A 55,395-nucleotide genomic window follows, 5' to 3' on the forward strand; every position below is an offset into this window, starting at 1 on the left:
CCGCCAGTTCCTGGCAGCGCACATGACCGCCTCGTCGGATCCGGACAACTACGGCAAGATCACCGTTCGCGTCTTGCCGACCGACACGCAGACGCAGGGCCCGAAGCAGGTTCAGGACACGATGACCTCTTCGGATCAGTTTGCCTCTGACAGCACGCTGTGGAAGGGCTCCAATGAGATCATCAGCGGTAACCTGCTGACACTGCCGGTGGGTAAGAACGAGATCCTCTATGTGGAGCCGATTTACTCCAAGCGACTCAATCAGGCCTCGGCGTTCCCGAAGCTGCTGCGTGTGTTGGTCAGCTACCGCGGTCAAGTTGGTTATGCACCGACCATTTCTGAGGCGCTGGCACAGGTGGGCATTGACCCGAAGGCCGCTCAGGACCTGGATGAGGCTGGCGAGGTGACCACCTCCGATCCTGCCGAGGCCACCGGGGACTCGAATCAGCCTGCTAGCGGCTCCGGCACGCAAGGTGAGGCTATTGACAAGATTAATGAGGCACTGGAGAACCTTAACTCCGCTAAGTCCGGTTCGATGGAGGAGTACGGCCGCGCCATCGACGAGTTGGATAAGGCGGTGCAGGAATACCAGAATCTAGCCACCACGTCGGCTGAGGCGGCACCGTCTTCCGAAGCCCCGGCAACGGAGGAGCCACAGAGCTAGTTTTTCAGCAAAGCTCAAAAACAATCCCAGATCCCCAGGCCACAAGGCGAAGCGAATTGCTCGCTGGGCTGGGGATTTGGCTTTTTCGGCCCCCACGGTTATAGTTATAAAACGTCGCAAGGAACACTTGCAACGCGTCGCGGGGTGGAGCAGCTCGGTAGCTCGCTGGGCTCATAACCCAGAGGTCGTAGGTTCGAATCCTGCCCCCGCTACTAATCCGGAACCCTCGGTTCGTGAAAACGAATCGGGGGTTTCTTTTGTTGCATTGACCTTTCGGGGGAGTAGGTCTGCAACTTCAAGGCCGAAGAAGTCCGCAACTGTAAAGAGGTCTTGAACACTCCAGCCAACTTGGCCGAGAACCTTGCGGCTAACTGCCTGGGATGTGATTCCGAGAACCTCCGCGAGGCGCTTGCGCGTGACCTTGTTGCGAAACATTAGATCGTTGATCGTGATTCCGATTGCCTCATCAGCAGAGTAGCTATTCCTGGGTAGCTGTTTCATTGTTGCCATGAGATGAAATTTAGCACTCAAAAGAATCAAAAACAACAAAAGATTGCAAAATTACACCACAGTAGTTAACCTTCTGTTTATGGGTGAAACAAAAAGTTGTGAAGGCGAGGAAAAGTGGTATTCGCCTCCGGTGGTTGCTGGGCTATTGCCGGGTAATCCCACCCCTGAGACGGTGCGCAATTGGATTCGCAGTGGGAAGGTCCCCGGAGCACGAAGGAGCCCCGGCAATCGGTGGCAAATACCTCAATCAGGTCTTGACCATCTAATGGAATCATTCGAACTTCCCAAGGAGCGGGAGGTCAACAGTGACTAGAAACAAAAGGACCGTCCCCGTTGCACCGGGGACGGTCGAAAAGATTCGCGTGTTGACTCGCGCAACAAATCTAAGCCCAGTCTACGGGGGTACCTGCCCTCGCGCAACGGTAGAGGTGGCGCACAGTGAGTACTAAAGCAGTGGCCTGGGTTCTAGACGACCTGCAAGGGCTCAAGCCGGGGCCATCACTTGTCATGATTGCTCTCGCCGATTTTGCCGATGAGCGCAACAGTTGTTTTCCCGGCCAGGACAAGATCGCTAAGAGGGCGCGCTGCTCCAAGCGTTCTGTCGTCGCGTATCTCAAAGAGCTTCAATCGCTGGGGCTGATTTCGGTCGAACGCCGCGTTTATAGCAACGGCCACTCGGGGGTTCGACGCACGTCCAATCGCTACATTTTGCACGTTGGGAAGACCTACAGCCTCGAAGATGCAAAATCTGCACCTTCGAAAGAAAGCGCAGGTCACAATGAAAGTGCAAGATTTGCACCTTCGAATTTCGAAAGTGCAAATTTACCCCTTTCGAAAGTGCATCCTGTTGCACTTAATGAACCACCAGTTATAGAACCACCAGTCCCTTCCCCCCAACCCCCCGTGGAGTCGGGCGAGGCGGAGTGGGCGGCTGCGCCGCTGGGCGGTGCACCTGACGGCGCACCGGGGGAGGGGGAAGACTCTCTCGATCTCGGAGACGTTGTGGCGGGGCTGTCGCCCGCCCAACGCTCGGCCTTGCTCGTGGCTCTCGGAGTGGGCGAGGGTGTGGTGCCCAGCACGCAACCTGAGCCCCAGGCGATGCCCGTAGCTCCCGTGCAAGACCCTGCGCCTGCGGTGGAGGATTCTTCGTGGTCGCAGGACGAGCTCGTCGGCCTGGCGCGCGAGGTGCTTCCAGAGCCGATGCAGGCGATGGCTCCCACGGCGCTGGCCCAGGTTGGCGAGATGATCGCTGAGCGGCTGGATGCTGGCTGGACGCGCCCTCAGCTCGCTGCGGTTTTGCGGTCTCGTGAGCTGCCGAAGCACGTGCGCTCGCTGGTGGCCTTGGTCAAGGCCAGGTTGCGCGACGACACCCCTGTGGATGCTGCTCCACCAGCGGGAACGACGTTTGCGCCCGAGTCAGAGACCCACGAGGTCGCTGAGTGGTCACATGAGCTTGTCAACGGTCGGGTGGTCACCCGCAAGGACCTCGACTGTGGGGCTTTGGCTGCGGATTTCCACCATGCCCGCGCTGAGGGCAGCTGGCACGGCGATAACCGCTGGGAATTCGCGGCGGCTGTCGGCATCGAGCGCTACCTGCTTGCCTGACCCAGCTTCCCTCGCTGGGTGTAGGTGGCGTGTAGCTCGGGTGGGCTGCGCGCCGATTCCAGGGCTCGGTCGGTGCTGATCGAGCCGAAAGTCACAACGAAAGGATGCGTCATGAGTGTCGGTCATGACTCCACCAACCACCACGGGCCAGGCCCCTACAGCCTGCAATCGTTTAACCGTCTACCTGTGCGTTTGCTTGTTGAGGGTTTGTGCACGTTCGAGATTTGGTATCCCGAACTGTGGGATCTTTCCGTGCATGGGGAGACTCCTGGCGAGCGTGACCAGCGACGCGCGGAGGCGATGAGCGTTTGTCAGGCTTGCCCGGTTCGTGCATTGTGCGCGAGTTTTGCCGAGGATTCCGGCGAGATTGGCATTTGGGGTGGCAGGCTTTTCCGCCCAACAAACACGACCGCTCCCCACCCGAAGGTGAGGAGCGACGGGCGCGGTGTCGGCGCGCCACCCAACAGTCTAACCAGTGGGTTAGCTCGACGAAAAGCAAGTGCATAAACCCATTGTTATCCCTGCATAACAGGGCATTGACTGTGTTTTTCGACAAAGCGAAACTGTGCCATGGATGCGTTGACATCTGTCAGATCATCCATGGCCATTAAAACCCCTCCGAAGGAGAGAAAGACATGAACAATCGAGGCGTTAGGGCTGGCGTTTTGCTGGCTACTCTCGCGTCCTCGCTGCTGTCACCTGCGATGGCGTGGGCAGCCGAAGCCCCGGCGCAGCCGGGCACGGTGCGCCCTGACAAGCAGGCGGTGGCACAGCCGGGCACGACCAAGACTGTGACCACGGGTACCACGGCTGAGAAGGACTCTGAGGCGACGAAGGAGCCAACCGAGGACAAGGAGTCCACCAAGGACACGAAGCCTGCTGTTGCGGAGAAGGACTCCGAGCAGGCAGAGGCTCCGGCTACCAAGCCAGCGACGAATGTGACTCCGGCTGTTGCGTCGTCTCCGGCGACGGCTTCGCAGTCGACCACTAAGACTCCGACGCAGGCGGACAAGGCGACGGTTTCTGAGACGACCACCTCGGTACGCGATGAGGTCGCCTCCCCGGCTGTTGAGGTCGAGACTCCGTCTGTGCGCACTGAGCATGCCGACGAGGTTGCTGCTTACGAGTTGGCGACGGTCATCGACCAGGACGGCGACGTGCGCCAGGAAGTCCAGGACAAGCACACCCCGGATGCCGTTCGTGGTGATGATTCCGACTTGACGTTGGCCGATGTCCCTGACGTGGACGGCGATGGCCCTGATCCTGATCCGGGCACTGATCCTGCCGCTGCTCCGGGGATCACCTCGGTGTCCACCGGTGCGTCGATTGATACCGCGCAGGGCACGGGTGCGATCTCGTTCGAGTCCACCCTTGAGCAGACGGTCGTCAACGTTTCCGGCCAGCCGGTCGGGGATGCTCCCGCTGCTGAGCTGAGCGTGACTGTCGCAGGCCAGAACGTCACCGTCAACAACGGTGGCGTGGAGACCAGCTTCGTTGCTCCGGTGATCCCGGTCGAGGTCACCGACGCTGTCAACCAGGCTGTGGAGTCTGTCGTCCCGGCAGATGTGCTTGATTCCGTGAATGCGGCAGTCAACCAGGCCAACGCGGACTTCAACCAGGCGGTGCAGGACACCCTGGCACAGACCCCGGATGGACAGAACGCAACCGATACGCCGCTTGGCCAGGTCACGACCTGGTTTGAAGCTCACTAAGCACCAAAGGGGTTGAACATGGACTCGTGGTTTGACGAAGCAGAACAAAACCAGGCGGAGGAGCCTGCCGCGCCCAAGGCGGAAAAGCCCAAGCGTGAAAAGGCCACCTCCACCAAGGTCAAGACTTCCACTGGCATCTCCGCATCTGCCTTGCAGGTGATGGGATTGCTGGGAGCACTGCTGTTGGTTGTGATTGCAGCCTCGCTGGTGCTCATGCGTGCGACCGGTGGCGATGATGCGGACTCGGCCACGGGTGCCACCTCAACCATGACGGTGGACCCTGCCGGGCAGATCGCTGTGGCCGGGCAGTGCGAACCAGAAGAAGGCGAAGTGCGCCTCTCGGTGGCTGATACGACCTTGCGCGGGACCATCTCGAAGTGGCAAACCGCCTATTACAGCGAAGATGCGGAGACCGTCAAGCAACTGCTTGCCCCTGATTCCTGGATGCAAGACCAGGACTGGGCAACGATTTTGCCCGATGCCGCAGCCGAGGGCTCGTCCTGGTGCGCGGTGATGGCCCCGGTTAAGGACGATTCGGTGGATGTGGATCTCATGGTCACCTTCGCCGATGGCTCCTCACAGACGTACCAACAAACCGTTTCCGGGGCTCAAAACGAGTCCGGGGAATGGCAGATCGTTGATATTACAACTCGATAAGGACGGTCCTCGATGAAGAATCTCATTGGACTGGCAGCTTTGACAGCGATGGCCTCGACCATCGTCGTTGTCCCCTCAGCAGCTGCCGAGGATGCCCCAGAGCGTGCCTGCCCTGGTGTGCAGCTGGTGATTGTCAACGATGCCAGCGACTCCACTTTGGGCAATGTTGATGCGGGTTTCCTCGCCGAGGTCACTGACCCCATTTTGGAGGCTGCCAACGACGACACCACGGCAGCAGTGGACGCAGGCTTTACCGCGCCCACACCGACCGCGACGGCCACTGCCGACGCGGGTTCTGGTTCCTGGAAGCCGGATGTGTGGGGCACGCAGTCTGCCACTACGTCGGCAACCTCAACGGTTGCGACCCCCACCTCGCAGGCTCCAGCAACCGAGACTGACTCAGACGATAGCAGCGTGAATGTGGGGCGCACGGTGATTTCGGTGGCCTCGACCAAAGACACCCGCGCCTATATCCCTGGGGTGACCGGCCCGGATACCACTCCCGCTTATGAGGAGTCGATCCAGCAGGCCGTCGATGATACCGAGTCGGTGTTGGCTGAGATTTCCGAGCAGTGCCCTGATACCAAGGTCAGCCTGTTGGGTGTGGGCCAGGGCGCGCAGGCCGTCTCGATTGTCTCGAAGAAAATTGGCACAGGGGATCTGATTGATTCCTCCAAGGTTATTGGCGTGGCCATGTTCGCTGATCCCTCGCGCGCTGCCGACCAGCCGGTGGTGGCTAACGGTGCGTCTGCTCCTGCTGGTGCCTCCCAGAATTGGGATGTGACCCCAGCAAGCGGTGCTGGTGTGGCAACGGTGACCGGGCAGACGGTTGGCGCTGATTCGGGCACTTACGGAAAGCTGGCTGATCGCGCGGTGTCCTGGTGTGCGACCGGAGATGTGGCGTGCTCGCTGGCAAGCGATACCCCACTGGGCCGACTGGTGTCCAACGGCATGGAGGCAACCGCAGGCAAGGCCCCGGAGGCTCAACTGGCTTATGTCACCGATACCCTTGGCCCAGCCGTCGTACTGGCGAGTGTTGAGACCCTGGCCGAAGATGTGCAGTTCGGCGATGGTGGGTTTAGTTTCAAGGCGGCTAGCAGCCCGAGCCAAACCCTCATTGGACGCATTGCCACCGAGTCGGCGGCCCCGGTGGATCAAACAGAGATGCAGCAGCGTCTCGTCAGCGCTGGTATGCAGATTGGTGGCATGGCCTTGGCTGCCGGTGTCACGGTCGCTAAGGAAGTCGTCAAGCCCGAGAACATCGCCCAGATCGCAGCAGCGAGTGCTATTTCGCCTGCCGCTGGTGCTGGCGCTGCCTTGCTGATTGCGTCGAGTGCTGCCACGGATCTAGTCAACGAGCGCACGCTGACCACGGGTGCTCGTCGCCTGGCCTCGGAGGCGCAAGCAGTCGGCATTGACGACGACGGGCTTGCCCAGGCTGCCGTCCAGGCGGCGGTGGGTTCGCAGGTCTCGAAGTCCGCAGGTGCCTATGACTCCGCAGGCATGACGGCCTCGGGCCAGTCGGCGGCAGAAGCAACCACCTCCTGGCTGGCCGACGTGGTCGGCGCTGAGCTCGGCAAGAACCTGTCGACGGGCACTGTGCAGCAGGCCAGCACGTTTGATTCGAATGCGATTGCAGCCGCAATGAAGGACTTGGCATGAGCACGGTAGACCGCGACACCGAGAAGATCCCGTTGCGTCCTCCGAGGCCAGACGACGAGTCCCATCTTTCCCCGCCATGGGAGATGGACGAGTCGCTCCTATTCCCGCCACGGAAGATCTCAGCCACGGCGAAGGGCTTCCTCCCGGTTGCTCACCAGCAGCTGGCTGACCCAGCAGAGCGCGCGCCGATTGCGTGGGCAGTCGGAGCCCACGGTGGGGCAGGGGCAAGCACACTTGCGAGTGTGATTGCGCCGATGGCTGATGCTGGTGGGCAGTGGCCGGCCTATGACCAACACCGCTATTGCGTGGTCGTGTGCCGCTCGACCTGGACGGGCCTGGATGCCGCACACTCGGCCGTCTTGCAGTCGCAAGCAGGTGATACCGGTGGTTGCGAGGTCTTAGGTGTGGTGATCATCGCGGACGCTCCTGGGCGCACCCCGAAGCCGTTGGTGCAGCGAGAAAAGGTGCTTGAGGATCTCACCCACGTATGGCGAGTGCCCTACCTGCCAGACTTCCGGGTGACTGCCCCCGACAAGCTCGCAGTATGGACTCCCGCAGCAACGACAGATCATGAGCGCAAGCGTGGCCTGAGAAAAGCACCAGCGACCGACGAAGTCGCAGCAGCCATCGCAGAGCTGGGTCACGAAATCTTCCAAGCCGCGTTTGCGGCTCACACCAAGAACGAAAAGGACTCCTGACATGAACCTCAACCCTGTTTACTTCCTGGCACAGATGCCTGGACAAAACATCCAGCCGCAAGCACCAGGCGAGTTTGCCTCGAAGTTCGACAACATCTTGAACCTGGCTATGTATATCGGCATTGCAATTGCGATTATCGGCGTGATCGTCGCCGGTGCGTCCATGGTTATCTCGCGCCAGCAGGGCTCAAGTGAGGAGGCCACCTCGATGGCACTGCGCATCGGCATTGGCTCCATGATCATCGGAGCCGCGGGAACGATTGTGGCAGCCATGCTATGAGCGCGTTCATCACGGCTCAGGGGCCGCCTACCTCGACCTGGGTGCCACCGGACTCGGTGGTCTCCGCCATCGGTGAATGGCTGTCTTTTGCCAGTTACATCGTGTTAGGCCTTTCCATCCTGGCGGTGATTATCGTCGGCGCAATTATGGTCCTCGACCGTGATCGTGGTGAGCCGGTCAGCGCCATAGCCCCTGCCGTGCGAGCGTTCCAGATCGCCCTGGGCGTGATGGTCATTTCGAGTGCTAGCAGTCTGGCTGCCTGGCTGGCGTCCTAATCCAAACCTCAAACAAGGAAATATCCCCTCATGAATCGCCCCCTCTCTCTAATCGCCAGCGTCCTGGCAGCGGGTGCACTGCTGGTCGGCTGCTCGTCCGACAACGGCAGTGACACGTTGTCCTCGCAGGTGCAGGATGCTTACGACCTGACCACTGCCCCTGGGCGCACCACGTGGACGGTGGGGCCTGCTGGCTTGCAATATCCGGTCTCGACGACCTCGGGGCCGTTTAACCACGACTCGGTGCCCAGTGGCTTTGAGGCCTCACCGCAAGGTGCGGTCGTGGCAGCGATTACGACGCAGGTTTTTGTCGCCGGTGCCGACGACGAGACGTGGCCAGAAGTCTCCCAAACTCTGCTTGAGCCAGGCGCTGGCCGTGACCAGTGGGCTCAAGCCCGCGCCCTGGTCAGCGTCAACGGCACACTGGATAACCCACCTGTGTTTCGGGGATTCAAGATCGCCTCCTATGACCCGAATGAAGCGGTGGTGACCTTGGCAGTCGAGTATCCGGGAAACACCTTGGCAGCGATGCCAGTGCAGCTATCGCACAGCAGTGGTGACTGGAAGGTGGTTTTGCCCACCCAGGATGAGGCGGTCGATCTCACAGCAATTACCGATACCCAGTTGGCGACGGATTTCGTGGCCTATGGCCCGAAGGAGGCCTAAGAAGAAATGAGCAAGAATCAAAGCTCGCGCACGTGGCTGATCGCAGCCGTCGCAGCCCTGGTTGTCGTCGCCATTGTTGCAGTTGTCGTACTGACTCGCTCTGGTGATAACAGCGATAATCCCCAGGCGCAGTCGCCCTCGACGAGTGCGCCTGCCACGTCGGGTACATCCGCCGCATCGGAGACGAATTATCCAGGTGCGATGGTCGGTAATACCCAACGCACGTGGCCAGACCCTTCCGGTTTGATTGACGACTCCGCTCACGCGACACCGGGCACGTGGTCAGTTGATTTCGCTTTTCAGCGGCCTGTGTGGACACCCATTAACCATGACGGAGACCTGCCGAGCAAAGGCGACCTCGTCGATGGGGGATTCGAGCAGTGCTCGACGGGAAACGTGGTGCTTGGCGGATCCACTACACAGCAGTACGTGAATGGACGCTACCTCGTCGTGAACTCTGAGGCAGGGCCATCGCGAATGAACAACGGAGTCCCAGCAGGCTTCGCACACTCACCACAAGGTGCCATCGCCCTTGCCCTGAACGCAGCAGCATACGGCGTTGGCGGCCTTGGAGATGGCATTGGCGAGGAGATCGACAAGGCCTGGTGGTCAACCTACGAGACCCTGCAAGAAGATCGTGAATTTCGAGGCCTGAATAAGCCAACCTACGACCACACCAAGAATCGCCCCCGACTGCTTCCAGCACCTGGCTATTACGAGGTAACGCAGTGCAACGAGAATGTCGTCGTTGTCGAGGTCGGACATGATTTCAGAATGACCGGCGATGGCGGCATCAAGGTCGCGATTCCTGTGTACTGGCGCAATGGCGATTGGGTGCCGGACTTGTCCGGCCAAGCTGGAGTCACCTTTGATCGCGGTGGAACTTTTGACCCCGACAACCCAGCACCGCTGAATGAGGTGCATTACCAGTGATCGCCGTATTTCGAACAGCAGCCTCGCGGTGGGTGACGGCAGCTGTCGTTGCACTAGTAACTCTCGTTCTGGTGGCCACGCCCGCGCTCGCGCAGGATTCCACAGACACCGACAAGAACATTCTGGAGCGTGGCTATGACGAGTGCGTCTCCATTGAAGATGAACGTGGCGTTCTAAGCCAGCTTGTCGAGGATGGGCTCATTACCGAAGCCGAAAAGGATGAGGCCGCTGGCCTGTATAGGTACGATGCCGACAAGGTTGCAAAGATCCGAGAAGCCCATCAGGAGCGATGGGATGAGATCCTCGCCCACCACCAGGAAAATCGTGGTCTCGGTGCGTCACTGGGACGTTTCGGACTAAAGACAGCTTGTGTCATTAGTTCGCCACTTAATGGTGCAGCGGTTGCGTTCAATGAGTCCGCGTTTTGGAATGACCCGATTGGTAAGTTCGTGAAGTCCGTCCTGGAGGGCAACACCCAGGCGTTGGAGACGGCCATGACGTTCTGGATGGACTACTCGACCTCCAGCGTGGACGTGGCTGCCAACACCCAAGGTGTCAAGAACATCGTCATGGGTTTGTCGGGTTTCGCGCTGATGGCCTCGTTCATCATCGGTGGCTGGCGGCTGGTCTCGTCCAGGCGTGGCGGGCTCCAAGAGGGCATGAGCGAGATCAACGACAACATGCTTAGATGGCTGATCTTCTCGATTGCAGTTCCCGCCATGTTCCCCGGTGCGATGATCGCCAGCGATGCTTTAGCTGATGCCATCATGAGTGAGTTCGGTGGCGGGGTGGACAGCATCGTCAACCTCGGCGGGCTCGAAGATACCGAGTTCGGCCCCATCGTGATGCTCATCCTGGCAGGTGTGATGCTCATCGGAAGCGTCGTGCAAATCCTCGCCCTGGTGACTCGAGTCTTGATTGCTCCGATTGCGGCCGGCCTAACCCCACTTTTTGCCGCACTGTCGTTCACAGAGGCAGGCAAGCAGGGCCTTAACCACTTGGTCAGCTTCCTGATTGCAGCAATTGCGTTCAAGCCAGTCTCGGCGCTTCTGTATGCGGTCGTGCTGTGGAACGTCGGCCAGGGCGGCGACATTGGCGTTGCCGGAGGCGTGGTCAACGCGCTGATGATTGGCCTGGCGGGCTTTGCAGCCCCTGCCCTGGTGCGCGCAATCGTCCCAGCTGTCGCACAAGCTGGCGCTGGTGGAACTGCGCCCATGCTGGCAGGTGCAGCTGGTGTTGTCGGCGGGCTTGCAGGTGCTGCCGGTGGAGTGCTCAGCACCGCTGGCAGGGCTGTGGCAGGCAGCCCTGCCAAGGGTGCTACCGGAACGGGCGTACAAACCACCACGAGTGCAGCAACGGGAACAAGCACCACCACTGGCGGTGGGGTGGCTGCCCGCGCAACCGGTGGCGGTGGCGCTGCCTCGACGAGCACTGCCTCCCAGCCCTCGGGTGCAAGCGGTTCCCCCTCGATGCGCAGCCGGGTCGCCGCAGGCGTGGGTGCAACCGCGCGTGGTGTCCGTCGCGGAGCAGGCGCAACGCTGACGGGCGCAGGCAAGCTCTCCCAGGGCGCTGCCAAGGTAGCAGCGGCATCTGGACAGGCAAGCCGTCACGCGCAGGGCATTTTCGATGATTCGATTGGCACGCCGGGCGGTTACGCCGGGCAGGTTCACCGATAGGAGCAGATCATGGCAAAAACAGATGAGGTAATCGTTCCCCAGTATTCCCTGGGCCAACCCCCGCGCCGTACTGGTCTTGGTGGGCTGTCCATGGCCACCACGGCAGTCATCGGTGCCGGATTCATGATCTTCCTGCTTGTGCAGTTCTCCGGCCTCGGCTTCGGTGTGGGATTTGTGGTCTTGCTGCTTACCGCACTTGCTGCCGCGCTGATTAGCGTGCAGTGGGGTAATCGCTCGATTGCGACCATGCTGCGGATGCTCGGACAGGATGTTTCCCGCCGCCGGGCAGGCGAAGATGTGTACCTCTCGGGTGTGTTCTCCAAGGTGCCTGGCGGCTTCCACCGACTGCCAGGCACGCTGGCCCGCACCTTCGTGGTCGAGTCTGTGGACACGGATAACCAGCCGTTTGCAGCCATCGTCGATGGTCCAGGGCGCACGGCCACGGTGCTGTTTGACTGCCAGCTAACCGGCCAGACCCCAATGACCCAGGAGGAGCGCAACCAAAAGACCGCGGAGTGGTCACGCTGGCTGGCCTTGCTGTCACTGTCCGGGGACATCAACCACGTGGCCATCGTGGTGGGCCACCGTCCAGGAACCGGCCAGCTGGTCGCCCAGGAAGTCGATTCGATTCTCGAAGATGATGTCCCACCAGTAGCTGCCCAGATCATGAGGGAGGCTGGGCAGTATCTGTCGATTGGGGTTCCGGAGATTATCTCGCATATCGCGGTGACCTTCCACGTCGATGGTGAATCGTTGAAAGACAATTCCTTTCTCGGCCAGCTTGCAACGCGGTTGCCGGGTATGTACCGGCAGTTGGCATGGGCAGGGATTATCGCAACGCCTATGAATGGTGATGACCTGGTTGCCCGTGCGCATTCGTTTGTCAATCCTGCTGCTGAGGCAGACTTGGAAGAACTGTCAGTCTTGGGGATCTCGCACGGGTTGGGATGGCAGGACGCTGGCCCTGGCTACGCGCGCACCACCTCGAGTGCTTATGAGCATGAGGGGTGCTCCTCGGTGAGCTGGGAAATGAAAGATGCACCCCGGTCGACCTTTGAAGACACGCTGCTGACTGGCCTACTTAGTCCTCATGAGCGTATTGAGAGACATAGGGTCGCATTGATCTACCGCCCCTATGAGGCAGGCAAGGGTGTCTCCAAGGTCGAGGGCGAGCACCGCGACGCGATGGTGGCCGCCAATTCCTCGAAGTCGATCCGTTCGGCCAACGCTGAGCTTCGTCTGGAACACACTGAAGCTGCCCGGCGTGCCCAGGCACGCGGTGCTCAACTGGGGCGCTACTCGCTGTTTGTGACCGCTACTGTCTCCGACGCGGAGCAGTTAGAGCGGGTGAGCCAAGACGTACAGCAGCTGGCTGCCGGGGCAAGCATACGGCTTGCGAAAATGACTCGCCAGCAGGACACCGGATTTATTACCACCTGTGGGCTCGGCCAAGTGCCGTGGGACAAAGAATCAACTGATCTGATCTAGGACGCGCTAGGAGTACGGAAATGGCAAAGCGGTTTAGGCTAAGGGCTACCACGGGTCGACGGGAATTGGTCGCTTACCCTCTCGTGCGGAAAATGCGACTAGAAACAGTACGAGACCTGCGTGGATTCCAAGTCGGGGTACTAATCTCACCAACCCACAACGAGGCGAGCGTGGCCTTGCACCTCGAAAACCCAGCAGCGGCGACAGTCGGGGCCTGGCGGCAGTGGGAGCACGACGTTACCGAGGACGAGACAGTAATCGCCACCTGCCTCAGCGTGAGCGCCTCTGAGACTTTGTTGTGGGTGACATTCGAGGCCACCGGCAAACTCGAACGCAAAGATACTGGTGAGTTCCTCACCCGAATCGCGCGGGCATTACCAGCGGCTTATGACGCCGCAGACGCGCTGTCCCTTTCGGCGACCCCCCTCAACTCTGATCAGATCACAAAGATGATTGCTGTTGCCGTGGGGTCTGGAGAACAGGACGTTTTCCCACCTGTGATCCGACAATTGTCAGAACACGCGGGCGCTGTGGCGACCGATATGCAGGTCACGGCAAGCTTCGAGATCGGCGAGATTACCGACGATTCCGAATTTTTCACCTCAGTGATCGACGCGGCCATGGCCGTAGCCGATGATGCCCTCGACCTGGCCACGGTCAGGGTGGGGCTCTGGTCACGCACGGCCGTTGGCAGGAATGAGTCCCCGCGCGTAGTGGCGGTGGTTTCGCTGAGTTGCCTGGATGGGCAAACTGTCGATGATCTTTCGCAGGCTTTGCTTGCTGAACTAACCCCCAAGCAGCGTCTGCGCGTGCGTCGCCTGTGGGGCCGGCAAGCCATGGCCACGCTCGCGTCACTGGGTTGCGGCGTACTCGGGTGGCAGCAGCTGGAGGTAGCAGCATGACCCAGTACATGCGTGATTTCGAGCAACTACACGTCGACATTGAAGAAGGCATCGAGCAGGCGCCCTCGCGGTTTTCTGCTGAGGGGCGTGCTTATCGGCGCTGGCTCAAAGAGCTAAAACGTGCCGAGCGCGACGAGCAGCAATGGGAACAGCAGGCTGCTGGTGCGGTCAAGGTGCGCAGCGAGCGCGCGTTCTCGCGGGCAGGCGCACGAGGTTTCAGAGGCGCGTCTGCTGGCACGCAGCGAGTGATCTCTGGTCCGCAGGAATGGCAGACCACCACGAATTTCGGTGCAGGGTTTAACCCTAATGTCATTGGGGCTCCAGCACCGATGATCGGCACACCCTTGGGCAGGCATGTGACCACGGGTGCAGAAATTGGATGCGACCCCCTGGCGTGGTTTCGTGAAGGAATCATTGCCAACCCCTCAGCGTTCGTGCTGTCCCTGCCGGGTCTGGGAAAGTCCACACTGATCCGCAAGATGCAGATGGGCGCTGTTGCTCAAAAGCAGGTTCCCATTATCGCCGGTGACATTAAGGGCGAATACGTCGGCTTCGTCCACCAGGTCGGCGGGCAGGTGATTACGATTGGCCACGGTCTCGGCCACATTAATCCACTGGATGTGGGCGCGCTCGGGCGCGTGATTCCTGATCTGGAGGCCTCCGGCCAGGACGAGGTCGTCCAGCGTGCCAAGGAACAGGTGCACGGCCGCCAGGTGACCATGGTGCAAACACTGATTAGCCTCGGGCGTGGCTCTCAGCCAGCAGACTTCGAGGTCATGCTGATCTCGGCGGCCCTTCGCGAGCTCTACAACCAACAGGACGTGGACTGGGCACACCCTCCGGTTCTCGCGGATCTGATTGATCTTCTTGAGGAGGGCACACCGGAGCTGCGCAAGAAAGCTCGCGCCCGCACCGACGAAGCCTGGGATCGCCGCGTGGATGATCTCGTCTTGTCGCTCAACGCCCTGTTGGACGGCCAGACCGGCCAGATCTTCGACGGTCAAACCACCACTCCGATTGACGTGGACTCTACAGCAGTCTGCATCGATGTCTCTGCGATTGACCGAGGAGATGCAGCCATGAAAGCAGCAGTCATGATGGCGTGCTGGTCGAATGCCTTTGGTGCTATCGAGGCTTCCCACCTGCTCGCCGACGCGGGCCTGGGACCGCAGCGGTTGTTCTCGGTGGTCCTCGACGAGATGTGGCAGGTTTTGTCTTCCGCACCGGGCATGGTTGGCCAGGTGGACGCGCTGACCCGTCTCAACCGCACGGATGCGACCGCGCTGTCGATGATTACCCACACGTTTCAGGACTTAGAGGCCTTACCCACGGAGGAAGATCGTAAAACAGCCATGGGCTTTATCGAGCGCGCAGGAATGGTGATCTGCGGCGGCCTGCCGAACTCGGAGCTTGACATTCTCTCCTCCAGGTTGTCGTTTACCGATGCCGAAGGCCACATGATTACCAGCTGGTCCACCGGTGCGCCACCGAAGCGCTCGCGCACCCGTGGAGCGCGGGCGACTCCGCCAGGTCGTGGCCGGTTCATGATTAAGCCCTCCAAAGATGGCTCGCCGGGCATTCCGGTCCAAACCGTGCTCTTCCCGACTGAGGTCCAATTCCGCCTGCATGACACCAACGTCCGCTTCGACGACTTCTTCAAGGCTGGTGAACTGCGATGACTAGCCCTTATCGTCGCCACTTCCACCCTGACCATATCCGCAAGGGCGCAATGCGGGAATTCATCGAGACCTGGCATGACTACACCTCGCCGTCGGCAGCAGCAGCTGCTATCGGCGGGCGCTGGGGAGTGGGGAGAACCACTTTGTTTGAGTGGCTGCAAGCAGACGGCCAGTGGCCACACACCCGCGTGGCTGAAAACCTGCGCCTAGCAGCAGAGAATAAGCAACTGCGGGAGAAGATCCTAAGGCTAACCGGAGGCGAGGAACCATGAAGCGCCTTGGCTGCGGTTTGCTGGTGCTCCTGCTGCTCCTGGTGATCCTGGTAGTCGTCATTCTCGGCGGCGACAACGACGACAACGTGTGTTTGGATGGTCGCAGCAGTTCCACCTCAAGCCAGGATGGCCGGGTGCCCGCAGGCTCATTCTCTCTGCCTGAACGCGGGGCGACGGAACACGTGACTAGCGGCTTCGGCCCACGCGGCGGCAGCATGCACGAGGGTATCGACATTGCACAGGGCGAGGGCACACCGATTTACGCCTACGCTGACGGTGTCGTGTCCTTGTCTGCTGATGATCCAGGCGGCTACGGCCACTACATCATCATTGACCACGAGGCTGACGGACAGACATTTTCCACCTTGTACGGACATATGTTTGACGATCACGTGTACGTCAATGTCGGCGACACTGTCTATGCTGGGCAGCACATCGCTGACGAGGGATACAACGGCGGGGTCTCACCACCAGGTCCGGGAGGCTCTCACCTGCATTTTGAGGTGCACGTTCCCGGCTACCGCAACCCGGTGGACCCGCAGGCGTGGCTGGATAAGGCCGTGGAGCCCGGTACCCAATCAGAAGGTTCCGATAAGACCGAAACGAAAACGCAGAAGAACACCCCAGCAAAGGGCTCAACCGAACTCCAACCGGTCAGTTATTTCTCAGAGACGAACATGCAGGTCAATGCCGTGCGAGGAGGTCGTGCAGTGGCAGCGAACTTCCCAGAGGTCACCCTTATTGGAGGCTGGCGCCCATCCGATGCCGTCGCCGATGATCACCCGCAGGGTAGAGCGATCGACGTCATGATCGACAACTACCAAACCTCAGAAGGGATTGAGCTTGGTGACTCCGTCGTCTCGTATTTCCTGGCGAACTACGACGCGCTCGATGTGGACTACATCATCTGGCGCCAAGAGTTGATCTATCCCGGCCAGACAACTGCAATGGAGGACCGAGGAAACTTGACTGCCAATCACTTCGACCACGTGCACGTCTCCTTCAACCCCTCGGAAAAGGCCAGCCCAGGACAAGACATAGGCTCCGCACCCGTGGGCGGATCGGCACCCAAAGCAGACTCAAGCGGGACAACCTCGACCGACTGTGTCGTTGATACCGGTCTGGAAGATACTGCGCTGAATGCCGAAAACATACCCGCAGATTGGGTGCGCCCGATTCAGATTGCAGGTGCTACCTGTGATGCTGTGAATGCGCCCCTGATTGCTGCCTTGCTCGAGCAAGAATCCGGTTTCCAGGCAGGTGCTGCCAGCGGCGTCGGCGCCCAGGGTCCTGCCCAGTTTATGCCAGCGACCTGGGCTGGGATCGGAGCGGAAATGAGCGAGGACGGCAAGGTCATAGGCCCCCCAGGATCAGGAGACATATCCGATCCCAAGGACGCGATCCCCGCGGCAGGGCGGTATTTGTGCCAGATAGCTGCCAATCAAGCACCCCTGATCGCCTCCGGTGCCATCAAGGGTGACCGAGTCCAACTGATGTTGGCTGGCTATAACGCCGGCGAAGGGGCGGTACAGCAGTACGGAGGTGTCCCACCGTATGCGGAGACCCAGAATTACGTGACCTCTATACCAGCAAAAATGACGAAGTATCAGAAGCTCTAAGAAAGGCGTAGGACAATGACGAGAAAAATCAAGTACTCGATCATCGCGGTGATCGTGGTAGCACTTGCCATCATCGCCGCTATCGTAGTCAGGGCTGCAACCGGCGGACACGACGGCCACGACGATACCCACGCAATGGCAGACCCCACCACCAACGACCCAGTGGTGGCCGCCTCCTTTGTCATGGGCGAGCTTATGACGTGGGAACCGGCCACCATGGCCAGCCCCCAAGACGCGGCCGCGCTCATTTCTGATCGACTCACCGGCACCATGTTGCAATACGCCGAATCTGGCCAACCAGATCCCGTGCTACCGAAGGCTTGGTCCTCGTGGGCGGCATCGAATGATCGCGTCCATGGGGTCGCCGTCCTCGACGAATCGCGTGAGGTTGTCATCCACGACACCCAAGCCGAAGTCCCATTGACCGTTACCCAAGAAGTCTGGCACTCCTCGGGCAAGAAAACACCGATGGGCTCCATCGCAGTGACTGTCGAAGTGGAGAAACACAACGGTCAGTGGCTTGTCAGCTCGTGGCAGCAAACCGGGACGTCACAGTGACGAAATAAAGATGTTTAACCACAAATCACTCAAACGCGGAGAGAGAAAATGAAAACCCACGGACGAGACAATCCCAGGGCGGCAGGCTCTATCGGATGGGACGTTCAAACCATTCTTGGGCTGACAGTCCTCGGAGTGGCCATCGCCACCGTCGCCAGCATTCAGATCGGCCAGCTCGCGGCCGCGCAATTCGGCACGGGCATCGAGGTTTCGAGAAATCCGTTTACAACCCTTGGCCAACTCATCGGCGGCAAAAGGTCCTGGTCGACGACGGCCACGATTGCCGTGGTCGCTTTTTGGATCGTCGTGGCCATCCTCGCGGCGATGGCCACGGTGTTAATCAAACAGATCCGCACACCTGCTACTCGCACGGATACGGCCTCGAAATACCTGGCAAGCAAAAAAGAAATCGCTAGCTTTAGCAGGGAAGAAGCCCAGCAGGCGGCCGCGAAGTGGCTGCCAACCCCAGCCATGGCCGAGAAATACCCAGGGCTTATGTTTGGGCGCGTACCGGGCAAGCCCACGGGCCTGTGGTCGACATGGGAGGATCTCTACCTCGTGATCTTCGGTCCTCGAATGGGTAAGACCACCTCCCAGGTCATTCCGGCGATTGTCGACGCCCCAGGCCACGTTGTGACCACCTCCAACAAGCGCGACATTGTCGATGAGACAGTTCGGGTCACCAGCAGCCGTGGCCAGGTCTGGGTGTTTGATCCGCAGCGCATCGCAGCAGGTTTTGAGCAGGAACCATGGTTTTTCGACCCACTGGATATGGTGCGGCGCCAGCCTGAAACGATGGACTCCGCCGCCTTACGCCTGGCCGACATCTTCAAGACCGCCGCCCGCGGCGCAGATGATGGGGGAGATGCCTTCTTCTCGGAAGGTGGTAAGGAACTGCTCTCGCGTTTCTTCCTAGCCGCAGCTCTTGACCATCGCCCGATCGGCGACGTGTACCTGTGGGTCAACGACGATTCTGACCGCACGCCGGTGCGTATCCTCAACAGCTACCCGGAGTGGAAACAGCAAGCAGCAGCATTAGAATCCACCTACCAAATCACCGAGAAAACCCGCAGCGGCCTTTTCTCCCAGGCCGCCCAGATGGCCACGGCCTTGGGCCGGCGCGAGGCTTTAAAGTGGGTAACCCCAAGAGCTGGTGCGCGGCGCTTTGACGCTGAGGCATTCGTGCGAGGGCCTGGACAAGACACCATGTACCTGCTGTCTAAAGAAGGCGCGGATAACGCCGCCGCGCTCACGACCGCCCTGACCGCTGCGATTATGACGGCCGCTGAGGCCTACGGCGAGCAATGCGGTGGCCGCCTGCCAGTCCCGCTGATTGCAGCTTTAGATGAAGCAGCCAACGTGGTGCGGTGGCCAGAACTGCCCAGCCTGTACAGCCACTACGGATCGCGCGGCATCATCTTGATGACGATCTTGCAATCCTATGCTCAAGGGGCTGAGGTGTGGGGTGAAAACGGCATGGAACTGATGTGGTCGGCGGCCGCGCTCGTACTTTACGGTGGTGGCGTCAGGGACGAGAAGATGCTGCAAAAACTCGAAGCACTCGTCGGCGACGTCGAAGTCTTTGAGACCTCCACCTCCCGAACAGGGGAGTCTGCTCGCACGGTCTCGCGCAATCGAAAAGAACGCAAGATCCTCACTGTCGCGGAGCTTGCGGCCATGGAACAAGGCCGCGCCCTCGTGCTCGCTTCGAAGCGCCGCCCAATGATCGCCGAGTTGGAGCCCTGGTGGAAACGCCCATGGCCTACAGATACGAAAGCACTGCTAGGAGCAAAGAAATGAGTGAGACTCAATTCCCAACTGTCTATGAATTCGTCGATCGGCTCATTTTGCCCATGTATGGGGCGACAGGCTCGCGTATTCGCTCGGTGAACTGGTCGGCGCGCTGGTGGGCGCACCCCGAAGCTGTCGCCCGCCTCGATAGCCTGTGGCGACGCTACGAATACCTGCGAGTCAACGAGCCTGTGACCTTCCTAGAAACGTTCCTCCGTGGCCACGCGGACTATCACATGCGCCACCTCATGTCCGAGACGGGAGTCTTTGCCGACTGCCGACGAGAAGATGAGCCGACAATTCCGTTGCCATCTGCCCCAATCAAGAAGAAGGAAACACCATGAGCACTCGACACACTGCCACCATGCGGGAGATCGACCTGACCCTTGCCCGTACTCTCAAGAAGGTCCGCGAGCTCGAAGCTCGCGTGGCCACCCAGCGCATTACCGTGCGCGCCTACCCGCGCACCCGGGTGCCAGGGCCACTGACCTACGCAAGGATGAGCACTGGCCAGCTGGCCATGGCTGCATTGGCAGGCGTGGCCATCTACCAGTGGTCACAACAAGAGCAGGAGTTTTTCGAGGGCGAGCTGGCAACCCGCGGATTCGACCAGGCATTATCGGCCTGGAAAGGCAACGACCCCGTCTCCGAGATCGAGGGGGAAAAAGCACTGGATACACCCCGTTTTGACCAACTCGCTAGCCAGTTGACCCTGCTGACAAGCAACGGGCTTGATAACCTCGCCGGTGCCGTTGATGAGGTTATCCTCGGCGGTGACGGGCGGGTGCCCACTGCTCTTTCCCCGGCGGAGGTTATCGAAGACTTGCACCTTGCTGGCATGGATGATGAAGCCATCGCCGCTTTTGAGGAAGGCGTGGGAACATCGACGGTCTCCCCGTCGGAAGAAATCGACTCTCAAACAGATGGCAACACCCAACAGGAAGAAACCTCGCTTACTTACGAGCAGACCAACGAGCAGGGCCTAACTCTATAGCTTGTCGCCAGACTGTAGGACTTACCGGTTATCCGGTGGGTCCTACAGCTCATTTCCAAAGGTGTTTTGCTCAAACTGACTAAACCAGTCGTTCTCTGGCAACTCCTCCCGCGGGCGCGGCTCGTTGGCGGCCGCCGCAAGGTCTTCTCGAATATCACGAGAGACACCAGCAATATCCAACAGACTGGTATCTAGCCCCTCGATGGTCTGTTCCAGGGCAGGCACGGCCTCCTCGTTCTCCACGACTGGCTGAGACCAGGTCATCAGGCGCTCTCGGGTGTCTTTCAGCCACTGGGCAAGTTCAAGATCGCTGCCACGGGTCACTGGGGGTAATCCAGCAGGAATCGTGGCCTCGGAATCATTACCGTTACCGGGAATCACGATCTTGTTCTTGTTCACGCCCGCCTGGTCGAGCTGGTCGCGGATGCGCCACGCAATCACAGCCCCTGCCTCATCAACCTCGCCGAGATTGAAGCAGGCAGACGCCATCAGATCACGCGGATCGAGCCCGTGGTCGATGCACTCCATCCACGCAGTGCGAACCTTATTCATGCCGTCCGTGGTCAGCGTTGCGGCCGCGTCGGCATCGAGACGATCCCACCAACTGTCTAAGTTTCGGTCGATAAACGCACCAATAGCCTGATCCCTACCGAAGCGGAACAACGCAGCCACGCGCTCGAAACTGTCGGCGTATTCCTCGGCTTCAGCGCGAATATCGGTAGCAGAGCGCTGCCGGGTATCCCGCTTTACCGCATGCTCGAACACGTCACGGGCAGTCAAGCCGGCCTTGTTTCCAGACGAGTGTTCGTGGCTCAGCTCGGCCATCTCGTCCAGGTGGCCATCTGTGACGGCGTAAACGCGGTTTTCTTTCTTACCTCGAGTAAGTGCGACATACAGACTTGCTCGGTCAGTCGAGGAATCAATTACCGCGTGGGTGGTGTCTACCGTGGCTCCCTGGGCACGATAGACAGTGGCCGCATATCCCAGATGTGTTTCCTTAGCGACGTAGTCGGCAGGTAGGGTCAGCATCTCACCACTGGCGGCATCCGCGACTAGAAGACTGCCGTCCTCGTTGATCTGTGCCACGTGGAACAACTGGCCGTTGATTACCCGATGGCCAGGCATAGACGGGTCAAACTCATTGGGAAAACGCTGGTTCTTGCGGGCAATTATCAGATCACCCACACCGCATACATCCCCGCGCGAGAGTCCGGCTTGTGCGGTTGAGTCAACCTCACCCTGCTCGATTCGGTATTCACGGATCATCTCATTCATCGCGTCCACGTCGGCATTCGTCGACGCGACAACCAGAGACCGGCGGCCGCGTGCCGTGTCCGCAAGGTAGGCGTTGACGGCTTCGACGAGCATCTGCTCGCGTGTGCCCCCGTGCAGCCAGCCGCGGGCCTCGTAGAAGTCCACAGCGGACGCCTCACCCGACCGCAACCCGATAGAGGCCTCGGCCTGCTCGGGGTCCTTGCCGTGCGAAAAGCGCATCACATCCGTGAGCTCAACCGCGTCGTTATAGCGACACATCGTGTCAAAAAGTCCACCAGTGCCCACAGCATCCAACTGCTGAGGGTCACCAATCACGCGCACGATAGCGCCGGTTGCCTCCGCAATTTCGACCAACGCAGCGAGGTTGTCAGTCGTAGCCATGCCCGCCTCATCAACCAACAGCATGTCGCCTGGGTTGATCTCCAACGGCAGCGCAGACACATCACCAGCAGTCACTGCGTCACCACGGCCCCGCCACGAATACGTCAACGTATCAATGGTATGAGCCGGAATAGACAGCTCCTCGGACAACACCGAAGCAGCCGCAGCAGACGGCGCAAGACCAATCACGTTATGCCCCTGCTGCGTCCAAACATCAGCCACAATCTGCATCGAAGTCGTCTTGCCCGTACCAGCCGGACCAACACCACAGGCGACCAAAGTTCCCGATTGCAGAAGGTGGCGAGCAAGCGCAACCTGGCCCTCGTTGAGCTCAAAACCGTGTGCATCCTCGAACCTTGAAACAGCATCAAAGACCGCCGGAGAATCAGCGAAAACGGCCACTGGTTCCTCAACAGCGTGAAGAACGTAGTCTTCCTGGGCGAGGATCTTCTCAGTGGTGTACTTGGAAAAACCGATATGACGGTCAACCGCCACACCGTCTTCCTGATGCAGAGCCTGAGGCAGTTGCTGCGGCTCAAACTCGGTTAGATCAACCAGATGTTTGTCGATAATGCGCTCGGTCAACAACTCAAACGCGCGCGCCGCCTCGGCAGAATCGGCGAACACAAAACCCTTCAACAACGTGCCAACCGCTGCCGTGACATGGTGCCTAGCGAAGTACGAGCGCTTTTGCACCATGCGATCAATGACCGCCAAACAACGCTCATCCAGTGCCTTCTCGTCGATGCTTCCATCGGTGAAGAAACGTGGTCGTTGATCTGGTTCCTTGCCCCGAGAAACACGATAAACGGCGGCCAAAAGATCATTCCCGTCGTCCAAACGAAGAACATCCTTAACCCAGTTCTCGCGCAACGTCTCCAAAGATTCGGCCGGTTTTTTCGCGTCACGAGTATCCAAAATGGCTGCCTGCCACAGTGCATCCTGCGCTCGCTTATCAGGCTGGTGGCCGTGCTTTTCAACGTAATCAGAACGCAGCTTGTCAAAGACCGGGCGTGCCATTGCTCGTCGCTTAGAAAACTCATCAATCAACTTTTGAGGAACTCCTGCAACCTCCCACACCGGCTCCTTGCCCGCTTCCCGCGCAATCGGGACGAAAGACAGACCCATCTTCCGAGTCAGAGTCTCTTGCAATACTGCGTCATACCGAGCCGATAATGTCTGATTGTTCTTGAACAACGCGCGCGAGTCCAAGGTTCGCCACTTTCCGTCTGGCCCCTGTACCTTATTCGCCACAAGCACGTGCGAATGCAGGTCAGGATCACCAGCTCGGGTGTCAAAGTGCGTGAACTCCGCCGCAATCAAACCGCGAGTCTTTACCTGGGCAAGACCCCCAGCACCCAGACGAGTCCGAACAACATTTTCCTCCGCCCACGCCAAAACTTCGGCCACAGCCTCATGATGACAGGCAGCAATCTTGCTCGCGGTTTTCTCATCACTTAGCGCCCACAACACCGACACACTTTTAGTGGGGGAGAAGGTGAAATCGAAGCCAGCGACCGCCTGAGTAACCTCGGCGCGCTGCTTGTTCACCCAATCAATCACGTCGCGATCTGGGGCATTAATGTACCCGGTGGCCTCGACATAGTATTCACGACCGATGGAAATGGCAAGCTCCATGCGTTCGTCCTCGGTCAACAAACGACCGGTCGATTTGACCACACCGCGCTCGGCATCGCGCAAAGCATCCAACACAGGGATCTGATTGGTATAGACCGGAAACTTCCCGCCAAGCTTGCATTCTTCGAGTGTTTTTCCCGATTCCAGGAGCGCGTGGGTATCGGGATGGTAACCCAAACCGTAGAGCGCTTCCATCTGCTCGGCCTCGATATGAGCGCCAACTTCGATCACACTTGAGTTGAGGCCTTCGAGGCCGGCACCGATCCAACGACCTGGGGGAGTCCCCTTCGCCTGATAATAATTGGCCAGCTTCCCGGCCTCGGTCGACTCGTCGTAGGCATCGTTCGTCGCCACAGAGCGCAGCAGGTACTGGTACCCGCTGCCTGCGTGAACGGCGCGAAACGACATCATAAATCCCGATTCTAGCGCAGCAAAACCCCAATCTCACTAAGAGTGCCTACTGTGTGTGGCAGTTTGAGCGGCGCAGGCGCGATGAGGGCCTAGTGAAGCTAGGCCCTCGGCATTTAGGTTTGGGGTATGGCAAAAAGAACAACGAAACGCCAACAAGCACGAGAGCTAGCAATGATGGCGCTTGCAGAACGTCTGGCAAATCAAGAAAAGGTCAAAGCCGCCACCCAGCGCGCGTTCCTCGCACAAACGGAGCTCGAAGCCGTCCGCGCCCGATTCGCAGCCGCCGTCCAAGAACTCGACCAGCTCGGCGAAGCACACACCTGGCTGCGGGAGTCCTTCGGACTCACAGCTTCCGAACTTCGCCAGCTGCTCGCTCTCGACACTGACGGCATCCACGACGAGGACGACGACAAAGAACAGCTCGACGGCGAACAAGACACCACCACCTCCGATACCACCAATAATGAAGAAGGAGAGGACAACCGAGACGACCAGGAGCGCGACGGCCAAAACTCCCACGCCCCCGACAACTCCTAGCGACGCGACAAGTACGACAAAAACTAGGCAGACAGAACTTTCCCTCTCAACCACCGCCTACCCGCGGCCGCCTCGCACATCTACGAAGCGGCCACCACTTATTCAACAAACAAGAGCGAGAAGATCCGACACCCACTTCTCGATATGGTTCACAAATAGATGGGGTTTTGGCGAAAGAAGAGTAGACCCACTAATACAATCCAGATAAAAATCAAATGCAAGGAAGATTAGTGGGAAACGAAAAAGCGACTGACCAATTCGTCCGTGACATGTTGCGTGAGATCGGATTCACGCGACCTTGGGAACAAGACGGAGGTCCTCAGTGGAAACGCGACGCACTAAAGGGCGCATCGAAGACAGCGTCAGGTAAAGGCGAAGGAAAACCTGAATTCGTCATTGTTTCCGATGACTTCATTGTCGTTATTGAAGACAAGAAGTCCGTGCAAGAAACTCGGTTCCTCGTAGACGGTGTTCCAACGGAGGACTTTCCGTACAGAGCCGACTACGCGCTGAATGGTGCAATTCACTACGCAAAGGCAATGCTCAAAAATGGCGTGCCAAACGTCAAAGGCATCTTTGCCGTGGGAATCGGGGGAGGCGAGGTACACCATGAGATCGCAGTGAGTTATGTTGCACCTGGGGTGACCAAGCACCTCGACGACCTCGACAATCTGGATGTGTTCTCCGAGGACGAGATCGGGGAATACTATTCCGTCCAGGTATTAGGACAACGTCCCCGAGCGGAGGTTCAACTCGATGATGTTCGAGCAGCAGCAGAACGCCTTCACGAGGGGATGCGAAATTACGGCTCTGTCGAAAATGACCGCAAGGCACCGCTGGTCTCGGCGATCCTTCTCGCACTCCAGAATCCGTACTTCCATCTCGACCAGCTCAAGAGCATTACACCTGGCAACAATTATCAAGTGTGGGACGGGCGCATCATCTACGATGCCGCCGAGCAGTACATGAAGGGCGAAGCCCTCATGCCTCAAGCAAAGGTCGGCACGCTTCTTGACCAGTTTGCCTTCATCAAGAACGCACCGCAGCTCAATCGCTCTCACCATGATCTCGGAGAGTCACCTCTAAAATGGATGACCCGCATTCTGGAGAACGAGGTGCTACACATTGTCACAGATCCCTCAATGACTGCCCTCGATGTGCTCGGTAACTTCTATCACGAGTTCATCTCCTACGGTGGTGGTGACGGATCCGGCCTCGGTATTGTCCTCACCCCTGAGCACATCACCACACTGATGGCTGAGCTGATTGATGTTAACGCGACCGATTACGTTCTGGACCCCACTGCGGGCACCGCATCGTTCCTTATTGCAGCCATGCATCGGATGTTCACCGACGCGGGTAACAACGATGCCATGCGCGAGGACATCCGCAAGAACCGCCTTTTTGGTATCGAACTTCAGGACAAACTGTTTGCTATCGGCACAACGAACATGATCCTTCGAGGCGATGGCAAGGCAAACTTCCGTCGTGATTCGATCTTCGAAGCGCCTCTCAGCGAAATGCGCGGCGACCGCAAGCTCCCCGACGGCTCATGGAAAATGGGACATGGATTCACCAAAGTTCTCCTTAACCCGCCATACTCGCAGTCCAAGGACAAAAACACACGTAACCTTTCTGAACTTGCGTTCATCGAGCAAGCTCTGAGGTTCCTCAATCCCGGAGGCAAGCTTGCCGCGATTGTGCCCCAGTCCGCAATGGTCGGCAAGACAAAGGAGGACAAAGCGCGCAAACGCTACATTCTGGAGCACAACACGCTTGAAACCGTTATCACGATGAACCCGATGACGTTCACCAACTCTGGCCACACGCCACACACAGTGATTGTCATCTTCACGGCAGGACGCAAGCACCCTGTAGATCACAAGGTCCGTTTCATCAACTTCGAGAAGGATGGCTGGGTGGTTGCTCCGCATCGTGGTCTCGTGGACGATGGCACCGTCGCCTCACGCCGTAAGCACCTCGTCGAGGTACTGCGCGGAGACGCACAGGACGACACGAGCTTCATCGTGCGCTCCGAGGTCACCGCCGAGGACGAATGGCAGCACAGCTACTTCTACTTCAACGACGTGCCACCCACCTACGAGGACTTCCTCGCCACCGTCGCGGACTACGTGACCTGGCAGGTGGACATGCACACGCACGGCCTCGGTGACCTCATCACCCCGGCAGCCCCCACTGCACCTGTGGCAGACGAGGAGGCAGACGCATGAGCGTGCTCGACACCCTCGACTTCCAACCGATGCTCATCACCGACGTGTTCGAGTCGATGGCACCTGCTGGCAAGTGGTTCGATCTGACAAAGGCAAAGCGTAATGGCGCTCTTGTCTCGCCGTACGTCGCACGTTCAGGAGGTGGAAACGGGATCGGGGCATTCTTGCCAGATCAAGGCTTCAAAGCCCCAAATGCAGGAAACGCCATCACTATCGGTGTCTCGACATCGACCGTCTTCTACCAACCCGTGAGCTTCTACACGAGCAAAGAGATTCAGGTTCTCCGGCACCCGCGCCTCACATCAGTAAATGCGCCCGTACTCGTTGCGTTGCTCCGAGAGCAGATGATGAAGTTCCAATGGGGAAACGGAGCGTCAATCGCGCGTCTTCAAGCCACGCCCATTATGGTTCCGGTCATCACCCACACAGACGGCACTGTCGAGGTCGACTGGGACGGCATGGACCTACTAGGGGCAGAATTGCTCGACGAAGTTGTCTCTCTCACACACAACGCCCGCCTGACTGACTCACCTGATGACGACACCTTCCCGGAGCTGAACTTCGAGCCCATGCCTATTACGGACGTGTTCACTTCTTATCGCCAAGCTCCGGCGTGGCTCAACACGAATCAAGTCCAAAACGGAGAACCTCGGTATCCACATGTCACGAACACGGCCCGGCGAAACAGCGTCGCTGCATTCATTTCTAGGCAAGGACAACGACCTAACCCTGGGAATGCGATCACCGTCGGCATTGACACGCAAGTAGTTTCATACCAACCTGTTCCGTTTTACGGCGCAACCAAAGTCTTCGAGCTCAGAGCACCAGAGCTCAATGAGAACAATGCGTTCGTTCTAGTGACAAGCCTAAAACAGGCCATTTCGAAGTTTTCCTGGGGACACAAGGCAAGTTCTGCACGCCTGCAAGCGACGCGAATCATGGTTGCCACAACTACCGATACATTTGGGAAAACGGTTGTTGACTGGGAAGGGATGACCCGATACGGTCGCGTGTTACGCACGAATGTCGGAAATATGTTTGAGCAAGTGCTTGAGCATGACTCATGAGAATGCGCGGGGACTAGGTTAGTAGGGGATGCGTCGCGCTCGCCAGTTTTTTGAATCAAAGCTTATTGGTTGAAAGCAATGGACTCCTGGGAGGAGGGCGATCGAAAGCGCTTTGGTTGTCAGGGGTCGGAATCGCCTATTTACCCCACTGGTTCAGGAGTATTCGCGATGGAATACATGTGATCAAGCACATCACTAGGTGAGTCCACGAGTTGCGGCGTAGCCGGTGGGGCCTGCATGTCCTTTTCGAATTGGTTGGCTGTGCCTGCGAGCACGCCACCGAGCGCAGCCACAACCGTCAGCGAGATCGCAAGACCAGCAATCGGCAGAATGCTTAAGAGCGGGCCTGCGATAATACCGCTCTCGCGCACCTTGGCAAACAGGATGCCCGCTGCACCCAGCCAGAAGATGTATCCCAAGATGTTCAGGAAGGTCATGTGGTCGCCTCTTTCTGTAGTTCGCGGTAAATGGTGCTGCGGCTTACACCGAATGCTTTGGCTAATTCGGTTGGTCGAGCGCCGGCCTTTACTTGCTCTCGGATCTCGTTGGCCTGTTCCCGGGTAAGCACCCGTTGCCGGCCTTTGTATCTCCCAGCTTTCTTTGCCAGGGCGATGCCCTCGGCCTGGCGCTCGTGGATGATGGCTCGCTCGAACTCTGCAAAGGATCCCAGCACTCCCAACAGCAGAGTAGACCGTGGGTCCGACACGCCTGGGGCAAAAGTCAGTCCCTCGCTTAAGAATTCGACGGATGCTCCTTTGCCGGTGATCTCGTCGATCAACCCACGAAGATCCACCAGCGAGCGCGCGAGTCGGTCAATCGATGCCACTTTGAGCCTGTCCCCGTCTCGCAGGTACGCGATGCAGGCTTCAAGGCTAGGGCGCGTGGCTCGGCTGCGCGCTGAGAGCTCGTCGACGAACTCTCGGTCGACTGGACCGATGGTCTCGCGCTGGCGGGCGAGATTCTGCTCGGCAGACGAGACCCGAATGTAAGAAACGGTTTGTCCGGCCACTCTACCTCCAATATGTGTCACTAAGTCATTGGATTTAATGGGAAGTGTATCAAAAGTCGATGCCGAGACTCTGTGGAACAGTTGGTTCGATGTAATACCCGTTGTTTCAATAGGGTATACTCTATTTGGAATTTAGGTCAGTACTTCGAAATTCTTCTTGCGAGACTTGATTGGACGACTGTAAGACGGTATCGTAATTCGTAGGACGTTAATACAAACGAAGGGTGTTTTCATTGAAGTCAATAACTGTCCGAGTATCTGATGATCTTCGAGACCTCATAGCTAAGGACGCTGAAGTGAGGGGTCGTACCCTAAGCGACCACGTACGGCAGCTCCTCGAGGCCCATGCGGGCCAGATTGATCCCATTGGCGACAGGGCGAAGGGTAGTGTGGAAATCGATCTCACTCTGGCCGAGCGTAAAATTATCATCTTGGCACATCAAGCCGTATTGGCTGCTAAAGGTGACCTTCCTGAAGAAATGTACGATAAGGAATCGCTCCAACGATCCGTAAAAGCGTTACAAAATGGATACGAAGGTGAGTTTTCAAGAATCTTTGGCGATGTCGTCCACGGCCTGAGTTTGAACGAGTGTGAACTCGTCTGGGACATCCTTGATATGTTTAGAGTGATCAACGGCAGTGTACAGAAAATGGGCGACGACGGCTGGCAGAGTATCAATGTCGAAGATGCCGACTTTTGGGGAACTTTTAGGGGCTTCGACTTTCAGCACAAACTTGAGGGACGGCTCGCTGGATATGTTGAGTACTTAGTGAATTCAGGGCGCTGGTTAGAGCAACAGTCGGTAGTAGATCACGATGGAGGCAACTCGCACACTGAAATGCTGCCCACCTATCAGGCCATGCTGGCACGGTTCAAGCCCGTGTGGCGGGAGGCCATCAGTCGAGGCCGTCGACCTCACCTTAGCGCGGAAGAGATCGGGAATGTGCTGTTGGCTGCTCCCGGAGCACGCCTAAAGAAGAAGTAAACACGGACAAGGATGTCTGAGCGAGATACGCGGGTCATCCCGCCATACCCTGTGTTAAAATGCAACGACCCCGGACATAGGGCCCGGGGTCGTGAGGTAAGGTGCATCGATCTTCATCGATGCTGACCACGATAAGGATAGCATCAACATCAATGAGAGTCAAAGATGAACTAGACGCCATGCTCGGAGCGGCTCGCTTCGAGAAGTACTATACGACCGCAGGCGAAGACGTAGAGAAAGCGGTACAGTTGTACCGTTGGAATACCCGCTTGGCAGGCGCTTTGCACTCTCAGATCTCCTACTTTGAGTGAATCGGCCTGAGTTTTTCGGAGACTACGGGTAAAAGCCTTACTGGGCTCTTCTGATGATGTTGAATTCCTCGTAGTCCTGCTCGTATTCGATCGGGGGAACGTCACCGATCGACGAATGCAGACGCTGGTGATTATACCAGTAGACCCACGAGGCCGTTTCCGTTTCGACCTCCTGGGCATCCCTCCATGTCCGTGCAGGGTCGAAGTCGATGAGCTCAGTCTTGTAGAGCCCGATCGTCGACTCCATCATCGCGTTATCCAAGGCGTCACCGGCCGAGCCGATCGAGCCCTGCAACCCGGCCTCTGTCAGCGCGTCCGTGAACGCCAGCGAGGTGTACTGGGCTCCCGCGTCCGAGTGGTGGACGATGCCGGTGGAGGTGAAGTCCATGCGGGTGCGCCGGCGGGAAAACAGGGCGTGTTCCAGGGCCATGAGCACCATCCGGGTGTCCATGACCGTGGTGACCACCCAGCCGAGGATCATCCGCGAATAGGCGTCGACGATGAAGGCGACGTAACAAAAGCCCTGGCGGGTCCACACGTAGGTGAAGTCCGCGATCCACCACTGATCCGGGTGCGACGGGTACGTCCATCTGCGGTTGATCCGGTCCGGGTGCCGGCGGTGAGCGGGGTTGGCCACCGTCGTTTTCTTACGGTGCATCCCGCGTGAGACACCGCGGATGCCGGTGATCTTCATCAGCCGTTCGACCTGGTCACGACCGATGCTCATGCCGTCGCGGACAGCGGCCTTCCAGAGTTTACGGCGGCCGTAGACCTTGCGGTTGGCCTCCCATAGCCGGTAGATGCGGTGAGCGGCATAGGCCTGATCCAACTCGGCGTCCGAAGGGCCGAACCCGCGGGCCTGGTGGGCGTAAAAGGTGCTTGGGGCAATCGCGATGCCATGGGCGGTGAGTGTTTCGCAGATTGGCTCGACTCCGAAGCGGTGGCGGTAGGTGCGGATGAAGTCCACGATTACCGAAGTTTGCGGTCGAGCTCCGCCTGGGCGAAAAAAGCCGACGCCGTCTTCAAGATCTCATTGGCCCGACGCAGCTTGGCCACTTCCTTGGCCTGCTCGTCGTAAGCGGCCTGGAGTTGCTCGTAGGACAGGGAACCGGGCTCCGGGGCCTGCGACTGCTGCTCGTGCCTGCGGATCCAGTTGCGCAGCGTCGATTCCTTCACGCCGAGCAACTCGCCGATCTCCCGGCGGGCGCCGGCCTTGGAGATGTCGCCTTCCTCGAGGCGCTCGAAGTACATGCGCACCGCGCGGTCCTGCGTAGCTGCGTCGTACTGACTGGGTCGTGCCATGATGCTGATCGTCCTCCTAGGGTAAAACCTAGTCTCCGATCACTTCAGGCCGCCTCAGAGATCCTCACACGCAATGCCATGAATATTGCCCTTCAAGACTGGAACTATGAGAAATGCGGACACAGGGACTGGTCCCTGGAACACCAATCAGCGGATCTCTTATATGACATGCTTAATCGCCCCATGAAGCAAGCCAGGAAGTGGGCGCGGAAAGAGTCTCGACGGCGGAGCCGAGGGCACGCCCGCAGGAACGCTCCACCAAATCACAATGACGTTGTAGCTCAGCTCACTCTAGGTAACTGGTCCAATCTTTTGGGAGAGGCATTACCGGACCACCGTCCAAATGCACGAATACTGTGGAGGGAGTGCCTACACAGAGCATTCCCCAACGTCGACTCTGGGGACCAATCGCGAGAAGACATCGGGAAGAAGTTCGCGCGATTGACCCATCTGCGCAATCGAGTATCACACCAAGAAAACCTCTTGGAGGCCAACGTGCGCAGTCGGCTTAACGACATGCTTACCGTGCTCAGAGCCATTGACGATAGTTATCCTGGCTGGGCTATGGTCGGCAGCCAGGTACGACAGATGGCCCGGGAAGATCCTCGCAAAAGCTGGGTCTAGGAGACTCTGGTTGCGTAGGGTCAACTTCAATCCACCCATTTAGTCAGACGGAGCAACACCGGGGGCAATTCACTACTAGAGGACAAGGGAGTGAGGTACGAACTCCCGCGTCAGCCCAACGAGCGAAGCGAGGCGGAAGAATTGCACCATGGTTCAGTTCCTTTCGCGCTATTATGCTTTCTTTCCTGCGTCTACGCGTCCAGGATAATTAATGCCGTCTTGGTGCCTTGCCGTCATGACGGCAAGGCGGCTTTGCGGTTGGACCGTTTAGAGTTCAGGGGGTTCGTAGCTGTGTTGTGGGGTGGTTTGCTGGGCTGGCGCGGTGGGTGATGTGACGTTCCGTGACAGTTGTTGGTGGATTCGTTGTTCGACGGTCTGGTCCTCGACAGAGCCCGGCGTGCTCTCGTTTGTAGCGGCGTCGCGGTTGATTTCGGCGATTATGGCGGCGTGTTGGTTGGTGTATGTGCGGATGGTGTCACTGATGAGGGTAGAAGGGCGAATGTGTGCGACAGGCTGTTCAGGGGGCAGGGTGGCGTCGAGTTGGGCAGTGAAGCGGGCGTTGTAGAATGCGGCACCGGTTGATAGCGGGATGCCCCATTCATCAGTGTTGATCGGCGGGTGCTGGGGGTGCGTGTTGGCAGTGTGTAGTGGAAGGAGTCGTCATAGACCCGGCGGAGAGCGCAGTAGGCAAGTCCTGCAGTGACGAGTGGTGGCGGTGAGTCGTCGGCCGGGTGTTCGAGGCTGTCTGAGAACGCCGACCCGCAGCGAGCATCAGAGGATGAAGACTGGGTCGTCACGGCTCTCCGCCTGGAGTTTGCAACAGCACCGTAAGACCTCTGAACTAGGTTGTCGAGAAAATGATGACACCTAGCATTTCAGGAAAAAGTAACCTCCCGCCCCTCACAATGTCTTACATTCGACGATAGCTATCCCCCTCCACCATCTTTCCGTAGAAGAAATGATCGATTTCGACACTAGAACCTGGTCCTAAAGTCGTGGGCGGTCAAGGTGTCTACCCCTGAAAGGGTGGGTTTACTAAATATCCATCGAGACGAGGAGAAAAAAGATGCGGCTTCAAATACCTTTAAACCATGGCCTCATTACTAGTTCACCTTTTCACTGATCGGGATGCTGCCGAGCGCCTCGGTAATGAAATCGCAGTGGTGATAGGTCATGACCTGGGTTTCGCCATCGGCACTTCTGAAGATTACGAGGTGGAGGCCCTTGAAATTCAGTGGCGTATCGAACGGCCTGGAATGACGCCTCATGGCTTAGCAGGACACCAGCTGACTTACGTGTTCAAATCGCTACCTGAGGCACGAGAGGCTCAGCTTCAGGTTCAAGCGTTCCTCACCAACTTAGGAACTGAACCACATATCCCGGAAATCCCCTGGGCAACCTCTATGGTTCCCGACGAAGAAGGAGACAATGATGAATAATCGTCGAGTTAAACGATTCGTGACTGTGGCTGGCGCCGCAATCATCGGGCTTGCTAGCACTTTATCTGCCCCCATTGTGGCGACAGCAGCGCCGTCGGCACCTGCTATCTCTGCACCGGATGCAACTGCGGCCGCACGTGGGCAATTCACCACCAAATGTCAGCTCGTCCGCTACGAGGGCGGAACCACCGTTGTTGGGTACATATATGGCTATGGCAAGACGCGTCTAGAGTCTGTGAGGGACGCTAACCGTCAGGTACCCGCTGGGCACTACAAGCGTCACTGCAATACAACCTACTTTGTCGGTGGCAGCTTTAGCATCGAAGATGATCGATAAAAAATGTAGTATTTTCCCTAAGCCACAATCCGTCGAGAAATCTCAGGTATTGAACCTTTCCTCGGTGGAACAAGCAAAGAGGTGCTCCGCGGATAGCGGGGGGTGCTGTTCCCGATCGTTTTAATCGGCCTGGGTATCTTCATCCTCGTCAGCGGCGGCGCCTTCGGCCTTTAATAAACTCATCCCCGTGCTCCTAGGGCCTCTCTAGGTTTCCTCACCGGCATCAACTGACCGCCCATGAAGTTGTGAAAAGCCGCTGCCGCAGGGACTCGACCACGCTAGCGCGACAGAAATTCTAAAACTGCCCTATTGGGGTGTACCTCAAATCGACAGGTAGGGGTGGCAGGTCCTGCTGGCGAAATTCGTTGCCACCCGTCCGCCCATCGCCGAGGTCCTCGAACGCTGGGAACATGTATTGTTCCCCATCGTTCTGATCGGCCTGGGCATTTTCATCCTCGTCGGCGGCGGTGCTTTCGGTCTCTAGGGGATCGATCATGAATTTACGCAGCATGGTCAATTCTTGGTATCGAAGGCCGCGAATCGCCACGCCACCCCTCCCATTGCAGATGGTCATTGCCGGGGGCAAGCGCGCGGTGTGATGATGGAATCGAAGGGCAGACGGGATTGTCGGCCCCTCGGAAGTAGGCGACGATGATCGACCGTGTTGAGATAACAGAGGGATACTGGCGAGCCTGTGTCGAACTGGAGGACGTCCTCGCGCGGGCTGGGGATGCCGAGCTGCGCAGCCGTAGCGTGGGGACCCGGTGGACGAATGAGGAACTGCTGTTTCACATGGTCTTCGGCTATATGGTGGTCCGTCGACTGCTACCTCTGGTCAAGTTCTTCGGCCATCTGCCGCCCTCGCTGAGCGAGGTGTTCGCGCGTCTGCTCAATGCCAGCACCCGCCCCTTCGGCTGGGTCAACTACTGGGGATCTCGGGCTGCGGCCCGGGTCTACCACCGTCACCGCATGGCCCGGAAACTCCGGTGGCTCACCGCCGCCCTGGCCACTAGTCTGGAGAAGGAATCCGAGCACTCCCTGGCACGTGAGATGGCGTTTCCGACCCGGTGGGATCCGTTCTTTGCCCCGGCGATGACGGTGGCGGACGTCTACGCCTATCCGACTTGGCACTTTGATTTCCACGCCCGGCAACTGAGTCTGCCCTTCGAGCGGGGAAACGCGGAGAAATAGGAAATCCTCACTCCAAGGACCCTCGCCGCCAGTGGCCGGCCGGGGACTGTGAACAGCCCAGAAATATAGTGATAAGCAGGTCAAAAAGGGCGGACAAGCCGTCGCCGTGGGGTCCCACTCTGGCAGTGAGTGATCAACAGACCTCTTCGTGATGGACGTGGCCGTCCTGCTCGATCTGGATAGTCGAGTGCTCAATGCCGAAGTCTTGCAACCGAGTTTGAGCGGCGGCCAGAATCCCTCCGTCGGAGACGTTCATATCGTCGACGACCAGGTGGCAGGTGGCAAGCGGTTTCGTGCCGTCGGTGCTCCAGATGTGCAGGTCGTGCACGGCCGTGACCCCGGGCAGGCCGACCAGGGCGGCTTCCACCTCGCGGGTATCGACACCCCGGGGGGTGTGGTTCATCAGGACCGAGAGGGACTCGGCCAGCAGGCGCAGTGCTCGCGGCAGCACCAGGGCGGCAATGAACAGGGAGGCGATGGTGTCGGCAGCTAACCAACCGGTGAAGTGGATGATCAGGCCGGCGATGATCACGGCAACCGAACCGACCAGGTCGGAGAGCACATGCAGGTACGCCCCGCGCATATTGAGGCTCTCATGCTGACGGCGCATGAGAATCAGGGCGGAGATCAAGTTAGCCAGCAAACCGACCACCGCCACGACGAGCATCATGCCCGTGTCGATCGATTCGTGGCCGCCGATCCGGCCAACCGCGCGGATGACGATCCAGACCGAGACCGCGGAGACCACCGCGGCATTGACCAGTGCGGCGAGCACCTCGACGCGGCGGTAACCGTAGGTGGCCCGGGGGGTGGCCGCACGACGGCCGATGAGGAGGGCCACCAGGGCAATGAGCAGCCCCGTGGAATCCGAGAGCATATGCATCGCATCGGACAGCAAAGCCAACGAACCGGAAACGAGGCCGCCGATCACCTGGGCCAGGAAGATGGTGGCGGTCAGGGCGAAGGTGACCGCCAGGGCGGTGAGGGATCCGCTCGGGGCAGTACGGTGGCCGGGGTCATGGTCGTGTTGGTGCGCGCTCATGCCTGCAGCCTAGCAGGGAAAAACTCTTATTGAAAGCTTATTGAAAATGCTTGATGGATTTGGCCCCGTGCCGTCGTGAAAGGGTGCCAGTGGGCCGAAAGGCGCTGGGCAGAAGGCTGCGGTTAGAACCGCTCGCGCTGGGGATCGGTGAATTTCCGGGAGTGGTTCGGCTGGCTGTCGCCGTAACGGTCGTGCAACAGGCGCGCACGGGCACCCGAGAATGCGGAAAGAGTGGCTTGGGCATGGGCGAGACCCTGGGTGTCATTTTCCGGGTGAGTGGTGCGGAGGGCGCCCACCGTGTCGGAATCTGTCTCTTCGTCCTGAGAGTCCCCGGTCTGCTGCGAGGATGTCGATCCGTCGGCCAGCTCGGCCTCCTCGCGGCGCACACGGCGACGTTCCTTCATCTCCGCCCAAATAAAGTACCCCAGGCCGAGCGGGGCCATGATGCCGAAGGCAATCCACTGGAAGGCGTAGGACAAGTGCGAACCGCGGTCGAGCATGGGCACCGGGATAGCGGTGATCTCCCCGGCCTGCCCCTCGGCCAGCTGCACATAGTCCTCCGCCAGATCCCTGCCGGTCACCTCGGAAATCTGCGCGGTGTTAATGCCGTAGACCTGGCGGTAGCCCTGGTCCTCGATCGGGGGGGGACATCGGTGTCTGCTCGGTGAATCGGGCGTGGCCGACGATGGACTGCTCACCGGCTGGCGCAGTATCCATCGGTGGGACACCGCCCTCAAGCGGCGGGTTGAAACCCCGGTTGACCAAGATGACCTCACCGGAGTTCAGGATGTAGCGGGAGTCTTCTGCTCCCTAACGCCTGTCACGGCTCCGGACAACCAGCACGATGGCCCCGGCGATGACGCCGAAGAGGGCCAACCCCGCGAGGGTCAGGACTATCGGATTACTGACTACGGAGGTGGCCCCCTCGGCGGTGTTCTCGGCGGCTGTGGTCTCCTCCACAGGCTTGGCGTCGGTGCCCGTGGTGGTGGCGGTCGTTTGGGCGTCACCGACGACGGTGAAGGTGGTCGCGCTGCGGGTGGCGTGGCCGTCGGAGGAGAGGATCTGGAAGCCGATGGTGTAGTCACCTGGCCCGCCGCTGACATCCGCAGGTAGATCAAGGGTCACCAGTCGGCCGTCGATGGTCGGCTCACCACTGAACAGGAGATCACCGGAGTTCTGGTCGGTGATGGCTACGGTGCTGAAACCTTCCTGGGGAAGCCCGGAGAACTCCAGCTCGATGCTGCGCGGAAATTCTTCGACCACGTCACCGTCCGCGGGATTGCCGCCGATCACGGAGTCATGCGCGAGGGCAACCGGGGTGGCTACGACGGTCAGGGCCCCGACCGCCACAACAGTAGCCAGCACACGACGAGGGAGCGTGGGGGAGATGATCACGAAAGTCCTCCTGGGTTGGGCCGGTTCTTCAACCGGATGTGAGCGACTAAGACACCTGCCTGCGGGAGGTACCAAGACACTAGTCGGAACAGGCGGGAGGAAAGTTCCCGGCCACGGCGCCTTCACCGGGTGTTGTTCTTCCCAGGTCGGTGCCCCCTGCAGGGGGCGAACCGGGGGAAGATACCGGTCCCTGGGCAATTTACAAGAACACCCGCAGGCCCTATTAGGGTGAACCTCACGCCCGCTTCCGAGCACACCATGAGAGTGGAGGCGGCATGGACGGCGAAATGGACACAGATGACCCACCCGGTAAATAACACCCCCACTGCCACGGATACGACCGCAGGGACGACCCCCGCCATCGGGCGCCGGCCTCAGGAGCGGGTACGCCCCACGTGGCCGTTGTACCTGCTCTTTTTCGCCGTCGCAGGTGCCGTCGGCGGGACGGTTGCCTACAGCTTCCTCGGCGAATCCCTCGCGGCCCTGGGGATCCCCAACCCGGGCATCGCGACCACCTTCGGGTTGCCGTTTTTCCGTGCGGTCGGTTGGATGCTCGCTGCCCTGTCGGCCGGTTCTTTCTTGTTCGCTGCTTTCCTCATCTCCCCACGGTTGCCCGGCGGTGATCACGACCGCCTGCACCAGGCCTCGTTGAGTGTGGACGGGCACCTGGCCTCGCGTACCGGTGCGGTCGCGGCCATCTGCTTCGGACTGATCGCGTTGTTGATGATCCCGCTGGTGCTCTCAGATGTCTCCGGCACCCCCCTGGCCCAGACACTCGGCCTGGAGACCCTGACGGTGGCCGTCGAGCAGGTGGCCATGGCCCGGGTGTGGCTGATCGTCGCGCTTATTGCCCTGGTCACCGGTGGTACGGGCCTGATGAGCCGGGCGTGGATCACCCAACCACTGTTGCTCCTCGGGTCAATCCTCATGATCATCCCCCTGGGCCTGACAGGGCACTCCTCCTCGGGCGGCAACCACGACCACGGCACCAACTCCTACCTGTGGCACCTGGTCTTCTTAGTCCTGTGGGTCGGCGGACTCATGGCCCTGCTCGCCCACGGGCGTCGCCTGGGACCTGACCTGGATATTGCGCTGCGCCGCTACTCGACAATCGCCCTGGTCTCCATCATCGTCATGGCCGTGTCCGGGTTAGTCAACGCCGCCATCCGCATCGAGCTGACGGATCTGTTGACCACCCGGTACGGGTTAATCATCGTGGCCAAGACCATCGGCGTGATCATCCTCGGTGTCTTCGGGTGGATCCACCGGGCGTGGGTCATTCCGCAGGTGCAGGCCAACCCCGCTGATCGCCGCCTGTTCCGCCAGGTCGCCATCGTCGAGGTGCTTGTCATGGCGGCGGTCACCGGTATCGCCATCACCATGGGGCGCACCCCGCCGCCCTCACCGCGCATCCCGAACCTCTCGCAGATGGCCACCAAGCTCGGCTACGAGCTGTCCGAGAAGCCCACCATCCTCAACGTGTGGGGCATGTGGCGCTTTGACCTGCTGTTTGGTGCCCTCGCCCTGCTTCTGGCCGTCGGCTATCTCTCCGCTGTGTGGCGCACCCGCCAGACAGGTCACACCTGGTCAAGCACCCCCACCGCCTGGTGGTTGGCCGGATGTGTGACCCTGCTGGTGACGATGAGTTCCGGGATCGGGCTGAATATGCCCGCGGTCTTCTCGGTGCACATGGTCGGTCACATCATCTTGTCGCTGGTCATCCCCATCTTCCTGGTGATGGGTGCCCCGCTGACCCTGCTGATGACCGCCTTCGCCCCGGGGGCCCCGGGTAGGCCGAATATCCACGACTGGGTGCGCGCCTTCACCCGCAGCCGGTTGGTGGGGGTGATCACCCATCCGGTGGTCAACACCCTGCAGTTCCTGGTGTTCTTCTACGTCATGTACCTGTTCATCCCGCTCTATGAGCTGCTGATCTCCAAGTACGCGGGGCAGCTGATCATGAACACCGTGCTCCTGGTCTCCGGGTGCTTCTACGTCTGGGGGATGCTCGGCCCCGACCTGATCCCGCGCCGTCGCCCGGCCGCCGTCCGCCTGGGGTGGCTGGTCGCCTCCCTGCCCGTCCACCTGCTTGTCGGGGTCTATCTCCTGCGCCTGGACACGATCCTGGGCGAGGAGTTCTACCGCTCCCTGCTTTTGCCCTGGGAGCTCGATCTGCTCGCTGACCAACGCGCCGCCGTCCTGGCCTGGGCCACAGGTGTGGTTCCGCTGGCCTTTGTCACCTTTGCGCTCCTCCGGCAGGTGCGGGGGAGCGGCGAAAACGCCCGGGTTTCCGGGGAGTAGGCCACCACCGACCCCGGCGAGGGATCGCTGGCCTGCCAGCGATACCCGGGGCACTGGTACACCCTCACCGTCCCCGCCGACCCGGTACTTCTGGTGGGAGGTCGCCGGGAGTGGCCAGGAAGTCGGCGATAGCCGGAGTTCTGACAGGGCCACCCCGGTCGTGCCCGATTTCTCTTGAGGTCACCTACTGGCAGGGAACAGCCCTCCGGCACGTTAGGGCCACCTCCCCCGCCCCCTGACAACCCTGGGTGAGTCGCCTGTGAGAAGGGTGGAAGAGTCGCCGACCCCGCCTGGCGGCTGGACCTTTGGGGGAAGGGGAGGTTAGTGTTACGTCCGTAAATAACGAAACGGTCACAATCTAGTCTCCACCGTGCATAGCGGTGGGCTTGAGTGGGGCGGACCAACGGACAACGACGGAAGAAGATTCATGCGACTGAAGGCTCAGCGACCAGCCGGAGGAAAACACCGCAAGATCCCCACCCCGCAAACCAAGAGCCGCGTAGCCCTGGTGGCCGTGGCCACGGGCGTGGTCTCGTCTGCGGGTCTCAGTGGTGCCGCCGCCGCCACGCTGCAGACCCAGGCTGAGGCCCCGATCTCCCCGCAGGACATTGTCGGTGGCGTGCAGTTGGCCACCAATGACACCGCGCTGCCCCCGGACACGACGGAGACGGCCCCGCAGATCCTGACGATCTCGGAGTATACCTCAAAAGAACAGTTTTTGAATTGCAGGAATGCTCGCAAACATCATGTTCACTAGGGTTGTGTTATGGATTGTGGAACAGAACCGTCACTACCTCTAGATATTCCTGAACATCCTGAGGTTATTTCCGGGCAAAAAGTCGGTTACGCGCGGGTTAGCTCTAAAGACCAGAATCTGGAGCGGCAAACCGCAGCGTTGAAGAAAGAGAAGTGCTTTCGCATCTTCGACGATACCGTTAGCGGTTCGTCCACCGACCGTCCTGGGTTGGATGGTGCGTTGAACTATGTGCGTCCTGGTGACCAGCTTGTGGTTATGAGTATGGATCGGTTGGCACGGTCGCTTATTGATTTACACCGCCTGGTCGATGACCTCACTGCCCGCGATGTTTCGGTGAAGTTTTTGAAAGAGGGGCAAACGTATTCTTTGAACTCGACACCTATTGCCAAGCTCATGCTCGGGCTGCTCGGTTCGGTTGCGGAGTTTGAGCGCTCGATTATTCGTGAGCGTCAGGCGGAGGGGATTGCGCGGGCGAAAGCCCGCGGGGTGTATAAAGGTCGCGCGAAAGCGCTGACTGATGAGCAGCTTGCCCAGGCACAAGAGTGGGTGGGCGCTGGTATTCCGAAGACAGAAGTTGCCCGCAGGCTCGGCATTGGTAGGACAACGCTGTATAGCTACTTAAACAGCCAATAAATTGGAACTAGTCCACGCTGCTCAAGCCCTGCCTGAGGGGCTAGAGGCAGGCTTGAGCTATACATAGTGGCCGTTCGGGGGGTGTCCCTATGTTTTTGTCAAGGGTCAGTACGCTGCGCAGCCGGTTGATAGTGCGGGTGGCGTCCCTGGCGATGTCGTCATCCAACCCGGACAACATCTTCAGGGCTGAGAGGACCTCGTTGTCCCGGTCCACGGTGGAGGGTGTCGCGTTCGAACTAGTCGTCGACGGTCGCGTCGGCGCGGGTGATGATCGTGTCGTTGAAGCTCATGTCTGTGGTCCTTCTGTGGTCGGGTCGGTGGTGCCTGGGGTGCTCGGTCAGTCCTCCAGATCCTCGGCGAGCCTCTCCTCGTCGGCGGCCCGCACCTTCGGGGTCCGAGCGAGGAAGAATGCCACGAGAAGCAGACCCACCACGGAACCGACCGCGGCCCCCAGGATGAATGACAGTGAACCGCCGTATCCACGGAAGGCGACGCCCGTGATCCAGACCACGATGAACACTCCGATGACAACCCAGTCGACGCTGGTGGTCGCGGCCTGGCGGGGATGGGGGATCCGCTGACGAAGCCACCGGTTGCTGATGATGTGCCCGATAAGCGGGGGTAGAAGAACGATGAGGCTGGCGATGCTCGCGATGCCGTCGGCGATCCACGCCATGGCCGCACCGGCGGTGAAGATGAGGTAGGCGGTCCAGTTCCAGGCCACCGTGGAGGAGCGGTGGAGCATGTCGCGCTCGAACTCGTCGTCCACCGTGGCGTCCGCATTGGCGATGATGGTGTCGTTGTAGCTCATGTCAGGTTCCTTACTGTCGCGTTCCGGATGCTGCGTGTTCGTTCTGGTCGGCCTGTTCGTCGCCGAAGATCTCCTCGACGGTGTGCCCCAGCGCCCGGCAGATGGCCAGTGCCAGGTGGACGGAGGGGGAGTAGTTGCCGCGTTCAATGTTCGCGATGGTCTGGCGGGAGACTCCGACCTTCTCCGCGAGCTCTCCCTGGCTCAGTTCATGCCACCGGCGGAACTTGCGGACCATGTTGCTCAGGTCCTGGTCCCTCATGGCCACTCCTGAGTGGCCTTTTCCTGGGTGGCCTTCTCCTGGGCGAGCGTGTAGCCGAGTGTGACGCAGACGGCCAGTGCCGCCACGGTGGCCAGGATTCCCACGACCGTGGGGCCGAGGGGGTATGCCGTGGCCAGGAGTGTGAGGATGGCGGCGAGGAAAGCGGCTGCTCTTGTTCTGGCCATATTCGTCCTTCTCATCATGTCGTATGTTCTTCACCGAGTGTACAGAATATTTGTCATTGTGTCTACCGGAATATCAAAACCTGATCAACGTTGGTGCTGTTGCAAAGTTGGGGCAGTAGAAAGACCGGCGTGAAATAATCAGAGCCATGGGCATCTTCTCCGGTCGTCATTTCCCCCCGTGACATCATCCTGTGGGCGGTGCGGTGGTACTGCCGCTACGGGGTGAGCTACCGCGATCTCGAAGAAATGATGACCGAGCGGGGTGTGCCAGTCGATCGCACCACGATCTACCGCTGGGTCCAGAAATACGCCCCTGAGCTGGACAAGCAAACACGGTGGTACCGGCAGGTACCCGACTGGCAGGCCCGGTCCTGGCGGGTGGATGAGACCTATATCCGGGTCGGCGGCACGTGGTGCTATCTCTACCGGGCTATTACCGCCGGTGGCCAGACCCTAGACTTTTACCTCTCTCCGAAGCGGAACGTGGCCGCAGCGAAGCGTTTCCTGGCCAAGGCCCTCAGATCCAATGCGTCAGCCGGATATTCGAGACAGCTTAAGCACCCCGGAGCAAGGACAACTAATGTCTTGAGGTTGGGCTTTTCGACCCTGGCCCAACTTTGCAACAGCACCCTTATCGCTGTGGTTATTCAATTCACTTTGTGCCAGTTTGATGGGTATGGCAGGGAAATGAGGCATGTTCAAATTCGCATCGAGTAAGAAACTTTAGATGCTTTGGAAGGAATTAAAGTTTTGTGGATGTCAGGAGAACTGTTTATTCGGTATTAACGAGATAAGCGTAATAAGCGGGTGGCAAGAGCTTTAGAGCATGATACTTAATGCTGTAGATCTAGAGGTGAAAAGAAAATCGTTAATCTGAAGTGTCCCAGGTTTTGTTCCGCTTGAGTAGATGGGAAAATCTGGAACATGCCGAGAAAATTTGACCAGGATGCAAAGGACCGTGTGGTCCGTCTCGTGGAAGACCGCATCTTGGCGGAAAATATGTCGATGCAGGCCGCGTGCCAGGCAGTAGCTCCAAAGCTGGGGGTTTCATGGCACACGGCTCGTCAATGGACCCAGCAGGCCCGCCGTGCAGGAAACACCCCAGAACCTGTACCTGAAGATTTGGCCGCCGAAAACGCGAGGCTACGCCGTGAAAATCACCAGCTCCGCGACACTAATGAGCTACTGAAAGCCGCGTCAGCTTTTTTCGCGTCGGAACTCGACCCCAAACGTTAAGAAATGATCCGGTTCATCGATGAAAACCGGAATCGTTTCTCTGTCGAGTTCATCTGTAAGACGTTGAAAAATAACCGGGCTGGCCGGTTTATCACCTCGCGTGGTTATCGCCAGTCCAAGGCTCGCGGGTTAAGTGCTCGTCGACTTCGTGACGGCGTGCTGGTTGAACGCATTAGTGCCGTTCATAGAAATAATTATGGTGTCTACGGTGTGCGGAAAATGTGGCATGCTCTTCGCCGTGAAGGAATCGATATCGAGCGTGAACAAACCGCCCGACTGATGCGCCTGGCTGGCGTTTCTGGCAAAGGCAAAGGCGGATCACCAATCACAACCCGAAAAGCTAACGTGCCTGATTTGCGCCCGGACTTGGTCGAGCGTGAATTTAAAGCTCAAGGACCGAATAAGCTGTGGGTGGCTGACATTACCTATGTACGAACACGAAAAGGATTCGTCTACACCGCGATTGTCACCGACGTCTACTCCCGGAGGATCGTCGGGTGGGCGCTGTCAGATTCGATGCGGACCGAAGCTTTGCCGCTGCAAGCTCTCAACCAGGCGATCGTGTGTGCTGAGGAAACAACAGGTCTCATTCATCATTCGGATCACGGGTCGCAGTATGTCAGCGTTGTCTACAACGAGCGACTTACCCAGCACGGCATTACAGCTTCCACCGGAAGTGTTGGTGACTCCTATGATAATGCTCTGGCTGAAAACGTTAACGGCTCCTACAAGAACGAGCTAATCCATACCCGCAGGTGGAATGACGTTGTAGAGGTAGAAATCGCGACGTTCGAGTGGGTGTCATGGTGGAACGAGGTAAGGCTCCACCAAAGCCTGGGATACCGAACCCCAGCCGAGGTGGAAACCGAATTTTGGAAGCAGAACTTGCCACAGGCAATAATGGAAATCAAAGCAAATGCCTAGGAACAAAACCCGGGGCACTTCAGATACGTATCGAGGGGTTAGTTAGTTCCATGTCTAGAAATTGGGTTATACCGCCGCATGTTGTCTATCTAGTGGCATCCGAGGTTGGAGTCCGCAGTAGCCGTCATATACGAGAACAAGTATGGAAACAGCTTCCCTTTAGAGAAACCTTGGCACGCTTCGCTCTGATGCTCGCCGACGTGAGCTCTGAACTGGATACTGCTTCAACTGTGGACCAACGGTGGGCTGCAGGTATAGAAGATACACGGCTCGGGCTCTCGGTGAAGCTCGCACTTTCGCAGGGTTATCGACTCATCGCTCCGCAGGTAGTTTTGGCATCGATGCGCGAGTTCCTTCTAGTCAGAGACGAAAACGACGGACTTGATACTGGAGAGGATGATCTGGATCTTCTGATCTGTGCGCTACTCGGAGTAGCCGAGGACCTAGGTGATTCTGGTGATCTACCTCAGGATTGGCCCGACAATCCGGATGTCACCCGATGGGGCGAACTCGCAGAACCCCTAGCGGCGGGTTTAATTGCCAATACCCACTTCAACCAGCAGCTTCCGTTGCAATACCTTCTTGCTCGCGCCTCTGAACGTTGGGGTGACACCTGGAACGACAATATTGATGCCGCGACTCAACAGAAGATAGGGGCAAGCCCGCGGGAGTTGTTTCGCGAAGCTACGGGCTCTGATACCGAGGCTTTCATTGACATTGCCCTGTCATTCGTTGCGCAGCACCTCAAAGGTCGACACGTGGTTTTGCCGACTCACTTCATACCATGGGCGCACTTGACTGATCCGTCGCACGAAGAAGCATTACAGGCATTAAGCTCTGATGTGCCCACGCTTAAACAAAACCTACGTGAAACGTCAGGAGAGTACTGGAACTTCGACGTCATCAAGCAGAAACCACTTCTCCGCTTAAAAGACGGCTCCTATCTCGTCATCCATCTGGGATGGCTGGTCGAACAATCTATGAGCGAGCACTTCTACCACGAAGTGCGTCAGTATTTAGATATTTTTGACCAGCAGCATGGCACTGAACGTAAAGATGCATTTCACCGTGCCATTGGAGCCCAGTTCGAAGCCGACGTATCCGAAATACTAGAACGCACCTTCAGTGGAAGAAAGAGCAAAGCTGATCGACTGACCAGCCGAGTCTGGGACGAAAAACAACTGCAGTCTGCATTTTCCAAATCAGTCAGTAAAGGACAGCAGCCCAAGATCCCCGACTTTGTCGTGCAATTCGGGAACATCTGGCTCATTATTGATGCCACATTTAGGGAACCGATTAGGTCGGTAACACACGGGAAATCCGGCGTGGACAGACTTGGTAAGGAAGTCGCCATGTTGATGACGGACAGAAAAGCCGAACAACTCAACTCAATGGTTGAGCTGCTTACCAAAGATGCATCACCGTTGATTGGAACCCCGCTGCCTGATGATCCTACGTTCGTTCCTTTGATCATTTCCGGGGATTACTCGCTGCCCTGGATACTTCCGGTGGCGGCCACGACCCAGGAAGTCCTGAAAAGCAAGAACCTACTTCAACAGCACAATGTCTTGCCCCTGGCCCTGATGACATATAAAGATCTTCTCCTTATGGAACACATTGGCGAATCGCAGGGTCCGCGTGTTATCGAAACTATTAAGCGGTGGAGAACTCACGAGCTGGATAGCTGGGCATTCCACCAGTTCGCCCACCACGAGGGAACGGCTTTACGGTTACCACGCGCCGTAAAGAAGCGGCACAATCAAGCATTTAAGGACTTGCTGCGCAGACTCAAAAACCGGATGAAAGAGACTGAAAAAAGCAACTAAATTAGGTGCTGTTGCAAATAGAAGTTTCCCCTGCTCACTATTGATTGAGGATCCGGTCGACCAACTGTCGAAGATCAATCAGAGAGCAGGCGACCCGGAGTTCGTCGCCATCACTGAGGTAGTCGATGCAGTCCTTCAGTCCCTGACGGGGTGCGCCACAATGATGCTGGGGCATACCCCAATATGCAGCCGAGTTGCTCATGCGAGTGAATACTCGCTTCACTGGGATCCACCGTTAGCGTGCCCGAGGGCCGGCAGACTGAGGACGCATTCGTAGGTGTCGGGGCCACTCGTGGTGCGCTCAGGGGCCACCATATTTACATTCCTTCCGCCGCGTTCTCTGTGCTGCTGATCGATGAGAGGCTACCGGATCATCCCGACGAGGGCATGCGCAGCATACTGCTGGAACATCGTTACGACACCGCGTCGACAGTGTTCAGAACCAAGTCACGCGAAGAAGGACTGGCATCAAAGGCTCGAATCCGGGATGATGCCGATGAGATCATGGACAGAATCGTGCACAACACCATCTGCGTCGACACCAGCACCCACAACATGCTGGAGCACGCCACCAGGAGCCAGCAAAGAAACAGCCCAGCGGGTGTCGACGGCCCCCATCACGACGACCGCTGGCCCCCGCAGGCAATATCCCTGGCCCCCAACCGCAAGATCGGGTGGCCTTCCCCCTACGAATACTCATGCACACTAAGATCGCCCTCATGGAGATCAGCCACGAAGAAGAAGATGCGGGTGGGCAGGGGGCAAATATTGTCAAGAGTTGGGTGCGCCCTGAAGGGGTCGGTGAAAGAGCTTACAAACGTCGTGAGGGTGCAGTTCTTAAACGAACTTCGAAAAGCTACATCAATGCTCAGATGACCTACTGGGGCGGTTCCTTCGATGAACCGCGGGGTGGCCAGCTCCGACTGATCAAGATGACACCTAAAGACACCCCGGAGTGGGATTTCGATGCTCCAGACGCGTTCATCGATCTCAAAAAGGATGAGATTGCGAAGCTGAAGGGATTCCTAGACGAGGAATTCCGACGGGGCGGCTTGGGTGACACCTTTTGGGTTTCCGTTCCAGATCAGGCCATTGCCGATGCTTTAGGGCGACTCCTAGGAGACGAAGAAGCCCAAGTCGTTGATGTGGAAAAATTGACAGCTGCCATGTCATTGAACCCTGAGTTGGTCGCTTCGATCTTGAAATCTGATCAAGCAGAAATCATACTCCAAATACGGGAGCGCTCCCGTAGAATCGAAGTTTTGGACGAGTTAGAGTGGCTCATTTTTCACGAGAACACAGTTGAGAGTAGTTTTCAAAAACTTCTCGAGAAGAACCCCTGGATATTTGGGGGTGAGGTCGTTAAAGCCGACGAACTTCGTAATATAGGCACCTCGGATCAGATCGATATACCGATTGTTCGGGGCGACGGCTCTATGGTGATTGTTGAGCTCAAGCGCGCAGCTGCCACCAGCATCGACCGCAACGATCACGGTTACCCTGTGCTCACCGGTGATGTACACCTCGCAGTTCAGCAGGCTCAAAGATATCTGTACGAACTGGATAGACTTGCGGACACGTTAATGCTGAAGCATGGTTTCGACGCCCGTCGAGCCACCGCCTTAGTGGTGATTGATGTGTCTCCTGATCTGCCGGAGAGAGAATCCGACAAATTTCGCGAGTCCTTTCGGATCTACAATTCCCACCTCGCTCGGATTCAAGTGACGACCTACGACCAGTTACTGCAGAATGCGCGTCGACTAACTGAGTTGAGAAGCCCGGAAAATACCGTTAATGGCTAACTCTAGAGCTACTACGGGCCTGGTCTCTCAACTTTGCAACAGCACCGATCTTGGAAGGTATACAGTGCTCCAATCCTCATTCCAACCTAACTCAATTGATCGAAATATGGCCATACTCCAGCAGTACCGAGAGGCTAGGGATGCGAACCAGGTGAAGGCTATTTTCGACGAGAATATTGAGCGTCTTGTCTGCGATATTGTCGAGCTCGTCGATCCTTTCGATGCTTTTGACGTGATCGAGCTAATGCGACTGCGCGAACTCAATCCGATTCCGGATCCTCGTTCATCAAATCCTGACGGATCTGCTTTCAATATCGAGATTGTCACTGCGGTCCTACTATCGCGCCCTGGGCGCGGCGGTGCACCAACTCCTGGCAATGACAGACCTTGGGAAATCATAGAAGAGCTGCATCGTCTTGCCTCTGAAATCAGCAAGCATTCTGTGTTTAATGCGCTGATACTCGCCGAGAAGAGTGATAACCGAGCTTCCAGAGAACTCGTTCTATACCAAACATCACGCGCTATAATATCAAATTTTCAGTTTGATGAAGTCCGAGATAATCACGACAACGCGCTTCTCAACCATGAGGTGGCCAAACCGCTGGTCCTAGAGACTCTAGGATATTCGGTAGACCACATTAAGTCGGTCCGCGATGCCATCCATGATGTCCAATCCAAACGCCTGACAGAAGCACGCGATGCAAGTGGGGACGCGATACACGACCTGATGCAGAAATACGGAAACGTCACTAGTGGCACTTCCGAGGAGAATCAAGTAGTCAGTGATGCGTTAATTTCAATGATGTTTCGGCCTGGAAATCGAGCCGCAATGTCGGTTTCCGATATAGCCGAGCAGGGAAGACTTTCGGAAGATTTAGTTGAGAAGGTGATAACCGATTATTCACTTGAATTCAACCCCACACAAGACGCGCTGGATAGGGTAAAAAGCCTACTTAAAGGTGACTGGCTTTTCTCCTACAAGCCGTTAGTTCGCAATAAAACTGGTGAGTTTGTTATCGTCGCCAACGGAATCGGGGATGACACAATCAGACGGGTCTTCGAGGAGAAGCAAAAAGACAACCATAAGCAGTTCCAGAAGTACGACCAAAAAGTTCGAGCCAAAGTAACCGAAAAATTGGCAACTTCATACCTCAGCAACCTTATCAAAGCCGATGCCAAGTGGTTGAATGTTACCTATGCCTTTCAGGCTAAATCCGGGAATGACGAAAATCTTGATTCTTCGTTTAATTTCAACCTGTCAAAATGTGAAACAGCCGAATCTGATGGACTGTTTATAAAAGATGACGTAGCTGTAGTCGTCGAAGTCAAGGGAAAATCGATATCAGATAGAGCGAGAACGGGACAGCTTTCGAGATTTATCCGGGACGTTAAAGATACGATCGGCAACGCCCAAATTCAAGCCGAACGTTTAAGCAGTCTCATTAGAAACAACTCCGGAATATGGCTCGCAAGCGGACAGTGGATTGACTTTCGTCATGTGAGACATATTCTCAACGTCGTTGTGCTGCTCGATGATGTGGGGCCGATCGGGACGCAGTCCCAGGACCTAATCGACACTGCCGGGGATTCCGTCTGGGTGGTCTCCTTGCATGATCTTGCAGTCATGAGTTCTTTGTTAAGATCCCCGACGGTCTTTTTGGCCTATCTTCGGTGCCGAATTACATCTAACTATGGGTATGACATCGTGGCAGTCGACGAACTGGATATCCTTACGCAATTTCTTTCAGGAACTCTTTTCTCACACGCAGTAGATGCCGAAGTGTTTCGCCGAGTACCGATTTTTGAACCAACGAACGGGCCTATCGATGTCTGGATGAAGAGAGGTGAAATTCCCCCTGAATTCGGATCTGTGCCGAGGCCACAGTTGGAGGTAGGGCCAAGAACTTCCGATTTGGTCCGACAAGTAATTTTTCATAGTCAACGCGGGTACATGTCAGCCAGCATTGACTTGGTACTCTCTGCGCTTTCGGGGGGTTCGCCATTGGAGGACGGGTTGGAATATCTCTATCGAAAGAGTGTGGGCGAGCATTTGGTCGCCGATTTGCGAATACCAGCAGTTAATGGATCTCCTGAGATAGTGCTCACGAAGGTGGGACAGGAAGTCAACATTTTAGACGCAAGAATGAAAGCGAAGAAGGTCGACCATGAAACGCAGAGCTCCCGCCTTTTCGTCTTCCTCAATACGAGCAACATGCTTCAAAGCTTCCTGCGCACTTAAGCGGATCCGGATTTAGAGGGTGTTGTTGCAAAGTTGGGGCAGTAAGTAGGAAGAGCGACGTGAAATAATCACAGCCATGGGTATCTTCTCCGGTCGTCATTTCCCTCGCGAGGTCATTCTGTGGGCGGTGCGGTGGTACTGCCGCTACGGCGTGAGCTACCGCGACCTTGAGGAGATGATGACCGAGCGGGGCGTGCCGGTGGATCACACCACGATTCTCACCGCTGGGTCCAAAAACTACGCCCCTGAGCTGGACAAGCAAACACGGTGGTACCGGCAGGTGCCTGACTGGCAGGCCAGTTCCTGGCGAGTGGATGAGACCTATATCCGGGTCGGCGGCAGGTGGTGCTACCTCTGATCTGGCGATCACCGCGGACGGGCATACCCAGTGAAGTCGCAAATCGTGACTCTGTAGATAACGCCATCCAAACGCAACGACCTTAGTCAGATACCTTTTGAGGGTAATGGCACCGAAAGAATTCTTTTGTAGAGCAGGGAACCATTAGGGAATATATGGCGTCTATCTATTGCATGCGGATACTATGTGATGATTTTTGTATTCAAGCTTCCCCTGCAAACTTGCGAGATCTCCTCGTTACGATAATTCCTGGCGAGCTCACGTCCAGCCAGCTCGTGAAGCTGGCTGCTGCCATCTTCGACGTAGAACCAACGGATTTCCTGCTTCTCGACGATTCGCAGGAGATTCCTCAATGGTTTACCGAGGAGGGCTAGCCCTGGCATCGACCGCTTGCTACCGTTTTCTTACGCTAGGAAAGGAACCGGAAATGCCTCTCAGTGCACAGCAGCGTCAGCAGTTGGTCAACGTCATTGCCTCCTCCGAGATGGAAGGCGGCCAGGTAAGCGAACGTGAGAAGAAGAATCTAGAAGCACTCATGCTCGGGGAACTAAGCATTGAAGACGCCATTGCAGACGCATTGCGACATGCTGGGGTGGAACGCTGAACGACGAAAAGCAGCGCTGGGATCGCTTGATCTACCCAGCCACAGGAACACTGCGCAATCTCTATGGGGTCGAAGAGGAAGAACGCTGGACTGAGCTGGAAAAGGAGTTGGTTAACTATCGTGAATCCCTAATCTCCCCAGGAGGAATCGTCGGTGATGATCTCAGTGAGGAATTGAAGGCCTACCACCATCACCTATTTCAGGATTGCTACACCTGGGCAGGATCCTTTCGTGATGTCGACATGAGCAAAGAGAACTTCCTAACGGGCACCCAAAGCCTCTTCGCGTCGTGGGAAACCATTGAATCGCGCTTGAATGAGTTGGATCCATATCTCTATGCCCTGGAAGATACCGATTTTGCGCGAAAGATGGAGATTTTTGGATACCTCCATTCGGAACTAAATGAAATCCACCCATTTCGAGAAGGTAATGGGCGAACAATTCGCACTTTCATGACACATCTTGCCGGGCGCTATGACATCGTGGTGGATTGGGTAAACGCTAAAGATGCACAAATGATTGCCGCGGCCGGTTCGATGCTGGGTGACGAACTAGATTCGACCCCCTGGAAGAATCTTTACCTACGTATTTGTTCGATCGCGGACTGGACCGACGAGGAGGAGTCGCTAGGAATCTATGACTTGCCCAATGAGGAAGAAGGAGACCTCACGTTTGGTAAGTCTCTAATAGACACGATCGGGTCTCCCAATCTTGACCTTAGCTTCGAGGAAACGAGTGCCCTTGATAGTCAAGTCGAGCCATTGAATGACATATATCCCTTTGGAGTAATGACTAAACGTAACAGCGAGCTTGAGTCATAACATATAACTAATTCATTTTTATGTACTGTGGTGCAGCGTACATCAGTGAGCAAGGCCGCTTCGCGGCCGCGCTAGCCCAACGAGCGAAGCGAGGCGGGGGCTTGAATGGCTAGTAGTGCCAAGAATCAGGCTTCAATGTTACGCACTTCAAAAGCCAAGATCGTCCTTGTCCCATTTGTCTTTAAACTCGTCGTAGTCGATTTGTGAGTACCACGAGGAGTAGTGCGTACCGGAAGCATCGACACCATCGGTCCTCGGCGGCGAGGAAAAGGGAGTCTCAACATCAGTATGGGCAGGCGGAGTTGTCTTCTTAGAATCCGCAGCTGGAGTTGATTTCTCGGATGTCATGACACGATGGTATCGCTTTTTTGGAAACATGGTTCCTCCATAATGTTTAGGATATTGATTTATGGGGCTTGAGGAGATTCGGCAGTTTGAGGGCCTGTCAAAGCAGGTAATCGAGAGTATTCGTGCACTGCCATCCGACTTTGCCATCGAAGGGGAGTTGGCGATCTCGTCCCTGCTGGAGCTGCAACGAGCTTTGGAAATTGAGCGGCTGCGTTCAATGGAAAGGCCTTTGGATCAAGATATTCGTGGTCTACAGGCTCCTCGTGAGGATCTGGACTATGCACTTACATCCCGTGCTGGTTGGGAGATGTTTGGGTTTTCTTCGTCGCTAATGCCCTTCTATTCCTTCCAAACTCATAGATTGCTGGCGACCGAAGTCGCGGCGGGAAGGGCACAAAAGGAGTTCTTTCTTCCGGAAGATGCGTGGAAGTCTCTGAATTGGAAGGTTATCAAGGGCGAGACGTCTATCATCACCCCGGACGGCAAGCTGTTTGGTGAGGGTCAAGTCAAGCCTAGGCCTCGGGTGGAGTTCTTGGAGCCAAGGGTAGTGTTTCACCCTAGTCGAGTAGTCCACGCTTCCAACCATGGACTCCAAGCTCGCCTTCTTGAATTTCTGGATTCTCAAGACGTTGAGGTGCATTTCGTAGATCCTTATTGGTTGAATGGCAAGGTATCTGAGCTACAGGTGTCGAAGGACAAAAGAATACTTTATTTGGGCAATCGTGTTGATGAACAGAAACAGCTTCGCGCCTTGGTGCGAGGGTGTGTGGAAGCCGCTCTTTGTACCTTTGACACTCCAAACTTGGCACATACGAAGCCTGTCATGAATCCACTGTTGGCGTCTGCTGTCTTTCATGCAGTCGCTTATGCCAACAATCTCACTACTAGGCCTTACTCCACATCATTCCTCAAAGAATGGCCATCGAGGCTGGACCCATCCGACGTTGGTAAGTGGGCCCAGGTCGTTGAGGTTTACTCGTCAGAGCTGCTTTCGGCCACGGCGATTGAGACATCTCCGGCGTCAACCCTAGAATCCCTCGTCCTCGATCTCACCTCCCAGACACAGGATGCAACGAACGAAGGCGATCAAGCCTTACTTCCCGGTCGACACCTGGTTGACCTCGTTCAAAATGGACAATCTACCGGTCAAAGGCACTCGCACCATTGGGGCATGACAGAAACAAATCAAGCCGATTCGGTCACAGTGCTAACTGAGCGTGAGGGCTTGGAACTCTAGAGTCCCGCGGCTAGCTTGATATAAGTGCAGCAATATAGCAAGCTATCAAGATAACCATCAATCCAGTGTTGAGTGGGGAGGTACCGGCCCGCGATTGTTTGAAGACGTGTTCCTCATCGGCTGAACGCAGACCGGTACCACACTGTTAAAGAGCAAGGCCGCTTTGCGGCCGCGCTAGCCCAACGAGCGAAGTGAGGCGGGAGTTTGACTGTTAGGGCTCGCGGAGCTTGCTTATAGCGCTAGTGACTCCCATCTCGAATGTGGCTAGCTGTGGAAGAGGTGCTGCTTGCACTTCGATGGCCACATCTTCCCATTCGATCCCGATTGTCTTAAGGTGCCAGGCAAGCTCGGTCGCCATATCTTCAATCAAGTTGATGTACTCGTTGTGATCGTCGACGGCAATGTAGCGTGCATCTTGCAGTTGCTTGACGGCTTCGCGCAAGGGGGACATTCTCAGTCCTTTCAGAGTTAGCTTGCTAGCCAGCTATGTTTCTAGATTGGTAGCAAGTTAGTTAGATAGGTTGTTAGGTTGGTTGTTTGCGAGGTGCTTGCGGATTAGATCTGTGACTATTTCGGTCACTGTGGTGTCTTGATCGGCTGCTAGTCTGCGTAGATCTCGTTTCATTTCTGGGGTGATTCGTACATTGAGTTGCACTTCTTGCTTGGGCACTCTCTGCATTGACTGTGCTGCGCTGGTTATCGGCTTGCTTTTGGTAGGCCGGCGCATAGAGCTCATCGTTCGATCTCCTTGGTTAGTTCGGCAAGGATGGAATCGTAGCCATAAAGCTTCTGTGGGACTTGGCCGAATGTTTTCTTGATAGCTTCACGCTGGGGGATACCGATCGTGAAGGTCGCTATGTGTTCCTCCTCGAGAGCCTCGCGCAGTTCCTGGAGCGAGTTGGTATTTGGGATGACCGAGGTCAGAAGGACTGTTACCGGGGTGGATCCGGTGAGGTCAGTGGTGGACCACATGCGGTTGACCTCGATCGTGGACGGGCGGGTAGGTACGATGACGTGGTTGGCTGCATGGATGGCTGCGTCGATGATGCCGGATTCGCCTGGAGGGCAGTCAATGATGATCCACTCACTGCCAGTTGTCTTGGTCCGGGTGATGGAACGTGCATTTGCTGGAACGACCTCGAAGGGCAGGGGAGTACCTACATCTTCTGCCTGTTGAGCCCATTCGGTAGCGGATCCCTGGGGGTCTCCATCGAGGACGTGGACATGCTTGCCCTGG

Annotated in this window: 55 protein-coding genes, 1 tRNA gene, 9 pseudogenes and 1 other annotated feature (2 of these 66 only partly in view); of the genes and pseudogenes, 49 read left to right on the forward strand and 16 right to left on the reverse strand. The window is 57.7% G+C overall.

The window, feature by feature from the left end; genetic code table 11:
- Together PAB09_RS03415 and PAB09_RS03420 are read left to right on the forward strand one after the other, a co-directional pair.
- Nucleotides 1-664, forward strand: partial view of a UPF0182 family protein gene (locus PAB09_RS03415; RefSeq protein ID WP_442873734.1) — the end only. It extends 2,345 nt beyond the left edge of the window; the window shows 664 of its 3,009 coding nt (coding positions 2,346-3,009); the start codon falls outside the window, past its left edge; its stop codon occupies nucleotides 662-664.
- 138 nt (nucleotides 665-802) lie between these two features.
- A tRNA-Met gene (locus PAB09_RS03420) sits at nucleotides 803-876 on the forward strand.
- Here PAB09_RS03420 and PAB09_RS03425 read toward each other — a convergent pair.
- The gene (locus PAB09_RS03425; protein ID WP_318532834.1) at nucleotides 836-1,174 is read right to left on the reverse strand and encodes a helix-turn-helix domain-containing protein; all 339 of its coding nucleotides are present in this window, start codon (nucleotides 1,172-1,174) and stop codon (nucleotides 836-838) included. The two genes, PAB09_RS03420 and PAB09_RS03425, sit on opposite strands and share 41 nt — an antisense overlap.
- A 79-nt stretch (nucleotides 1,175-1,253) precedes the next feature.
- Here PAB09_RS03425 and PAB09_RS13310 point away from each other — a divergent pair, with 79 nt between their 5' ends.
- The 22 genes and pseudogenes from PAB09_RS13310 to PAB09_RS03525 all read left to right on the forward strand — a co-directional run bounded on the left by PAB09_RS13310 (nucleotide 1,254) and on the right by PAB09_RS03525 (nucleotide 20,641).
- Complete coding sequence (locus PAB09_RS13310; protein WP_155895082.1) at nucleotides 1,254-1,487, forward strand: helix-turn-helix domain-containing protein; 234 nt, start codon at nucleotides 1,254-1,256, stop codon at nucleotides 1,485-1,487.
- Between the two features lie 194 nt (nucleotides 1,488-1,681).
- Nucleotides 1,682-1,756 (forward strand): annotated as a pseudogene (locus PAB09_RS13315) (hypothetical protein); the annotation flags it as partial.
- A gap of 321 nt (nucleotides 1,757-2,077) precedes the next feature.
- On the forward strand, nucleotides 2,078-2,779 hold the full coding sequence (locus tag PAB09_RS03430; protein ID WP_271034676.1) for a hypothetical protein: 702 nt from the start codon (nucleotides 2,078-2,080) through the stop codon (nucleotides 2,777-2,779).
- A gap of 300 nt (nucleotides 2,780-3,079) precedes the next feature.
- Nucleotides 3,080-3,286, forward strand: a complete 207-nt coding sequence (locus tag PAB09_RS03435) for a WhiB family transcriptional regulator (protein ID WP_244877363.1) — start codon at nucleotides 3,080-3,082, stop codon at nucleotides 3,284-3,286.
- Nucleotides 3,287-3,414: 128 nt separating this feature from the next.
- Nucleotides 3,415-4,491: a hypothetical protein gene (locus PAB09_RS03440; protein WP_271034677.1), complete on the forward strand. Its 1,077-nt coding sequence runs from the start codon at nucleotides 3,415-3,417 to the stop codon at nucleotides 4,489-4,491.
- A gap of 18 nt (nucleotides 4,492-4,509) precedes the next feature.
- Entirely contained in the window at nucleotides 4,510-5,148 is a 639-nt protein-coding gene (locus tag PAB09_RS03445) for a hypothetical protein (protein ID WP_271034678.1), read from the forward strand.
- 12 nt (nucleotides 5,149-5,160) lie between these two features.
- Nucleotides 5,161-6,810, forward strand: coding sequence for a cutinase family protein (locus PAB09_RS03450; protein ID WP_271034679.1), 1,650 nt, complete (start codon nucleotides 5,161-5,163; stop codon nucleotides 6,808-6,810).
- Nucleotides 6,807-7,508, forward strand: a complete 702-nt coding sequence (locus tag PAB09_RS03455; RefSeq protein ID WP_271034680.1) for a DUF6668 family protein — start codon at nucleotides 6,807-6,809, stop codon at nucleotides 7,506-7,508. Before PAB09_RS03450 ends, PAB09_RS03455 begins: the two co-directional genes overlap by 4 nt.
- Before the next feature lies 1 nt (nucleotide 7,509).
- A complete protein-coding gene (locus PAB09_RS03460) occupies nucleotides 7,510-7,788 on the forward strand; it encodes a TrbC/VirB2 family protein (RefSeq protein ID WP_025252106.1) in 279 nt (92 codons plus the stop codon).
- On the forward strand, nucleotides 7,785-8,063 hold the full coding sequence (locus PAB09_RS03465; RefSeq protein ID WP_271034681.1) for a hypothetical protein: 279 nt from the start codon (nucleotides 7,785-7,787) through the stop codon (nucleotides 8,061-8,063). Before PAB09_RS03460 ends, PAB09_RS03465 begins: the two co-directional genes overlap by 4 nt.
- 30 nt (nucleotides 8,064-8,093) lie before the next feature.
- On the forward strand, nucleotides 8,094-8,729 hold the full coding sequence (locus PAB09_RS03470; RefSeq protein ID WP_025252108.1) for a hypothetical protein: 636 nt from the start codon (nucleotides 8,094-8,096) through the stop codon (nucleotides 8,727-8,729).
- A 6-nt stretch (nucleotides 8,730-8,735) separates the two neighbouring features.
- Nucleotides 8,736-9,662 carry a hypothetical protein gene (locus PAB09_RS03475; protein ID WP_155895084.1) on the forward strand — a complete coding sequence of 309 codons (927 nt, stop codon included), beginning with the start codon at nucleotides 8,736-8,738 and terminating at the stop codon, nucleotides 9,660-9,662.
- A complete protein-coding gene (locus PAB09_RS03480; protein ID WP_271034682.1) occupies nucleotides 9,659-11,338 on the forward strand; it encodes a hypothetical protein in 1,680 nt (559 codons plus the stop codon). The genes PAB09_RS03475 and PAB09_RS03480 overlap by 4 nt, the downstream gene beginning before the upstream one ends.
- Nucleotides 11,339-11,347: 9 nt before the next feature.
- A complete protein-coding gene (locus PAB09_RS03485; RefSeq protein ID WP_271034683.1) occupies nucleotides 11,348-12,826 on the forward strand; it encodes an SCO6880 family protein in 1,479 nt (492 codons plus the stop codon).
- A gap of 170 nt (nucleotides 12,827-12,996) precedes the next feature.
- Entirely contained in the window at nucleotides 12,997-13,728 is a 732-nt protein-coding gene (locus PAB09_RS03490) for a hypothetical protein (RefSeq protein WP_271034684.1), read from the forward strand.
- Nucleotides 13,725-15,407: an ATP/GTP-binding protein gene (locus PAB09_RS03495; protein WP_271034685.1), complete on the forward strand. Its 1,683-nt coding sequence runs from the start codon at nucleotides 13,725-13,727 to the stop codon at nucleotides 15,405-15,407. The genes PAB09_RS03490 and PAB09_RS03495 overlap by 4 nt, the downstream gene beginning before the upstream one ends.
- The gene (locus PAB09_RS03500) at nucleotides 15,404-15,679 is read left to right on the forward strand and encodes a hypothetical protein (RefSeq protein ID WP_271034686.1); all 276 of its coding nucleotides are present in this window, start codon (nucleotides 15,404-15,406) and stop codon (nucleotides 15,677-15,679) included. The genes PAB09_RS03495 and PAB09_RS03500 overlap by 4 nt, the downstream gene beginning before the upstream one ends.
- The gene (locus PAB09_RS03505; protein ID WP_271034687.1) at nucleotides 15,676-17,298 is read left to right on the forward strand and encodes a peptidoglycan DD-metalloendopeptidase family protein; all 1,623 of its coding nucleotides are present in this window, start codon (nucleotides 15,676-15,678) and stop codon (nucleotides 17,296-17,298) included. Before PAB09_RS03500 ends, PAB09_RS03505 begins: the two co-directional genes overlap by 4 nt.
- A gap of 15 nt (nucleotides 17,299-17,313) precedes the next feature.
- Entirely contained in the window at nucleotides 17,314-17,856 is a 543-nt protein-coding gene (locus tag PAB09_RS03510) for a hypothetical protein (RefSeq protein ID WP_271034688.1), read from the forward strand.
- 48 nt (nucleotides 17,857-17,904) lie between these two features.
- Nucleotides 17,905-19,656 carry a type IV secretory system conjugative DNA transfer family protein gene (locus PAB09_RS03515; protein ID WP_271034689.1) on the forward strand — a complete coding sequence of 584 codons (1,752 nt, stop codon included), beginning with the start codon at nucleotides 17,905-17,907 and terminating at the stop codon, nucleotides 19,654-19,656.
- Nucleotides 19,653-19,991, forward strand: a complete 339-nt coding sequence (locus tag PAB09_RS03520; RefSeq protein ID WP_271034690.1) for a DUF4913 domain-containing protein — start codon at nucleotides 19,653-19,655, stop codon at nucleotides 19,989-19,991. Before PAB09_RS03515 ends, PAB09_RS03520 begins: the two co-directional genes overlap by 4 nt.
- Nucleotides 19,988-20,641 carry a hypothetical protein gene (locus PAB09_RS03525; RefSeq protein ID WP_271034691.1) on the forward strand — a complete coding sequence of 218 codons (654 nt, stop codon included), beginning with the start codon at nucleotides 19,988-19,990 and terminating at the stop codon, nucleotides 20,639-20,641. The genes PAB09_RS03520 and PAB09_RS03525 overlap by 4 nt, the downstream gene beginning before the upstream one ends.
- Nucleotides 20,642-20,683: 42 nt before the next feature.
- On the opposite strand, the gene mobF is transcribed toward PAB09_RS03525, so the two are convergent.
- Nucleotides 20,684-24,346 (reverse strand): MobF family relaxase, encoded by a 3,663-nt coding sequence (gene mobF, locus PAB09_RS03530; RefSeq protein ID WP_271034692.1) that lies wholly within the window; start codon nucleotides 24,344-24,346, stop codon nucleotides 20,684-20,686.
- 126 nt (nucleotides 24,347-24,472) lie between these two features.
- Here mobF and PAB09_RS03535 point away from each other — a divergent pair, with 126 nt between their 5' ends.
- From PAB09_RS03535 to PAB09_RS03545, 3 genes are all read left to right on the forward strand, one after another.
- A complete protein-coding gene (locus tag PAB09_RS03535) occupies nucleotides 24,473-24,883 on the forward strand; it encodes a hypothetical protein (RefSeq protein ID WP_271034693.1) in 411 nt (136 codons plus the stop codon).
- Between the two features lie 230 nt (nucleotides 24,884-25,113).
- Nucleotides 25,114-27,114: an HsdM family class I SAM-dependent methyltransferase gene (locus tag PAB09_RS03540; RefSeq protein WP_271034694.1), complete on the forward strand. Its 2,001-nt coding sequence runs from the start codon at nucleotides 25,114-25,116 to the stop codon at nucleotides 27,112-27,114.
- On the forward strand, nucleotides 27,111-28,181 hold the full coding sequence (locus PAB09_RS03545; RefSeq protein ID WP_271034695.1) for a restriction endonuclease subunit S: 1,071 nt from the start codon (nucleotides 27,111-27,113) through the stop codon (nucleotides 28,179-28,181). Before PAB09_RS03540 ends, PAB09_RS03545 begins: the two co-directional genes overlap by 4 nt.
- A gap of 140 nt (nucleotides 28,182-28,321) precedes the next feature.
- Here the strand turns inward: PAB09_RS03545 and PAB09_RS03550 are convergent, their stop codons facing one another.
- Together PAB09_RS03550 and PAB09_RS03555 are read right to left on the reverse strand one after the other, a co-directional pair.
- Nucleotides 28,322-28,618 (reverse strand): hypothetical protein, encoded by a 297-nt coding sequence (locus tag PAB09_RS03550; RefSeq protein ID WP_271034696.1) that lies wholly within the window; start codon nucleotides 28,616-28,618, stop codon nucleotides 28,322-28,324.
- Nucleotides 28,615-29,190, reverse strand: a complete 576-nt coding sequence (locus PAB09_RS03555; RefSeq protein WP_271034697.1) for a recombinase family protein — start codon at nucleotides 29,188-29,190, stop codon at nucleotides 28,615-28,617. The genes PAB09_RS03550 and PAB09_RS03555 overlap by 4 nt, the downstream gene beginning before the upstream one ends.
- A gap of 224 nt (nucleotides 29,191-29,414) precedes the next feature.
- Here PAB09_RS03555 and PAB09_RS03560 point away from each other — a divergent pair.
- The 3 genes and pseudogenes from PAB09_RS03560 to PAB09_RS03570 form a co-directional block, all read left to right on the forward strand.
- Nucleotides 29,415-29,489, forward strand: a pseudogene (locus tag PAB09_RS03560) (hypothetical protein); the annotation flags it as partial.
- 90 nt (nucleotides 29,490-29,579) lie between these two features.
- Entirely contained in the window at nucleotides 29,580-30,176 is a 597-nt protein-coding gene (locus tag PAB09_RS03565) for a YfbU family protein (protein ID WP_271035257.1), read from the forward strand.
- A 152-nt stretch (nucleotides 30,177-30,328) separates the two neighbouring features.
- A complete protein-coding gene (locus PAB09_RS03570) occupies nucleotides 30,329-30,487 on the forward strand; it encodes a hypothetical protein (protein ID WP_271034698.1) in 159 nt (52 codons plus the stop codon).
- Nucleotides 30,488-30,524: 37 nt separating this feature from the next.
- Here PAB09_RS03570 and PAB09_RS03575 read toward each other — a convergent pair.
- A protein-coding gene (locus PAB09_RS03575; RefSeq protein WP_271034280.1) for an IS3 family transposase occupies nucleotides 30,525-31,789 on the reverse strand; the annotation gives its coding sequence in 2 pieces (ribosomal slippage) (nucleotides 30,525-31,498 and nucleotides 31,498-31,789; 1,266 coding nt in all).
- Nucleotides 31,368-31,499 (reverse strand) — a sequence feature (AL1L pseudoknot). It overlaps the preceding gene by 132 nt.
- 1,715 nt (nucleotides 31,790-33,504) lie before the next feature.
- Here PAB09_RS03575 and PAB09_RS03580 point away from each other — a divergent pair.
- The 3 genes and pseudogenes from PAB09_RS03580 to PAB09_RS03590 all read left to right on the forward strand — a co-directional run bounded on the left by PAB09_RS03580 (nucleotide 33,505) and on the right by PAB09_RS03590 (nucleotide 35,380).
- Nucleotides 33,505-33,852 carry a hypothetical protein gene (locus PAB09_RS03580; protein ID WP_271034699.1) on the forward strand — a complete coding sequence of 116 codons (348 nt, stop codon included), beginning with the start codon at nucleotides 33,505-33,507 and terminating at the stop codon, nucleotides 33,850-33,852.
- Between the two features lie 683 nt (nucleotides 33,853-34,535).
- Nucleotides 34,536-34,673 (forward strand): annotated as a pseudogene (locus PAB09_RS03585) (cadmium resistance transporter); the annotation flags it as partial.
- A gap of 167 nt (nucleotides 34,674-34,840) precedes the next feature.
- Entirely contained in the window at nucleotides 34,841-35,380 is a 540-nt protein-coding gene (locus PAB09_RS03590; RefSeq protein WP_049168305.1) for a DinB family protein, read from the forward strand.
- Between the two features lie 133 nt (nucleotides 35,381-35,513).
- Here the strand turns inward: PAB09_RS03590 and PAB09_RS03595 are convergent, their stop codons facing one another.
- The 3 genes from PAB09_RS03595 to PAB09_RS03605 form a co-directional block, all read right to left on the reverse strand.
- Complete coding sequence (locus PAB09_RS03595; RefSeq protein WP_271034700.1) at nucleotides 35,514-36,422, reverse strand: cation diffusion facilitator family transporter; 909 nt, start codon at nucleotides 36,420-36,422, stop codon at nucleotides 35,514-35,516.
- Nucleotides 36,423-36,544: 122 nt separating this feature from the next.
- The gene (locus PAB09_RS03600; RefSeq protein WP_442873702.1) at nucleotides 36,545-37,120 is read right to left on the reverse strand and encodes an SURF1 family cytochrome oxidase biogenesis protein; all 576 of its coding nucleotides are present in this window, start codon (nucleotides 37,118-37,120) and stop codon (nucleotides 36,545-36,547) included.
- A gap of 112 nt (nucleotides 37,121-37,232) precedes the next feature.
- Nucleotides 37,233-37,817: a copper resistance CopC family protein gene (locus PAB09_RS03605; protein WP_021352508.1), complete on the reverse strand. Its 585-nt coding sequence runs from the start codon at nucleotides 37,815-37,817 to the stop codon at nucleotides 37,233-37,235.
- A gap of 258 nt (nucleotides 37,818-38,075) precedes the next feature.
- Between PAB09_RS03605 and PAB09_RS03610 the strand changes: the two genes are divergently transcribed.
- The 3 genes from PAB09_RS03610 to PAB09_RS03620 all read left to right on the forward strand — a co-directional run bounded on the left by PAB09_RS03610 (nucleotide 38,076) and on the right by PAB09_RS03620 (nucleotide 41,508).
- Complete coding sequence (locus PAB09_RS03610; RefSeq protein ID WP_003847987.1) at nucleotides 38,076-40,118, forward strand: bifunctional copper resistance protein CopD/cytochrome c oxidase assembly protein; 2,043 nt, start codon at nucleotides 38,076-38,078, stop codon at nucleotides 40,116-40,118.
- A 427-nt stretch (nucleotides 40,119-40,545) separates the two neighbouring features.
- Nucleotides 40,546-40,875 (forward strand): hypothetical protein, encoded by a 330-nt coding sequence (locus PAB09_RS03615; RefSeq protein ID WP_271034701.1) that lies wholly within the window; start codon nucleotides 40,546-40,548, stop codon nucleotides 40,873-40,875.
- 9 nt (nucleotides 40,876-40,884) lie between these two features.
- A complete protein-coding gene (locus PAB09_RS03620; protein WP_271034702.1) occupies nucleotides 40,885-41,508 on the forward strand; it encodes a recombinase family protein in 624 nt (207 codons plus the stop codon).
- Between the two features lie 103 nt (nucleotides 41,509-41,611).
- Here the strand turns inward: PAB09_RS03620 and PAB09_RS13320 are convergent.
- From PAB09_RS13320 to PAB09_RS03635, 4 genes and pseudogenes are all read right to left on the reverse strand, one after another.
- Nucleotides 41,612-41,734: pseudogene (locus PAB09_RS13320) on the reverse strand (IS110 family transposase); the annotation flags it as partial.
- A 111-nt stretch (nucleotides 41,735-41,845) separates the two neighbouring features.
- Entirely contained in the window at nucleotides 41,846-42,319 is a 474-nt protein-coding gene (locus PAB09_RS03625) for a hypothetical protein (RefSeq protein WP_271034703.1), read from the reverse strand.
- Between the two features lie 10 nt (nucleotides 42,320-42,329).
- The gene (locus tag PAB09_RS03630) at nucleotides 42,330-42,578 is read right to left on the reverse strand and encodes a helix-turn-helix transcriptional regulator (RefSeq protein WP_271034704.1); all 249 of its coding nucleotides are present in this window, start codon (nucleotides 42,576-42,578) and stop codon (nucleotides 42,330-42,332) included.
- Nucleotides 42,575-42,763 (reverse strand): hypothetical protein, encoded by a 189-nt coding sequence (locus PAB09_RS03635; RefSeq protein WP_271034705.1) that lies wholly within the window; start codon nucleotides 42,761-42,763, stop codon nucleotides 42,575-42,577. Before PAB09_RS03635 ends, PAB09_RS03630 begins: the two co-directional genes overlap by 4 nt.
- A gap of 146 nt (nucleotides 42,764-42,909) precedes the next feature.
- Between PAB09_RS03635 and PAB09_RS03640 the strand changes: the two are divergent.
- The 5 genes and pseudogenes from PAB09_RS03640 to PAB09_RS03650 form a co-directional block, all read left to right on the forward strand.
- Nucleotides 42,910-43,312, forward strand: a pseudogene (locus tag PAB09_RS03640) (IS6 family transposase); the annotation flags it as partial.
- Nucleotides 43,313-43,662: 350 nt separating this feature from the next.
- Nucleotides 43,663-43,861 (forward strand): annotated as a pseudogene (locus PAB09_RS13325) (hypothetical protein); the annotation flags it as partial.
- Nucleotides 43,765-43,987, forward strand: a pseudogene (locus PAB09_RS13330) (hypothetical protein); the annotation flags it as partial. The pseudogenes PAB09_RS13325 and PAB09_RS13330, both read left to right, overlap by 97 nt.
- Nucleotides 43,988-44,002: 15 nt before the next feature.
- Nucleotides 44,003-44,923 (forward strand): IS3 family transposase, encoded by a 921-nt coding sequence (locus PAB09_RS03645; protein ID WP_333780180.1) that lies wholly within the window; start codon nucleotides 44,003-44,005, stop codon nucleotides 44,921-44,923.
- Between the two features lie 200 nt (nucleotides 44,924-45,123).
- Entirely contained in the window at nucleotides 45,124-46,749 is a 1,626-nt protein-coding gene (locus PAB09_RS03650) for a hypothetical protein (RefSeq protein ID WP_271034706.1), read from the forward strand.
- A gap of 37 nt (nucleotides 46,750-46,786) precedes the next feature.
- Here PAB09_RS03650 and PAB09_RS03655 read toward each other — a convergent pair whose 3' ends face one another.
- Entirely contained in the window at nucleotides 46,787-46,951 is a 165-nt protein-coding gene (locus PAB09_RS03655; protein ID WP_271034707.1) for a hypothetical protein, read from the reverse strand.
- Between the two features lie 128 nt (nucleotides 46,952-47,079).
- On the opposite strand from PAB09_RS03655, the pseudogene PAB09_RS13335 reads away from it, so the two are divergent.
- From PAB09_RS13335 to PAB09_RS03690, 7 genes and pseudogenes are all read left to right on the forward strand, one after another.
- Nucleotides 47,080-47,331: pseudogene (locus PAB09_RS13335) on the forward strand (ATP-binding protein); the annotation flags it as partial.
- A 137-nt stretch (nucleotides 47,332-47,468) separates the two neighbouring features.
- Entirely contained in the window at nucleotides 47,469-48,551 is a 1,083-nt protein-coding gene (locus PAB09_RS03665; RefSeq protein ID WP_271034709.1) for a Shedu anti-phage system protein SduA domain-containing protein, read from the forward strand.
- Nucleotides 48,544-50,790: a hypothetical protein gene (locus tag PAB09_RS03670; RefSeq protein WP_271034710.1), complete on the forward strand. Its 2,247-nt coding sequence runs from the start codon at nucleotides 48,544-48,546 to the stop codon at nucleotides 50,788-50,790. Before PAB09_RS03665 ends, PAB09_RS03670 begins: the two co-directional genes overlap by 8 nt.
- 76 nt (nucleotides 50,791-50,866) lie before the next feature.
- Nucleotides 50,867-51,176: pseudogene (locus PAB09_RS03675) on the forward strand (IS6 family transposase); the annotation flags it as partial.
- Nucleotides 51,177-51,369: 193 nt separating this feature from the next.
- The gene (locus PAB09_RS03680) at nucleotides 51,370-51,522 is read left to right on the forward strand and encodes a hypothetical protein (RefSeq protein WP_271034711.1); all 153 of its coding nucleotides are present in this window, start codon (nucleotides 51,370-51,372) and stop codon (nucleotides 51,520-51,522) included.
- A 53-nt stretch (nucleotides 51,523-51,575) separates the two neighbouring features.
- A complete protein-coding gene (locus PAB09_RS03685; protein WP_237703729.1) occupies nucleotides 51,576-51,752 on the forward strand; it encodes an antitoxin VbhA family protein in 177 nt (58 codons plus the stop codon).
- Nucleotides 51,753-51,778: 26 nt separating this feature from the next.
- Nucleotides 51,779-52,573 carry a Fic/DOC family protein gene (locus PAB09_RS03690; protein ID WP_271034712.1) on the forward strand — a complete coding sequence of 265 codons (795 nt, stop codon included), beginning with the start codon at nucleotides 51,779-51,781 and terminating at the stop codon, nucleotides 52,571-52,573.
- A 147-nt stretch (nucleotides 52,574-52,720) separates the two neighbouring features.
- Here PAB09_RS03690 and PAB09_RS03695 read toward each other — a convergent pair whose 3' ends face one another.
- Nucleotides 52,721-52,921, reverse strand: coding sequence for a hypothetical protein (locus PAB09_RS03695; RefSeq protein WP_271034713.1), 201 nt, complete (start codon nucleotides 52,919-52,921; stop codon nucleotides 52,721-52,723).
- Between the two features lie 61 nt (nucleotides 52,922-52,982).
- Here PAB09_RS03695 and PAB09_RS03700 point away from each other — a divergent pair, with 61 nt between their 5' ends.
- Nucleotides 52,983-54,158, forward strand: a complete 1,176-nt coding sequence (locus tag PAB09_RS03700) for a hypothetical protein (protein WP_271034714.1) — start codon at nucleotides 52,983-52,985, stop codon at nucleotides 54,156-54,158.
- Nucleotides 54,159-54,369: 211 nt separating this feature from the next.
- Here the strand turns inward: PAB09_RS03700 and PAB09_RS03705 are convergent, their stop codons facing one another.
- Together PAB09_RS03705 and PAB09_RS03710 are read right to left on the reverse strand one after the other, a co-directional pair.
- On the reverse strand, nucleotides 54,370-54,609 hold the full coding sequence (locus PAB09_RS03705; protein ID WP_271034715.1) for a hypothetical protein: 240 nt from the start codon (nucleotides 54,607-54,609) through the stop codon (nucleotides 54,370-54,372).
- Nucleotides 54,610-54,890: 281 nt separating this feature from the next.
- Nucleotides 54,891-55,395: the 3' portion of a ParA family protein gene (locus tag PAB09_RS03710; RefSeq protein ID WP_271034716.1), read on the reverse strand. The gene runs 83 nt beyond the window's last position; only the last 505 of its 588 coding nucleotides appear in the window; its start codon lies beyond the right edge, outside the window; the stop codon is at nucleotides 54,891-54,893.

Source organism: Corynebacterium sp. SCR221107 (genome assembly GCF_027886475.1).
GTDB lineage: Bacteria > Actinomycetota > Actinomycetes > Mycobacteriales > Mycobacteriaceae > Corynebacterium.

What these genes read in the sequence shown, in the direction of transcription:
- PAB09_RS03425 (WP_318532834.1), bottom strand. Translation starts at nt 1,174, where the DNA reads ATGGCAACAATGAAACAGCTACCCAGGAATAGCTACTCTGCTGATGAG.
- PAB09_RS13310 (WP_155895082.1), top strand. Translation starts at nt 1,254, where the DNA reads ATGGGTGAAACAAAAAGTTGTGAAGGCGAGGAAAAGTGGTATTCGCCT.
- PAB09_RS03435 (WP_244877363.1), top strand. Translation starts at nt 3,080, where the DNA reads ATGAGCGTTTGTCAGGCTTGCCCGGTTCGTGCATTGTGCGCGAGTTTT.
- PAB09_RS03440 (WP_271034677.1), top strand. Translation starts at nt 3,415, where the DNA reads ATGAACAATCGAGGCGTTAGGGCTGGCGTTTTGCTGGCTACTCTCGCG.
- PAB09_RS03445 (WP_271034678.1), top strand. Translation starts at nt 4,510, where the DNA reads ATGGACTCGTGGTTTGACGAAGCAGAACAAAACCAGGCGGAGGAGCCT.
- PAB09_RS03450 (WP_271034679.1), top strand. Translation starts at nt 5,161, where the DNA reads ATGAAGAATCTCATTGGACTGGCAGCTTTGACAGCGATGGCCTCGACC.
- PAB09_RS03455 (WP_271034680.1), top strand. Translation starts at nt 6,807, where the DNA reads ATGAGCACGGTAGACCGCGACACCGAGAAGATCCCGTTGCGTCCTCCG.
- PAB09_RS03460 (WP_025252106.1), top strand. Translation starts at nt 7,510, where the DNA reads ATGAACCTCAACCCTGTTTACTTCCTGGCACAGATGCCTGGACAAAAC.
- PAB09_RS03465 (WP_271034681.1), top strand. Translation starts at nt 7,785, where the DNA reads ATGAGCGCGTTCATCACGGCTCAGGGGCCGCCTACCTCGACCTGGGTG.
- PAB09_RS03470 (WP_025252108.1), top strand. Translation starts at nt 8,094, where the DNA reads ATGAATCGCCCCCTCTCTCTAATCGCCAGCGTCCTGGCAGCGGGTGCA.
- PAB09_RS03475 (WP_155895084.1), top strand. Translation starts at nt 8,736, where the DNA reads ATGAGCAAGAATCAAAGCTCGCGCACGTGGCTGATCGCAGCCGTCGCA.
- PAB09_RS03485 (WP_271034683.1), top strand. Translation starts at nt 11,348, where the DNA reads ATGGCAAAAACAGATGAGGTAATCGTTCCCCAGTATTCCCTGGGCCAA.
- PAB09_RS03495 (WP_271034685.1), top strand. Translation starts at nt 13,725, where the DNA reads ATGACCCAGTACATGCGTGATTTCGAGCAACTACACGTCGACATTGAA.
- PAB09_RS03500 (WP_271034686.1), top strand. Translation starts at nt 15,404, where the DNA reads ATGACTAGCCCTTATCGTCGCCACTTCCACCCTGACCATATCCGCAAG.
- PAB09_RS03505 (WP_271034687.1), top strand. Translation starts at nt 15,676, where the DNA reads ATGAAGCGCCTTGGCTGCGGTTTGCTGGTGCTCCTGCTGCTCCTGGTG.
- PAB09_RS03510 (WP_271034688.1), top strand. Translation starts at nt 17,314, where the DNA reads ATGACGAGAAAAATCAAGTACTCGATCATCGCGGTGATCGTGGTAGCA.
- PAB09_RS03515 (WP_271034689.1), top strand. Translation starts at nt 17,905, where the DNA reads ATGAAAACCCACGGACGAGACAATCCCAGGGCGGCAGGCTCTATCGGA.
- PAB09_RS03520 (WP_271034690.1), top strand. Translation starts at nt 19,653, where the DNA reads ATGAGTGAGACTCAATTCCCAACTGTCTATGAATTCGTCGATCGGCTC.
- PAB09_RS03525 (WP_271034691.1), top strand. Translation starts at nt 19,988, where the DNA reads ATGAGCACTCGACACACTGCCACCATGCGGGAGATCGACCTGACCCTT.
- mobF (WP_271034692.1), bottom strand. Translation starts at nt 24,346, where the DNA reads ATGATGTCGTTTCGCGCCGTTCACGCAGGCAGCGGGTACCAGTACCTG.
- PAB09_RS03535 (WP_271034693.1), top strand. Translation starts at nt 24,473, where the DNA reads ATGGCAAAAAGAACAACGAAACGCCAACAAGCACGAGAGCTAGCAATG.
- PAB09_RS03545 (WP_271034695.1), top strand. Translation starts at nt 27,111, where the DNA reads ATGAGCGTGCTCGACACCCTCGACTTCCAACCGATGCTCATCACCGAC.
- PAB09_RS03550 (WP_271034696.1), bottom strand. Translation starts at nt 28,618, where the DNA reads ATGACCTTCCTGAACATCTTGGGATACATCTTCTGGCTGGGTGCAGCG.
- PAB09_RS03570 (WP_271034698.1), top strand. Translation starts at nt 30,329, where the DNA reads ATGAGAGTCAAAGATGAACTAGACGCCATGCTCGGAGCGGCTCGCTTC.
- PAB09_RS03580 (WP_271034699.1), top strand. Translation starts at nt 33,505, where the DNA reads ATGGCCTCATTACTAGTTCACCTTTTCACTGATCGGGATGCTGCCGAG.
- PAB09_RS03590 (WP_049168305.1), top strand. Translation starts at nt 34,841, where the DNA reads ATGATCGACCGTGTTGAGATAACAGAGGGATACTGGCGAGCCTGTGTC.
- PAB09_RS03595 (WP_271034700.1), bottom strand. Translation starts at nt 36,422, where the DNA reads ATGAGCGCGCACCAACACGACCATGACCCCGGCCACCGTACTGCCCCG.
- PAB09_RS03610 (WP_003847987.1), top strand. Translation starts at nt 38,076, where the DNA reads ATGAGAGTGGAGGCGGCATGGACGGCGAAATGGACACAGATGACCCAC.
- PAB09_RS03615 (WP_271034701.1), top strand. Translation starts at nt 40,546, where the DNA reads ATGCGACTGAAGGCTCAGCGACCAGCCGGAGGAAAACACCGCAAGATC.
- PAB09_RS03620 (WP_271034702.1), top strand. Translation starts at nt 40,885, where the DNA reads ATGGATTGTGGAACAGAACCGTCACTACCTCTAGATATTCCTGAACAT.
- PAB09_RS03625 (WP_271034703.1), bottom strand. Translation starts at nt 42,319, where the DNA reads ATGAGCTACAACGACACCATCATCGCCAATGCGGACGCCACGGTGGAC.
- PAB09_RS03630 (WP_271034704.1), bottom strand. Translation starts at nt 42,578, where the DNA reads ATGAGGGACCAGGACCTGAGCAACATGGTCCGCAAGTTCCGCCGGTGG.
- PAB09_RS03635 (WP_271034705.1), bottom strand. Translation starts at nt 42,763, where the DNA reads ATGGCCAGAACAAGAGCAGCCGCTTTCCTCGCCGCCATCCTCACACTC.
- PAB09_RS03645 (WP_333780180.1), top strand. Translation starts at nt 44,003, where the DNA reads ATGATCCGGTTCATCGATGAAAACCGGAATCGTTTCTCTGTCGAGTTC.
- PAB09_RS03655 (WP_271034707.1), bottom strand. Translation starts at nt 46,951, where the DNA reads ATGAGCAACTCGGCTGCATATTGGGGTATGCCCCAGCATCATTGTGGC.
- PAB09_RS03665 (WP_271034709.1), top strand. Translation starts at nt 47,469, where the DNA reads ATGGAGATCAGCCACGAAGAAGAAGATGCGGGTGGGCAGGGGGCAAAT.
- PAB09_RS03670 (WP_271034710.1), top strand. Translation starts at nt 48,544, where the DNA reads ATGGCTAACTCTAGAGCTACTACGGGCCTGGTCTCTCAACTTTGCAAC.
- PAB09_RS03685 (WP_237703729.1), top strand. Translation starts at nt 51,576, where the DNA reads ATGCCTCTCAGTGCACAGCAGCGTCAGCAGTTGGTCAACGTCATTGCC.
- PAB09_RS03695 (WP_271034713.1), bottom strand. Translation starts at nt 52,921, where the DNA reads ATGACATCCGAGAAATCAACTCCAGCTGCGGATTCTAAGAAGACAACT.
- PAB09_RS03700 (WP_271034714.1), top strand. Translation starts at nt 52,983, where the DNA reads ATGGGGCTTGAGGAGATTCGGCAGTTTGAGGGCCTGTCAAAGCAGGTA.
- PAB09_RS03705 (WP_271034715.1), bottom strand. Translation starts at nt 54,609, where the DNA reads ATGTCCCCCTTGCGCGAAGCCGTCAAGCAACTGCAAGATGCACGCTAC.